Source organism: Pseudomonas sp. GW821-FHT01D09 (assembly GCF_059422465.1).
In genome coordinates this window covers 70,682-127,433 of sequence record NZ_JBWKWY010000006.1, presented here as the reverse complement: position 1 = coordinate 127,433, position 56,752 = coordinate 70,682, and the positions used below count along the sequence as shown (strand labels likewise).

The window sequence follows — 56,752 nt, the reverse complement described above, 5'->3', positions numbered from 1 at the left end:
GTGGGATCTCCAAGTGAGGATCGCCACCGGGCGATCTGATGGAGAGAATCCTACAGGTCATTCCAATAGCCGATTAGCCAATTAAAATGCGATAGTTCGTCCCACTGACAGGACAATAGGCCAACCATGCAAGACCTCAATGACCTCTACTATTTCGCCAAGGTGGTGGAAGCCGGTGGCTTCGCGGCCGCTGGCCGGCTGCTGGGGATCCCCAAATCCCGGCTGTCGCGGCGCATTGCCGAACTGGAGGAGCGCCTCGGCGCTCGCCTGCTGCAGCGCACCACCCGGCAACTGACCCTGACCGCCGTCGGCGAACGTTACCTGGGGCATTGCCAGGCGATGCTGCTGGAAGCGGAAATGGCCGACGAAGCCGTAGTCAACATGTCCAGCGAGCCACGGGGCCGCCTGCGGGTCAGTTGCCCGGTGGGCCTGGCCCATGAAATCCTGCCGACCGTGGTGGCGCAATTCCTCGCGGCCCACCCGTTGGTGCAACTGGAGATGATGCTGATCAATCGCCGCGTAGACCTGGTGGCCGAGGGCGTAGACGTGGCCTTGCGCGTGCGCGAACTGGGGGATGAAGACCCGCTGCTGGTAACCCGCCGCCTGCGCCAGGCCCAGACGGCCATGGTCGCCAGCCCCGAGTTTATGCGCGGTCGCCGGATCGAAACCCCGGCCGACCTCAAGCAACTGCCCATACTCGGCGCACTGGAGGCCGACCGTCTGGTCCACCTGCGCATGCTCGACCCGGTCGGCAATGTCACTGACCTGGCAATGGAGGCACGCCTGGGTATCGACGACTTCCTCGTACGCAAGGCCAGCGCCCTCGCCGGCCTGGGCTTTACCGTGCTGCCGATGATGTATTGCGAGCAGGAGCTGGAAACCGGCCAACTGGTGCAACTGCTGCCTGAATGGTCATTGCCCGGTGGCTGGCTGCAAGCGGTCTACCCACACCGACGCGGCGTATCCCCAGCCGTGCGTGCCTGGATCGACTTTTTGGCCCATGCCTTCAAGAGTTGCGGAGATCGACGGCTATGAATACCCGGATCATGAGCGAAGACGACGTCGCCCGGTTCTGCCTGGGTTTGCCCGGTGCCCGGGAGGATTACAAGTGGGGCGGCGTGCGGGTGTTCTCCATTGCCGGCAACAAGATGTTCGCCTTGCAGAACCTGCGGGGCGATTCCCTGGCGTTCAAGGTCGACAAGGAACTGTTCCTCGGCCACGTGGACCGCCCCGGCATCCACCCGGCGCCGTACCTGGCGCGGGCGCAGTGGATCATCATGCAGGTGCCCTACCCGCTGGGCGGCGAAGAACTGCGCGGCTTGCTGCAGCGTTCCCACCAGTTGGTGGTGAGCAAGCTGCCCAAGCGCACGCAGATCGGGTTGAGGCTGGACGAGTAAGCCAGTCCAGGTCGTCTTGCACACAACTTGATCATCGAGACATGCACATACCCCTGTGGGAGCGGGCTTGCTCGCTCCCACAAGGGCGCAGCTTCGCTCTCAAGCCCCACATGGCTAGAAGACTGACAGCAGCGTCCCACCAAGGAACAACTGATCGATCCAGAACACCTGGTGCAGCAACACGATCAGCCAGAACACCACCTGGTACGACACCTTGCGCGTCTTGTGGCGAAACACCTGCTGGGCGAGCAAGGCGCCCGGCCAGCCACCGGCCAGTTCCAGGGCATGCAGGATCTTCTCCGGGGTGCGCCAGCTGTCGCTCTGGGCCTTGCGTTTGTCGCTCCAGTACAGGCAAAACGTCACCACGCTGACCAGGCCATAGGCCGCCAACGGCACCAACGACACCCCGCGATACGCCAGCAGGGCCGCGCCGAACAACGGCACGGCACACAACAGTGCAAACACCACAGCCTTCAAGCGCAGATGTTGGATTGTCATCACGCCTTGGCCGCCGCCCAGTCAATCCAGCCGAACTGCCAGGTGGCCAGGATCAGCAAACCGAACGCAATGCGGTACCAGGCAAACACCGCATAGCTGTGGCTGGCGATGAACTTGAGCAAGCCACGCACCGCAATCATCGCGAAGATGAACGAGACCACAAAACCGACGGCAAACACCGGCAGATCCGCCGGCTGGAACAGGTCACGGTACTTGTAGCCCGAGTACACCGCCGCGCCGACCATGGTTGGCATTGCCAGGAAGAACGAGAACTCGGTGGCTGTCTTGCGCGACAGGCCGAACAACAGGCCGCCGATAATGGTCGAGCCGGAACGCGAAGTGCCCGGGATCATCGCCAGGCACTGGGCAAAACCCACTTTCAAGGCGTCTTTCCAGGTGATGTCATCCACCGTTTCGGCATGGACTTCATGCTCGCGGCGCTCGGCCCACAACATGATCACGCCACCGATCACCAGTGCGGTGGCCACGGTGATCGGGTTGAACAGGTATTCGTGGATCAGGTCGGCAAAAATCACCCCCAGCACCACCGCCGGCAGGAAAGCGATCAGCAGGTTGACCGTGAAGCGCTGGGCATTGCGCTGGGTCGGCAGGCCGGTCACTACGTCGAGGATCTTGCGCCGGAACTCCCAGACCACCGCCAGGATGGCGCCCAGTTGAATGATGATGTTGAACGCCATGGCGCGTTCGCCACCGAAGTCGAGCAAGTCGGCGACGATGATCTGGTGCCCGGTACTGGAGATCGGCAAGAACTCCGTCAGCCCTTCGACAATGCCAAGTATCAATGCCTGAAAGGCAGTCCAAAGATCCATTATTCCCCCAAAAGGTCATGCGACGGCATGCCTCGTTGATATTTTCTAGGTGTTCACTAACGATGAGCACGCTGCAAGGCTGCGCGCAGGATCAAGGCCGAACTGCAAAAATTCTGTGAAAAATCAGGCAGGACTCAGGTTTTTTGATTCCGGGCCGAAAGCCTATCAGACAAGCCCGAATTTCGCTGCGCGTTATCGCTGGCCGATCAATGCAACACCGAAAATTATAAGAACGCGGAGTGACAAGACTATGAATAGTTTGCGCAATATGTCGATCAGCCGACGCCTGTGGATGATCCTGATAGTCGCCGTGTTGATGTTGCTGACCCTGGGGTTGCTGATGCTCAAGCAGATCCACGACGATCTCTACCAGGCCAAGAGCCAGCAGACCCAGCATGTGGTGCAGACCGCCAGCGGGATTCTGAACTTTTATCACACCCTCGAGACCACCGGCGTGCTGACCCGCGAAGCGGCGCAGAAGCAAGCCCTGAGTGTGGTGCGCGGCCTGCGCTATGACCAGGACGACTACTTCTGGATCAATGACCTGACGCCGGTAATGATCATGCACCCGGCCAACCCCAAGCTCGACGGGCAGAACCTTTCGACCATCCGCGACCCGGACGGCTTTGCGATCTTCAACGAGTTTGTCAGCCTGGCCAAGGCCAAGGGCAGCGGTGTCGTCAACTACCGCTGGCCGAAGCCCGGGGCGGATGCGCCGGTGGCCAAGACCTCCTATATCCAGTTGTTCGAGCCCTGGGGCTGGATCATTGGCTCCGGCATCTACGTGGACGACGTACAGGCCCAGTTCCGTGGCCAGGTGTGGGAAGCCTCGCTGGTCGGCCTGGGCATTGCGCTGATCATGGCCCTGCTGGTGGTGCTGATTGCCCGCAGCATCGTGCGCCCGCTACAGGAAGCGGTGCACGCCATGGCCAATATCGCCAGCGGCGAAAGCGACTTGACCCGCAGCCTCGACACCCACGGCCGGGACGAAGTCACGCAACTGTCCCAGCACTTCAACACCTTCACCGCCAAGCTGCGCCAGGTGGTCAGCCAGTTGCAGGTGTGCGCCAATGCCCTGGGCCAGTCGTCCGCCGAACTGGGCAGCAACGCCAGCCAGGCCCATGACCGCAGCCAGCAGCAGTCCCAGCAAATGGAGCTAGTGGCCACCGCCATCAATGAAGTGACCTACGGCGTGCAGGACGTGGCGAAGAATGCCGAACACGCCGCCAGCGAAATGCGCGATGCCCAGACCCAGGCCGAACAGGGCCAGGTCAATATCGACGGCAGCCTGCAACAGATCGATGCACTGTCCGGCACCATCAGCCAGGCCGTGGAAGTGATCCGTACCCTGTCCACCGAAAGCACGCAGATTGGCGGGGTGCTGGAGGTGATCCGCAGCATTGCCGACCAGACCAACCTGCTGGCCCTCAACGCGGCCATCGAAGCGGCCCGCGCTGGCGAGCAGGGCCGCGGTTTTGCCGTGGTTGCCGACGAAGTACGCCTGCTGGCCCAGCGCACGCAAAAATCCACCGCCGAAATCCAGAGCATGATCGAACGCCTGCAAGGGCATTCCGAAGCGGCGGTCAAGGTCATCAGCGACAGCCACCAGGCCTCGCAACTGACCATTGAACAAGCCGGCCAGGCGGGTGCCAGCCTGACAGCCATCGGCCAGGCCCTGCGCAACCTCAACGGCCTCAACGCCTCGATTGCCAGCGCCACCCTGCAACAGGCCCACGTGGTGGAAGACATCAACCAGAACGTGACCCAGGCCGCCGGCCTGTCCCACAGCACTGCGCTGGCGGCCCAGCAATCGAGCGTGGCCAGCGTGCACCTGAAGGACTTGAGCGAAGAGCTCAACGGCCTGCTGCGCCAGTTCAAGGTCTAACCCCCCACGGTGTAGGCGCTGGCCTCCAGCGCCTACACGGGTTCTGCATTTTGCCCGGGAGGTTGGGTACAATCGCCCTCCTCTTCGACTCTTCCAAGGAATCCCATGTCCGGGCTTGAACTGTTTGCCGCCGCGCTGGGGGTGATTGCCGTCTGGCTGACGGTCAAGCAGAACCCGTGGTGCTGGCCGATCGGCCTGGTCATGGTGTTGCTGTACACCTGGGTGTTCTTCGAGGTGAAGCTGTATTCGGACATGCTGCTGCAAGTGGTCTACGCCGGCCTGCAAGTCTACGGTTGGTGGCAATGGACCCGTGCCGGCGAGGTGCGCCAAGGGCGACAGGTCACCCGCCTCGGCACCCAGGCCGTCCTCCTGAGCCTGAGTCTCGGCGCCGTGGGCAGCCTGCTGCTGGGCGCGGCCATGGCGCACTGGACCGATGCCGCCCAACCGTGGCTGGATGCAGCGCTGACCGGTTTCAGCCTGGTGGCGCAGATGTGGATGGCGCAAAAACGCGTGCAATGCTGGGCGCTGTGGATTGTGGTCGATGTGATTTTTGTCGGCCTGTTTGTCTACAAAGGGCTGTACCTGACGGCCGCGCTCTATGCCCTGTTCACCGTGATCGCCGTGCAGGGCTGGCGGCAATGGCGCGCCGACCCGGCGTTGCGCGCATGAAGGTGCTGGTGATGGCAGGCCCCGAGTCCAGCGGTAAAAGCTGGCTGGCCGAGCAGTTGCAGGCGCATTTCGGCGCGGTGCTGGTGGGCGAGTATGTGCGCTACTTCATCGACCACTACCAGCGCGATACCACCCTGGCCGACATCCCGGACATCGCCCGCGGCCAACTGGCCTGGGAAGATGCCGGCCGTGCGCGGCAACCGCAACTGTTGATCCTCGACACCCACTTGCTGACCAACAAGCTGTGGAGCCTGACCCTGTTTGGCGATGCCCCGGCATGGCTCGATGAGGCGCTGCTGGCCCGCCACTACGACCTGCACCTGCTGCTGTCGCCCGAAGGCATTGGCTGGACCGCCGACGGTCAGCGCTGCCAGCCGGACCTGGCCGATCGCCTGGCCTTCTTCCAGGCCAGCCGCGACTGGCTGGAGCAGCATCACCAGCCCTTCAAGGTGATTGACGGGGATTGGCAGGCGCGGCATGACCAGGCGTTTGCCGCCGTGGCGCAGCTGCTCGCAGAATAACCCCCCCTACTCGTGGATCACCTGCCGTTGATACTGCGGATCAGCCTTGATCTGCTGTTCGGTAAACGGCAACGGGCTGAGCTTTTTCGCGGAAAACGCCAGGGTCTGGTCCTTGAAGTACGGCGATGCCGGATCGCTGGACAGTGAGAACGCCAACACCCCTTCGGCCTTGGGCCCCTGATCGTCGAAGGTGACGATCTGCATGTAACTGCTGCCGCTGACCACCTCACGCTTGCCATCGGCCCTCGGCACGCTTTGCATGGCGTTGTAGATCCCCAGTTCCTGCGGGCCGCCATGCATCGGGGTGCTGCCCGAGACCTGGATATCGCCCCAACGCGCACCCTCCGGCAACCCCAGCTCGCTCACCTGGGCGATTGACGCCAGCATCGCCTCACGCAATGCCCCGGCCACCTCCGGCTGCTCGATAAGCAAGCCGCGCGGGGTGGTTTGCGCATGATCCGGGTCAAACGCAACACGGCACACCTGCGGCACATGCTGCATGCGCGCCATGACCTGGATGAAATGCACCAGGCCCAGGCCGCTGTCGAGGTTGGCTTTCTGGTCCCAGTCCTTGAGGCGGGTACACAGGGTTGTCAACGCTGCATCCGTCTGTTGCGCGCAAAACCTGAGCAAGTCCGGCATCACCTGCCCGGCCAGGTACACCTGGTTATCCAGCACCATGTGCTGCAAATCGCCGACGGTGATCGGCTGCTTGTCCAGGTCCTGCAAACGCTGCAAGGCAAAACGCGCACGGGCGCCCAGGGCGATGCGGTCCTGGCTGACCACCGGCGAAAAGCCGGCCAGCGGCGCCTTGGGGTTGGCCATCCAGGCCGAGTCGTTGGAATGCTGCACATAGTCCTTGCGCTGCAGCTGCGGCAGTTGCTCAGCGGCGAAGATCCCCGGCTGTGCGGCACGCGGGTCGATATCCCAGGCACAGGCGCTGCGGGCACCGTCGAGCATGATCATCTGCAGGCCGGCACGCGGGTCACTGCATTGCGCGAGCTTTTGCGCACTGACGTTCGGCACCACCGACAGGTTCATATACAGGCTCTGCCCCTGGTCATCCGCCGCCAGGGTATTGACCCACGGAATGCCCTGCAGGACCTGCACCGAGGTTTGCAGGTCCTTGAGGCTGCGGGCCTGGTTCATCGCATACCACTGGTGCAGCACGCGGTCGTTGCCCAGGTTGGCGTCGCGCAGGCTGAAGGCGTACTGCCCGTTCCAGTCGAGCTTGCCCGGCCATTGCACCACCGGGCCGAACTGCGAACTGTAGACCGTTTGGGTGTGGGGCTCGGCACCCTTGACCTGCACGGTTACCTGGCTTTTCTGCATGGGGATCGACTTGCCGTCGAGCAAATAGCGAGTTGAATCCTTCGGGTCCAGGGTCAAGCGATACAGGGTGAAGTGCTTGGATGTATCGACCGTATGGGTCCAGGCCACATGCTGGTTGAAACCGATATTGACCACCGGCAGGCCCGGCAAGGCGGCGCCCATCACATCCAACTGACCAGGGATGGTCAAGTGCATCTGGTAAAAGCGCATGCCACCGATCCACGGGAAATGCGGGTTGGCCAATAACATGCCGCGCCCGTTGAACGAACGCTCGCTGCCCACCGCCACCGCGTTGCTGCCACGATCCAGGGCAAAGCGCTGCTGCTTCAAGGTGGCGACCTCAAACGCTCGCGCATTGCCCTGCACCGCCACGCCTGGCTGGGGCGGTGTCGCTCCCGCCAAGGCCTCGGCAAATTGCCCGACACCGCCTTCTACCAGCAAGCGTCGGGTCAGCTTGACCAGGTCATCGGTGCTGATCGGCCGCACCCAGGCGCCCTGGCACTGCATCGGCAGGCCCTTGGCCCCGCGCTCTTGCAGGTAACGGTTGTACCCCGCCACATAGCCTTCGAGGCGCTGCTGCATCGCTGGGGGCTGCGCCTTCCAGAAGGCCGCCACCGCGTCGGGGGTATTGAGCCAGGTAAAGAACACATCGCTGGTCAGGTTGTTGCGCTCCTCCAGGGTCGCCTGCTCGGCGCCGAAATAGCGGGCGCGCTGACCGTTGACCGTCACCACCTCGTTGGCCAACAAACACAGGTTGTCTTGCGCGTAGGCATAGCCGATGCCATAGCCCAGGCCGCGCTCATCGTTGGCGCGGATATGCGGGATACCAAACCCGGTGCGGCGGATCTCGGCGCTCATTGCACCGGCCTGTACTTCGCTCGCCTGGCGGGCCGTCGCCCCCAGGCTCACCCCCAGCAACACACCCGCTACGCAAACCCTGGACAACCCGTTGGAAATAATCACGCAGACCCCATCGTCAAACCAAATTAAACGCCCAAGGCGAGGCCGGCTCGCGAACACCAACCCATGGGTAAAGACGTAGAAAATCGGAGAAATTTAGTCCGCCCGCAGACTATTCCCAGGTGTCAGGCATGTGACAAACCCGATACTGACAAAATTTATACCCTTGGGACTTCATGATTTGCGCCGCTCATACGTCTTATTAACTAAGAGCGCCATCGTTTTCCTGATCAAGGCTCTGATAAGGAGTTTTTGCATGTACAACCCGCAACTGCCCACGGATGGACATTCTATGGCACACGACGCCGCTTACGGCGCGGCCCCCGAGCAGCAAGGCAACCAACGCATCCGCCATCTGCTCAAGTGTTTTGGGTTGCGCACCAGCCTGATCCGGCTGAAAGTCATCGACGCCCTGCTCACCGCCGCCGACAACGGCCGCTCGCTGGGGGTACGGGGTGTGCACAGCCATTTGCTGGAACTGGGCATCCCGCTATCGTTTCTCAGTGTGCGCGAGGTACTCAAGCGCCTGTGCAGCGAGGGGGTGATCATCCTCAACAGCGATAAAAGCTACAGCCTCCATGAAGAGGCTGCCAAGGTCCTGACCGACGTCACTGGTTAGGCTTGACCTTGCGGCGCATGATGCCGTTGATCACCACCACAATCACCGCCACGGCAATGGCGATGTACTGGAACGTCTTCTCACTGATGGTGCCGATGTTCTGCAAGTAGGACAGGCCAAACATCGTGCCGAGGACGACCAGGGAAATCAGAATCGAGTAAATCAAGCGTTGCTTCTGGGTCATGATGGGTTCCTGAAACCTGAAGATTGTATCTGGGGCGTATCAGGGGCGCATGTTACAGGCGATCAAACACTTTGGCACCCACACACAACCCATTGTAGGCGCGAGCTCGCTCGCGCCTACAGGGCCAGGTTATTGGTCCTTGAACTGCGGCGCACGCTTGGCCACGAACGCCGCCATGCCTTCCTTCTGATCCTGGGTCGCGAAGGCCGCGTGGAACACCCGGCGTTCAAAGCGCACACCTTCCGACAGGCTGACCTCAAAGGCGCGGTTCACGCTTTCCTTGACCATCATGCTGATCGGCACCGATTTGCTGGCAATCAGCGCCGCCACCTTGAGCGCTTCGTCCAGCAGTTCGTCGGCCGGCACGATCCGCGCCACGATGCCACAACGCTCGGCCTCCACCGCATCGATAAAACGCCCGGTCAGGCACATTTCCATGGCCTTGGCCTTGCCCACCGCACGGGTCAGGCGCTGGGTGCCGCCCATGCCCGGCAGTACGCCCAGGTTGACTTCCGGCTGGCCGAACTTGGCCGTGTCACCGGCCAGGATAAAATCGCACATCAACGCCAGTTCACAGCCGCCGCCCAGGGCAAAGCCGTTGACCGCCGCGATGATCGGCTTGCGCCGGTTGGCCACACGGTCGCTGTCGCTGAACAGGTCGTCGAGGTAGATCTGCGGGTAGGTCAGCTCGGCCATTTCCTTGATATCGGCGCCGGCGGCAAAGGCTTTCTTCGAGCCGGTCAACACGATGCAGCCGATCTCGGGGTTGGCTTCCAGGCTGTCCAGGGCCTGGTTCACTTCGCTGACCAATTGCGCGTTCAAGGCATTCAGCGCCTGCGGGCGATTGAGGGTAATCAGCCCGACACGGCCTTGAACGTCGAGCAAAATGGTTTCGTAACTCATCGATCCGTTCCTCTTCAAAGATTGCGCGAAATGACCATGCGCTGAATATCACTGGTGCCTTCATAGATCTGGCAGACCCGCACATCACGGTAGATCCGCTCCAGCGGGAAGTCGCTCAGGTAACCGTATCCGCCCAGGGTTTGCAAGGCGGCAGAACAGACTTTCTCGGCCATTTCCGAGGCGAACAGCTTGGCCATGGACGCTTCCACCAGCGCCGGCTGGCCGCTGTCGCGCAGGGCCGCTGCGTAATGCACCATCTGCCGGGCCACGGCGATCTGGGTGGCCATGTCTGCCAGGCGAAAGGCCACGGCCTGGTGCTCGATCAGCGGTTTGCCGAAGCTTTCCCGCTCGCGGGCGTAATCACGGGCCGCTTCAAACGCGGCGCGGGCCATGCCCACCGATTGCGCGGCAATGCCCACGCGCCCGCCCTCAAGGTTAGCCAGGGCGATTTTGTAGCCTTCACCCTCCTCGCCCAGGCGGTTGGCGACGGGCACCTTCACATCCTCGAAGAGAATCTGGCAGGTGTCGGACGCATGCTGGCCCAGCTTGTCCTCGACCCGCGCCACCTTGTAGCCCGGCGAGTCAGTGGGCACGATAAACGCACTGATCCCACGCTTGCCGGCCGCCGGATCAGTCACCGCAAACACAATCACCACCCCGGCGTTCTGCCCGGAGGTGATGAACTGCTTGCAGCCATTGAGCACGTAGTGCTCGCCCTCAAGGCGCGCGCGGGTCTTCAGGCTGCTGGCATCCGACCCGGCCTGGGGCTCGGTCAGGGCGAACGCGCCGAGCATCGCACCACTGGCCAGGGGCTTGAGGAACTGCTCCTTTTGCAAGTCATTGCCGAACTTGAGGATGGGCACGCAGCCCACCGAGTTGTGCACGCTCATGATGGTCGAGCACGCGCCGTCACCGGCCGCGACCTCTTCCAGGGCCATGGCATAGGCCAGGTAGCCGGTGTCGCAGCCACCCCACTGTTCCGGCACGAGCATGCCGAAAAAGCCCAGCTCGGCCATCTCGGCGATAGCCTCCCTGGGGAAGCGATGCTCGCGGTCCCACCCGGCGGCGAACGGCTTGAGCCGTTCCTGGGCAAACTGGCGGGCCGCGTCGCTGATTTGCAGTTGTTCGTCATTGGGCAACATAAAAACTCCTTAATCCAGGCACTCGACGGCCATGGCCGTGGCTTCGCCGCCGCCGATGCAGATGGCCGCGACACCGCGCTTGAGGCCCCGCTGGCGCAGGGCCGAGAGCAGGGTCACGAGGATCCGCGCACCGGATGCGCCAATCGGGTGCCCCAGGGCACAGGCGCCGCCATGGACGTTGACCTTGTCGTGGGGAATGTCCAGCTTGCTCATGGTCACCAGGCTGACCACGGCAAAGGCTTCGTTGATCTCGAACAGGTCGACATCGCCCAGGCTCCAGCCGGTCTTGCTCAACAGCTTACGGATCGCCCCCACCGGCGCCACCGGGAACAGCCCCGGCTCATCGGCAAAGGCCGCGTGGCCATGGATCACCGCCAGGGGCTTGAGCCCGCGCTGTTGCGCTTGGCTCTGGCGCATCATGAGCAAGGCCGCCGCACCGTCGGAGATCGAGCTGGAGTTGGCCGCCGTCACCGTGCCGCCTTCGCGAAACGCTGGCTTGAGGGTCGCGATCTTATCCAGCTTGGCCTTGGGCGGCTGCTCATCGTCAGTGATGGTCTTTTGTTCCTTGCCCACGGTGACCTGCACCGGGACGATCTCGGCGCTGAAGCGCCCGGCACTGATCGCCTGCTGGGCGCGGGTCAACGAGGCAATGGCAAAGGCATCCTGGGCCTCACGACTAAAGCCGTTGGCCTCGGCGCAATCCTCGGCAAAGGTGCCCATCAGGCGGCCCTTGTCGTAGGCGTCTTCCAGGCCATCGAGGAACATATGGTCAAGCACCCGGCCATGGCCCATGCGGTAGCCGCTGCGCGCCCGGTCGAGCAGGTAAGGCGCGTTGGACATGCTCTCCATGCCGCCGGCGATCACCACCTGCACGCTGCCGGCCAGCAGCGAGTCATGGGCCAGAATCGCCGCTTGCATGCCCGAACCACACATTTTGTTGAGGGTGGTGCAGCGCGTCGACTTGTCCAGGCCGGCGCCCAGGGCGGCCTGGCGTGCCGGGGCCTGGCCGAGGCCGGCGGGCAGTACGCAGCCGAACAACACTTCATCCACGGCGTCGTGGGCGATACCGGCGCGCTCGACAGCCGCGCGAATCGCGGCGGCGCCCAGTTGCGGCGCGGTCAGGCCCTTGAGTTCGCCCTGGAACCCGCCCATGGGCGTGCGTACGGCACTGACGATAACAATCGGATCGTGGAGCTGGGTCATGACAAATCCTCCTTACTTGGCTGCCATGCGCAAGGCACCGTCAAGACGGATCACCTCGCCATTGAGCATGCTGTTTTCAATGATATGCCGGGCCAGCGCGGCGTACTCGGCCGGCTTGCCCAGGCGTGGCGGGAACGGCACGCCGGCCGCCAGGGAGTCGCGGACCTGCGGGGTCATGCCAGCCATCATTGGCGTTTCAAAGATGCCCGGGGCGATGGTCATCACGCGGATGCCGAAGCGCGCCAGCTCACGGGCGGCCGGCAGGGTCAGGCTGGCAATCGCGCCCTTGGACGCCGCGTAGGCGGCCTGGCCGACCTGGCCGTCGAAGGCCGCCACCGAAGCGGTGTTGATGATCACGCCACGCTCGCCATCGGCATCCGCCGTGCTTTCGGCAATCGCCGCTGCGGCCAGGCGCAGCAGGTTGAAGCTGCCGACCAGGTTGACGTTGATCACCTGGGCGAAGCTGGCCAGGGCATGGGGCCCATCCTTGCCGAGGATTTTCTCGCCACGCACCACGCCCGCGCAGTTGACCAGGCCATGCAGGCCGCCAAACGCCGCCACAGTGGCCTGTACCGCGGCTTCGGCGGCCGCTTCCTGGCTGATATCCGCCACCACGCTGCGCGCCTGTGCCCCCAGTTTTGCCGCCTGGGCCGCCACGGCGTCGGCATTCAGGTCCACCAGCATCACCTTGGCGCCTGCGGCCACCAACATTTCGGCAGTCGCCGCGCCGAGGCCCGAAGCGCCGCCGCTGACCATAAACACCTTGTTTTCAATCTGCATCGTTGTTTCCTTAAAAGAGGGATCAAGCCGTGGTCGCTGCCTGGACCTTGGCGATTTCCTGGTTACGCAAAATAAAGCGTTGCAGCTTGCCGCTCGGGGTCTTGGGCAAGTCGCTGACAAATTCGATTTCCCGTGGGTAGGCATGGGCCGCCAGGCGCTTGCGCACATGCTGGCGCAGCTCTTCGGCCAATGCGGCGTCGGCGCGGTACTGGCTGTTGATCACCACAAAGGCCTTGACCAGTTCGGTACGCTCCGCGTCCGGCTTGCCGACCACGGCGGCTTCGATCACTGCCGGGTGCTCGACCAGGGCACTTTCCACATCGAACGGCCCTACCCGGTAGCCAGAGGTGGTGATCACATCGTCGCTGCGCCCGACAAAGCTGATACTGCCATCGGGGTTCAACTCCACGGTGTCGCCGCTCAAGTAATACTTGCCGACAAAGGCCTTGGTCTTGACCCCTTCGTAGCCGGCGAACCAGCACATGGGTGACTGCTCGCGGTCGATGGCAAGGATGCCGGGCTGGCCGGCGGGCAGTTCCTGATGATTGTCGTCCAGCACCACAATGCGGTGCCCCGGCGAGGCAAAGCCGGCGGAGCCGACATGCACCGGGTGTTCCAAGCCATGGTGGTTGCACAGGACCATGCCCAGCTCGGTCTGACCATAGTGGTCGTGGATGGTCACGCCCAGGTTATCGGCGAACCAGCGGATCACTTCCGGGTTCAGCGGCTCGCCGGCGCTGCTGACAATACGCAGCCGGCCCTTGATCGAGCGCGCGAACTGCTCGCCACCGGCGATCAGCAGGCGGTAGGCCGTGGGCGAACCGGTCAGGTTGGTGATCCCGTATTTATTGATGACCCGGCAGGTGCTTTCCAGGGTGAACGGGCCATCGTAGAAGGTGATCGGATGGCCCATGGACAGCGGTCCGGTCACGCCGAAGTAGATACCGTAGGCCCACCCCGGATCGGCAACGTTCCAGAACGCGTCTTCGGGGCGCAGGTCCACGGCGTCGCGGGTGTAGCTCTGGAACGCGACCAGGGCCTTGAGCGGCACGGCCAGGGCTTTCGAGGGGCCGGTGGTGCCAGAGGTGAACATCAGCAGGAAGGGATCATCGGCGCCCAGCAGGACCGGCTCGCACACATTGGAATAGTTGGGCAACTCGGCCCAGAAGCTGAAATCGCCACGCACAATGCCTTCGCCCTTGGCGCCGGCCACGGTGACGATGGTCGGGCAGTCGGCGACTTCGGCCAGCTTGCTGCGGTTGACCGCGTCGGTCACCACCAGCGCCGCGCCGGAACTGTTCAGGCGGTGTTCAATGGCCTTGGGCCCGAACGCGGTGAACAGCGGTTGATAGACCGCGCCAATGCGCCAGGTGGCGAGCACCGTCACCAGCAATTCGGCGGTGCGTGGTAACAGGCCGGCCACCTTGTCACCACGCTTGACGCCCTGGGCCAGGAAAAAATTGGCCAAACGTGCCGCCTGGTCCTGCAATTGGCTGAAGGTGACGGTGGCGCTGCCGCCATCCTTGCCCTCCCAGAACAACGCGATGCGCCCCGGCAGCGCGTGCCGGTCGCAGCATTCGACGCAGGCGTTGAGGCCTTGCAGGTGCCCGGCCAGTGCGGCCTCGACGGTTTGCTGGTAGTTGAACTGGGTGGTCGCAGCCAAATAATCGCGCATCGTGGCAAATCCCTCGGTCTTTTGTTGTTTTGGGGGGCGTGCTTTTGCAGGGTGAAGCTGCGCAAATAGTGGCGCCAGAGCCGCGCACGGACAATGGTCAAAGCTTTCAATGTGGCTGACTGGTTTGGCCAATAACGCTCTGGAACAAACGGTTGTGTCATAGAGGCCGACAATCGCCCGGTCAACGCAAGCGATTGGACGCCCCACCCGCCAGCTTCTAATCTTTGGGCCTGCGCCACCGAAGAAGCCCCTCGATGATTGTTCGCCCCAAACCCAACCTGTTCGCCATCCTGTTCTCCCTCAAGGGCTCGATTGCCAAGCGCATTGCCCTGCGCAGCCTGCTGGTCACACTGCTGGCCTCGGTGATCGTGCTGGTGGAAACCCTGCACCCGGCCTATTTCTCCAAGGTCAACGCCACGCCGTTCACCCTGCTGGGGCTGTCGCTGTCGATTTTCATGAGTTTTCGCAACAACGCCTGCTACGACCGCTGGTGGGAAGGTCGCAAGCAATTGGGGCAGATGGTCATTGAAGTCCGCTCGCTGATCCGTGAAAGCCAGGTTTTTACCCTGCCCGGCGAGCGCGAAGGGCTGTTGCGCGGCCTGTGCGGCTTTGCCCACGGCCTGGTGGCGCGCCTGCGCCTGGAAGACGAGGCCCGGGCCATCCAGCCGTGGATCAGCGTGGAACCCAGCCACCCGAACCTGCCTGACCGGATCCTGCAAACCCTCGGTGCCCACTGCTCGGACGCCGCGCAACAGGGCCGGATCAGCGACTGGCGCTACACCCAGCTGGAAACCCGCCTGGTGGGCCTGAGCCAGGTGCAGGCCGCGTGCGAGCGGATCAAGAGCACGCCGCTGCCCTTCCCCTATACCTTGCTGCTGCACCGCACCATCTATCTGTTCTGCATCCTGCTGCCGTTTGCCATGGCCGAGCCCCTGGGCTGGCTGACGCCGATTTTCACCGCCATTGTCAGCTACACCTTCTTTGGCCTGGATGAAATCGGCGACGACCTGGAAGACCCCTTTGGCTTCGATGAAAACGACCTGCCGTGCAATGCCATCGTGCGCAGCCTGGAACGGGAGATCCTCGCGGCACTCGGCGAAACCGCCCTGCCCGCGCCGTTGGCGCCGGTGGACTACGTACTGACGTGACACAGGTTTGACACTCGCCGGTGTCTGACCGAAGCTGATCACTTTGCACTAGCTGCCCAGCTTTCGGACGCCTGCATGTCAAAGTCACGCCGTTACGCGATCATCGGCCTGAGCGCCCTGTTATTGGTTGTACTGATTTTTTGGTATTTCTCCCGCACCCCCAGCGTGTCCGTGCCGCCGGCGATTGCCCACGGTTACTCCAAGGCCCTGAAACAGGCGCATAACGGCGAACCTGGCGCCGCGCGCGTGCTGTATCAGCAACTGGGCCGGCCGGACCTGTCCGATGTGCGCCGCGCCGCCCTGCATGGCGAGCTGCCCAACTATCCCAGCCCCCAGGCCTTGAAGCTGGCGGACAAGGACTTGAGCCACCCATCGCCGCGGGTGCGCCAGGCGGCCATTGCCAGCATTGTTGGCCTGGTGCCCAGCGGCCAGCGCACCCTGTTGCTGGGCCCCCTGCTCGACGATGACGAGCAAAGTGTACGGTTTGCCGCGGCCAACGCCCTGCTGGGCCTGTCGCCCGACACCCTGGGCCTGTACTTCGGCCCCTTGCAGTTGGTGCTGGATGAATATGCGAAGTACCTCAAGGCCCAGCCCGAAAGCCCCGAAGGCTGGATCCAGCTGGCCCGCCTGTACATCCACAGCGCCCTGCTGCCCGAGGCGCAACATGCCCTGGAACAGGCCTTGCGCCTGGACCCGCAGAACCTCCCGGCCGTGGTAGCGCGCATCGAGCTGCTGGACAAACAGGGCAAGGTCGATGACTCGCGCCAGGTGCTGGCCACCCAGTTGCAGGCCCACCCCGAGTCGGCCTACCTGCAACATGCCCTGGGCATGTGGCTGCTGCACCATGGTGAGCGCGAATATGCCCTGCTGGGCCTGTCCAAGGCCGTGGAGCTGGAACCCGACAACCAGGATTACCGCTACGACCTGGCCACCACCCTGCATGACCAGGAAGAACTGGAAGCCGCCCAGCGCCAGTTGGAAGAAATCGTCCAGCGCCATCCCGCCAACCGCAAGGCGCGGGTCCTGCTGATCAACTATTGGAAGGAAAGCGGCCAGTTGCAGAACGTCCAGGTGTTGTTGGCCCAGCTGGAACAGCAAAACCCGGACGATCCCGCCCTGCAGCAGGGCCTGTGAGCCGCGCCAGCCCTTGCACACTGTGCGCTGGATTACACAATTGCCATAAAACGTTGAACCGCCCCACAGCCCAACGGTCAAGTGAATAGGGCGCGCCTTTACCCGGCGCGCCCCTCAACTTATACGTGACCCGAGGGCACTTCTTGTCTACATCCAAAGAGCTGTTCACAGCAAAGGCGGCCACCGGTATCGAAGGTCTTGACGACATTCTTTGCGGGGGCCTCTCGCGTCGCCATCTGTTCCTGCTCGAAGGCGAGCCCGGCACCGGCAAGACCACCGTGGCCCTGCACTTTCTCCAGGCCGGGTCCAAGGCCGGGGAACGATCGCTGTATATCACCCTGTCGGAAACCGAGCGCGAACTGCGCCAGGGCGCCAAGTCCCACGGTTGGGACCTGGATGAGCATATCCACATCTTTGAACTGACCCCGCCGGAAAGCCTGCTCAATGCCGAGCACCAGCAAAGCCTGCTGTACTCCTCCGACCTGGAACTGGGCGAAGCGACCCGGCAGATCTTCGAGGTGGTGGAACGGGTCAAGCCGACCCGCGTGGTGATCGACAGCCTCTCGGAAATCCGCCTGCTGGCGCAAAGCTCGTTGCGCTATCGAAGGCAGATCCTGGCGATCAAACACTACTTCGTGCGCTACGACGCCACTGTGCTGCTGCTGGACGACCTGACCACCGAATCCCTGGATAAAACCGTGCATAGCGTGGCCCACGGAGTGATCCGCCTGGAAGAACTGACCCCCAACTACGGCGCGGAACGGCGCCGGGTCCGGGTGGTGAAGTACCGTGGCCAGAAGTATCGCGGTGGCTTCCACGACTTCACCATCATGGAGGACGGCGTGCATGTGTTCCCGCGCCTGGTGGCGGCCGAGCATCGCGGCGGCTACAAACGCCAGACCCTGACCAGCGGCATTCGCGAGATGGATGCGCTGCTCGGTGGCGGTATCGAGACCGGTTCCAGCACCCTGATCCTCGGCCCGGCAGGCACCGGCAAGTCGTTGATCTCGATGATCTTCGCCGCCGCGGCAGTGGCCCGTGGCGAAAAAGCCGCGCTGTTTATCTTCGATGAAGAGCTGGGCCTGCTGTTCGACCGCATGAAAAACATGGGCATCGACCTGGCCGCCCTGCAAGCCACCGGCAACCTGTTGATCGAGCAGGTAGACGCCGCCGAGCTGTCGCCCGGCGAGTTTTCCCACCGGGTACGGCGCTGCGTCGATGAACGCCAGATCAAGACCGTGGTCATCGACAGCATCAACGGTTACCAGGCGGCCATGCCTGAAGAAAACGCCCTGGTGCTGCATATGCACGAGCTGTTGCTATACCTCAACCGCCGGGGCGCAGCGACCTTCATGACCGTGGCCCAGCACGGCCTGGTGGGCGACATGCAAGCGCCGGTGGATATCACCTACCTGGCCGACACCGTGATCCTGCTGCGCTACTTCGAGGCCCTGGGCAAGGTGCGGCGGGCCATTTCCATCATCAAGAAACGTACCGGCAGCCATGAATCGACCATTCGCGAATACCGCATCGCCAGCCGCGGCATGACCATCGGCGAACCCCTCGAAGCCTTCCAGGGCGTGCTGCGCGGGGTGCCCACCTACATGGGCGCCGACAACCCGCTGCTCAAGGATGAGAGCCTGTGATGAGTAGCCTGCCGGCCGTCTCCGAGCGCGCGATCATTCTCGCGCCCCTGGGGCGGGACAGCTCATTGGCCTTGATGATGCTCAACGAGGCAGGTTTCAGCGGGATTGCCACCCCCAACCTGTCAATGCTCTGCAACGAACTGGAACAGGGCGCGGGCCTTTTGATCATCGCCGCCGAAGCGTTGCACGGGGTCGGGTTGGAGCCGCTGCTGGACTATCTGCACCAGCAGCCGGCCTGGTCGGACCTGCCCATCGTGCTGCTGACCCACCATGGCGGCCATGAACAGAACGCGTCTTCACACCTGAGCGCCCGGCTGGGCAACATCACCTTGCTGGAGCGGCCGTTCCACCCGGTGACCCTGATCAGCCTGGTGACCACCGCCCTGCGCGGGCGCCGCCGCCAGTACGAAGCCCGCGACCGCCTGATTGACCTGAGCCAAAGCGAACTGCGCCTGCAACGCACCCTGGAAACCCTTGAGCAGCAAGTCGAAGAACGCACCGCGCAATTGCGCAGCAACGAAGAAGCCTTGCGCCAGTCGCAAAAAATGGAAGCCGTCGGCCAATTGACCGGCGGCATCGCCCATGACTTCAACAACATGCTCACAGGCATTATCGGCAGCCTGGAACTGCTGCGCCGACGCCTGGCGCGAGGCCGCCTGGATGACCTCGACAGCCTGATCGACCTTGGCGTGACCTCGGCCAACCGCGCTGCCGGCCTGACCCACCGCCTGCTGGCGTTTTCCCGCCGCCAATCGCTGGACTCCAAACCGGTGGAGATCAACCAGTTGGTAGCGTCCATGGGCGAACTGCTGCAACGCAGCCTCAACGAAAGCAGCGTGCTGGAGATGCAACTGAGCGCGCCGCTGTGGACCGCCGAAGCCGACCCCAATCAGCTGGAAAGCGCCCTGCTCAACCTGGCCCTGAATGCCCGGGATGCCATGCCCGACGGCGGGCGGCTGGTGATCGAAACCCGCAACCGCCACCTGGACAACGTGTTTACCGCGGCCTACGGCACCCTGACCCCGGGCGACTACGTGGAGCTGAGCGTCAGCGACACCGGCTGCGGCATGCCGGACACCGTGATCAGCCGGGCCTTCGACCCGTTTTTCACCACCAAGCCCATCGGCCAGGGCACCGGCCTGGGCTTGTCGATGATCTACGGCTTCGCCCGCCAGTCCCATGGCCATGTGACCATCCACAGCGAGGTCGGCAAAGGCACCACGGTGAGCCTGTTCCTGCCAAGGTTTGTCGGTGAAGTCACCGCCGATGCGCCCCTGGACCCGGCGCTGCTGCCCTTTGCCAATGCCGGAGAGACCGTGCTGATCGTCGAGGACGACCCGGCGGTGCGGGTGCTGGTGAGCCAGGTGCTGAGTGAATTGGGCTATGCCTTTGTCGAAGCGTCGGATGCCGGCAGCGCCTTGCCGATCATCGAGTCCTGCCAGCGCATTGATCTACTGATCAGTGATGTGGGGTTGCCGGGGATGAACGGGCGGCAATTGGCGGAAATCGGCCGGCAGATACGCCCGGACTTGAAAGTGCTGTTTATTACCGGGTATGCCGAACATGCGGCCGTGCGCGGCGGGTTCCTGGATCCGGGAATGCAGTTGATCACCAAGCCGTTTACCTTCGACCTGTTGACGGCGAAGGTGCGGGAGATGATTGGGGCCTGACGCCTATAAAACGTGCGGGGCACTTCCCGAAAAATGCTCCCGCGTCGCGGCACCGTCAGCGCATCCTGGCGCGAACTTGAAACCTCAGGCCAATAGCCGCTGGATATGCTCCTGCAGCGTATCCAGATCAAACGGCTTGGCCAGGATCGGTGCATTGCGCGTGATCGGGCTGTTGCAGTCGAGGATCTCCTGGGGATAACCGCTGATAAAGATCACCTTCAACTCTGGCCGCAATTTGATCGCCGGCTCGGCGATCTGCACCCCGGAAATCCCGCCAGGCAGGCGATAGTCAGTCACCATCAGGTCCAGGTGCGGCTTGGAGGCAAGGATTTCAAAGGCCTGCTCGCCGTCGATGGCCTTGAGAACCCGATACCCAAGGCCCGACAGGTATTCGCCCAGCACGAACATGATCGACTCGTCATCCTCGACGATCAGTACAACATCTTGTGCATCTTCACTCATGGGAAGCCTTTGTCCGGTCAATTGCTGCTGATACGACCATGGGGTCACGCAGAGGTTGCGTCAGTGTGACGATTGGTTTTACGCCCCGGCCCCCAAGGGCAGGCACACGCGGAACAATGCGCCCTCGCCTATCCGGCTCTGGACTTCAATTGTGCCGCCATGGGCCGCAACAATCTGCTCGGAAATAAACAGCCCCAGGCCCAGCCCTGCCACGGCATGGTTGGCGGACACGCGCTCGAACTGCTGGAAAATCCGCTTCTGGTTGTCTTCGCTGATACCGATCCCGCGATCCTGCACTTCCACCCTGGCCTCGCCATGTTCGGCGTATACCCGCACCGCCACCGGGCTCTTGGCGCCATAGCGCAGGGCGTTGGTCAGCAGGTTGGACACCACCTGTTCAATGCGGAACTCGTCCCACTTGCCCTCCACCGGCTGTGGCGCATCCAGTTGCACCGACGACTCGGCCGCCGCCACTTGCGGGGCAAAGTTCTCCAGCAGGTTGCGCACCAACTGCGCCAGGTCGAACTGCCCTGGGCGGATCGACAGCTTGCCGGTGCGGATCCGCGACACATCCAGCATGTCTTCGATCAGGCGGATCAGGCTCTGGATCTGCCGCTCGTCGCGGTCGACCATGGCGTGCATCTTGTCCAGGGTGAACGCTGCCGCGTTGTCCCGGGCCAGGTGCATCTTGCGCAGTTGGGTCTCCAGGATCAGGCCGTTGAGGGGGGTGCGCACTTCGTGGGCAACGATCGACATAAAGTCATCGCGCATGCGCACCGCCTGCTCCAGTTCCGCCTGGGTCGCCTGCAGGCGGTTGAGCAACAGTTCCTGCTCGCGGCGGCTGTGTTCCAGGGCTTCGACCTGTAGCTTCATGGCCTTGCTCTGGCGATACAGGTCGACGAACACATTGACCTTGCTCTTGACCGCATGGATATCCAACGGCTTGTGCAGGAAGTCCACGGCGCCGCTCTCGTAGCCCTTGAAGGCGTAGTTGAGCTCACGGCCGGCCGCGCTGACAAACACAATGGGAATATTCTTGGTTTTTTCGGTGCCGCGCATCAGCTCGGCCAGTTCAAAGCCATTCATGCCCGGCATCTGCACGTCGAGAATCGCCATGGCGAATTCGTGCTCCAGCAGCAGCGACAAGGCTTCGTCGGCGCTCAATGCCTTATATACATGGCGGTCCTCGCGCTTGATCAGCGCTTCAAGGGCCAGCAGGTTTTCCGGCAGATCGTCGACGATCAGCAGTTTGGCCTGGATAGTACTCAACATGGGGAAGGTTCCAGGGAAGCCAGCAAATCGCCAATGTGGCTCAAAGTGAGAATATGGTCAGGTGTATGCAGCGCCAGGGCCGCCTTGGGCATCACGGCCACCTGGGCCTGTGCCGGGTCCTGGACCACGGTGGTGCCGCCGCGCAGCTTGACCTGGGCCAGGCCGCGCGCGCCGTCCTGGTTGGCGCCGGTCAGCAGGATCGCCAGCAGGTTCGGGCCATAGGTGTCGGCGGCCGACTCGAACAGATAATCAATGGCCGGACGGGAGTGATGCACACGCTCCTCCTGGCTCAGGGACAGGCTGCGGTCATGCTCCACCGACAGGTGGTAACCAGGGCCGGCAAAATACAGGGTGCCGGGCTGGATCATTTCCTTGTCCCGCGCTTCCACCACGGTCATGGCCACACGTCGGCCAAACACTTCGGCCAACTGGCTGCGGCGCTCATCCGGCAGGTGCAACACGACGATGATCGGCAAACGGAAGCCCGGCGCCAGGCCCCCGAAAATACTCAGCAACGCCTCGACCCCACCGGCGGATGCGCCAACGACAATGGCTTGGACACCCGACACACACGCCGGGCTGGCAGCGGCTTGATTCATGATTTGCGGTAGATCCGTTCTTGCTTGACCAAGGGTTCAAACTGCTTGCTGTAAGCGGAAAAATCCAGGGTTTCCTTACTGCCCAGCACCAGGAAGCCGCGATGGCACAGCGACTCGTGGAACAGCCCAAATGCGCGATCCTGCAATTTTTTATTGAAGTAAATCAGTACATTACGGCATGAAATTAATTGAGTTTCTGAGAATACACTATCGGTCGCCAGGCTGTGATCGGCGAACGTGACGTTCTCGCGCAGGGTCTTGTCGAAGATCGCGTAATCGTAGGCCGCGGTGTAGTAGTCGGCAAACGAACGCTGCCCCCCGGCCTGCTGGTAATTGCGGGTGTACGCACGCACGTTCTCCAGGGAAAAGATCCCCTGCTTGGCCTTCTCCAGGGAGTTGGGGTTGATATCGGTGGCGTAGATGATCGTGCGCTCCAGCAAGCCCTCCTCCCGTAGCAGGATGGCCATGGAGTACACCTCTTCCCCGGTGCTGCAACCGGCGATCCAGATCTTGATCGACGGGTAGGTCTTGAGCAGCGGCACCACTTCCTGGCGAATCGCCAAAAAGTGCGACGGGTCGCGAAACATCTCGCTGACCGGAATGGTCAAGTACTGCAACAACTGCATAAACGCCGTGGGATCGTGCAGCACCCGCTCCTGCAAGGCCGAAATGGTCTTGCAGTCGAACTGGCGCAAGGCATGGGCCACACGGCGCTTGATCGAAGCCCCGGAATAGTCGCGAAAGTCATAGCTGTACTTGAGGTAAATCGCCTCGATCAACAAGCGCAGTTCAATATCAGTACTTCGATCCACTTAGTGTATTTCCACTTAAATGCGTTCCATCTTGGGCAACCACACCCGGATCAGCGAGAACAGCCGGTCCAGGTCAATGGGCTTGGCCAGGTAATCGTTGGAGCCCGCCGCCAGGCAGCGCTCCTGATCGTCCTTCATGGCCTTGGCCGTAACCGCAATGATCGGCAACTTGCGCCAGCGCGGGTCCTGGCGGATCAACGCGGTCGCCTCGTAGCCGTCCATTTCCGGCATCATCACGTCCATCAGCACCAGGTCGATGTCCTCGACTTCATTGAGCTTCTCGATCGCCTCACGGCCGTTACGGCCGATCACCACAATCGCCCCCTTGTGTTCCAGGGCACTGGTGAGGGCAAAGATGTTGCGCACATCGTCGTCCACCAGCAGCACCTTGCGCCCCTCGAAGACCTTGTCGCGGCTGCGGGCCGTCTTGAGCATCTTCTGGCGTTCCTGGGACAGCTGGGATTCGACTTTGTGCAGAAAGAGTGTCACTTCATCCAGCAACCGTTCAGGTGAACGGGCGCCCTTGATGATGATCGAGCGCGAATACTTGCGCAGTTCCGCCTCTTCATCCCGGGTCAGGTTGCGCCCGGTGTAGACGATCACCGGCGGGAACGAGCAGATATCCTCGGTGGCCATGCGCTTGAGCAGCTCATTGCCGAGCATGTCCGGCAGCTTGAGGTCGATGATCATGCAGTCGTACACCGTGCTGCGCAGCAGGTCCAAGGCTTCCTGGGCGAAACCGACGGCGGTGATCTCGATATCATCGTCGCCGATCAGGCGGGCAATGCTGTCGCGCTGCAAGTCGTCGTCTTCCACCAGCAGGATGCGCTTGACCTTCTGCGTCAGCTTGGCCTCCAGGCGGGCAAACACGTCCTTGAGCTCTTCGCGGGTGGTGGGCTTGACCGCATAGCCGATGGCGCCCATGTGCATGGCGGCTTCCACGCGATCCTCGACAGAAATCACATGCACCGGGATATGCCGGGTCTCGGCGTGCTCCTTGAGGCGCTGCAATACGGTGAGCCCGGAGTGGTCCGGCAGGCGCATGTCCAGCAGGATCGCGTCGGGCAGGTACTGTTCGGCCAGGGTGTAGCCCTCGTCCGCGCCATGGGCCACCAGGCAGTGGTAACCCAGTTCATGGGCCAGGTCGAAGAGGATGCGCGCAAAGTTCGGCTCGTCTTCCACCACCAGGATGCAACGGGTGGCGAACGGTGCCTGCTCGCGGTCGTCGGCAAAGCGCGGGATCAATGCGGCATCCGCCACCGGCAACGGCGAGACCTTCACCGGCGCCACGGGGGCCGGGGCCGCCACCACGGCCCGTGGATGCTCGACCGCCGGCGCGTCTTCATCACGCTCCACGTACTGCTCCGGCAGCACCAGGGTAAAGAGACTGCCCTGGCCCGGCTCGCTGGTGACGCTGATGTAGCCGCCCAACAACGTGGCCAAGTCGCGGGAAATCGACAGGCCCAGGCCCGTACCGCCATAGCGGCGGTTGGTGGTGCCGTCGGCCTGGCGGAAGGCCTCGAAGATGCTTTCTTGCTGGTCGGGCGCGATACCGATCCCGGAATCGCGCACGGTAAAGGCAATGCCCTCCCCCGGCTGGCGGGAAATGGTCAGGCTGACCTGGCCCTTCTCGGTGAACTTGACGGCGTTGGACAGCAGGTTCTTGAGGATCTGCTCCAGGCGCTGGCGGTCGGTGAACAGCATCAGCGGCGCGCCGGCCTGCACCTCCACCTGGAAGCCCAGCTTGCGGTCGCTGGCCAACGGCTCGAACATGGCGCGCAAGCCCTCGGCCAGGCGCGCCACGCTGGTGTTCTCGGGGCGCATATCGAGCTTGCCGGCCTCGACCTTGGCGATATCCAGGATGTCATTGATCAGGTTAAGCAGATCGTTGCCCGCCGAATAGATCGACTCGGCAAACTTGACCTGTTCGGCGCTGAGGTTTTCCTCGGCGTTCTCCGCCAGCAACTTGGCCAGGATCAGCGAACTGTTGAGCGGCGTGCGCAGCTCGTGGGACATGTTGGCGAGGAACTCGGACTTGTACTTGCTGGAGCGCTGCAACTCGTCGGCGCGGTCCTCCAGTTCGACCTGCACGCGGTTGAGTTCGACGTTCTTGCGGTCCATGGCGTCGCGCTGGTCGGCGAGGATCTGGGCCTGCTCGGCCAATTGCTCGTTGGTCTGCTCCAGCTCCGCCTGCTGGGTCTCCAGGTGCACCTGGGACTCCTTGAGGATGCGCGACTGTTCTTCCAGCTCCTCGTTGGCGGTCTTGAGCTCTTCCTGTTGCACTTGTAGCTCTTCATTAAGCTGCTGGGTCTCGGCCAGGACTTCCTGCAAGCGCTGGCGATAACGCGCCGCTTCGATGGACGTGCCGATATTGCCGGCGATCAGTTCCAGCAGTTCCACATCGCGCTCATCCAGGGCGCGCAAGAAGCCCAGCTCGATCACCCCGTTGACCTGGTCGTCGTCACGGGTGGGCACGATCAGTACGCTGCGGGGCGCGCCAGTGCCCAGGCCGGAACTGACCTTGAAGTAGTCCACGGGTACATCATCCAGGCGAATCAAGCGCTGCTGCTGGGCGGCCTGGCCGACAATCCCCTCGTCGCGGTAGATCGCCTGCTCCTGCGCCTCCTGCTCCCGGGAGAAGCCGTACGCGGCCACACGCTTGAGGCCACCGTGCTCTTCGCGCACATACAGCGCAGCCACCACCGACCCCATGTACTGGGCACAGAACTGCAGGATATTGCGCCCCAACAGGTTCAGGGTCAGTTGCCCAAGCACCTGTTCGGCCAGTTCGGTCTGGCCATTGCGCAGCCAGGCCTGCTGTTCCAGGCGCTTGGCAATCTTCATTTGCGAAGCCAGGCTGGCGCTGTAACTGTCGGAAAGGACCAATAGGTTCTTTCTGCCGGCATAGGCCAGGAAGCCACTGAGGCCCAGCACAAACAGCAGGTAAAGCGTCACGCTCAAGACCGTGGTGCGGGTCACGTCTTCATTGCGCTCGAGGCGAAACTGTTGCTCCATCGCAATCGCATGGTCGAATTCCTTGCGGATCTCGTCGGTCAGGCGCTTGCCACGCCCGGCCTTCACCGCGCCACGGTAGTCGCCGTTGCTACGCTGCAGATCAATCATCGACTGGGCGTACGTGTTCCACTCCAGCTGCAACGACTCCAGGCGCTTGAGCCGATCCACTTGCTGGGGGTTGTCCGCCACCAACTCACGCAGGCTGCGCAAATCGGAAATGATCCGCGGCTTGGCCACTTCGTAAGGGTCGAGGAAATGCTCGTCCCCCGTGATCAGGAAACCACGCATGCCGGTTTCCAGGTCAACCGTCAGCTTCGAGGTTTCATTGAGGTTATTGATCACCCGGTCCGTGTGCTCCACCCACTGGATCACCGACAGCAGGTAGGTGATCAGGCACACGAAAAACACCGCGCTGAGCACACCCACCCCCAGTGGCAAGCCCACGTTGCGGCTCAGGAGTTTGCGGAAACTGTTTTCATCGACTGACGCAACGGGAGTCATGGGCGAGCCTTGGCCAAGTGCGGAAAAACCGGAAGTTTGCCCCAGAATCGTCGCCGAAGGCTATGTTTCTGACGTATTTCAACGACACACTCAGGACATTGCCCCTGATTCTCGGCACAATGCCCGCCCCCGTTTGGGGAACTTGCCGAGATCGACGCGACTCACTAGAGGATGGTCTTTCAATTGTTCAAGACCTGTACCTCCACTATCTGGGAACCCTCACTATGTCCGCTGCCTCCACCATCCTTGTAGTCGAAGACGACGCTATCGTGCGCATGTTGATCGTCGATGTGCTCGAAGAACTGGAGTTCAAGGTGCTTGAGGCTGAACATGCCGAAGCGGCGCTGATCTTCTTGCAAGACAGCGCCTGTGGGATCGACCTGATGATGACCGACTGGGGCTTGCCGGGCATGAATGGCAAGGACCTGGCGGAAAAAACCCGCACATTGCGCCCGGCCTTGCCCATCCTGCTTGCCAGTGGCTATGCCGAAAACATCGAACTGCCTGCGGGTGTGCAGATGATTGCCAAGCCGTTCTCCATCGATCAACTGCGCGATAAGGTCAAGACCATGCTGGGGAGCTGATCGCTCCTGCGGCACCCATCCAAAAACCGTGATTCCCCCCACATAAAGTCATTAATTCATCCGAATGACTAGCGAGTCTGAATTTAACTGCTAGGTTCAAACGACAAGTCCTACACGCTTTTCAAATAAGGACCACCGGCAGCCTTCAACAAGCGCTCTCGGGTCAGTGACCAAGGAACTGGGGAGTTGCCATGTCCACGCTACCACGAGCTCCGGCATTGCTGCTGGCCGCTTTACTGTTGCCCGCATTTGCTGCCGAGGCCGATAACGCCGAGACCGCCAACAAGAGTAACAACCCGCTCAACCTGGCACCGGGCGTCAACCTGCAGGATTACTACACCCCCAGGTTGTACGACACCCATGCCCATACCAATGACCTGCTGCTGCGCGGCGCGCTGCCCATTGCCCCCTCGGACTTTATCGGCGTGCCGCAGTTGCTGCGCGCCACCCTGCCCCTGAGTACCCGGCCCGATCCCCATCGCGGCTACAGCACCGGCATCGGCGACCTGAACTTGTTCGATATCTTCCTGCTCAAGACCGAGGGCGTGCAGTTGGGCATCGGCCCACAACTCACCGCACCCACTGCCGAGCACGACGAACTGGGCACCGGCAAATGGCAGGCCGGCCTGGCGGCCGTGGCCATCGACGCCTCGCCCCGTGGCCTGCTGGGCGCGCTGGTGCAGTACCAGAGCTCGTTCGCCGGCGACCGCGACCGCGCCCATGTGGAAAGCGCGACCCTGCAGCCCTTTATCATCCATAACCTACCCAAGGGCTGGTACCTGCGCTCCACCGGCACCTGGACCTTCGACCTGAAGAACGACACCCACTACATCCCCATCGGCCTGGGTGCGGGCAAGGCGTGGAAGGCCGGCAGCAATATCCTCAACGCCTATGTCGAGCCGCAGTGGACAGTCGCGCGCAAAGGCGATGGCTTGCCGCAGTTCACCCTGTTCGCCGGGATCAACGTTACCTTCGGAAAATAAGGACATTGCCATGCGTCTGCTGTTTCGTAGCGCCACGTTAAGCCTGCTCGCCCTGGCCATCAGTCATGGCGTGCACGCCCAGACCCTCGACACCCGCATCGGCCCGATTACCATGGAGGGCGAATTGCCCGCCCACAGCGAAATCGCCAAGCTGTATGGCGAACTGGATTTCCAACAGGCCACCCAGAGTTTTCTCTGGGCCTTGCCACTGGTGTCCTACGCCCAATGGCAGGATGAATTCAGCACCAAGCTCGGTGCGCGCAGTGGCGACCTGATGGTGCTCAATACCTACGAAGACAAGCTCGGGGTGATCACCGCCAATGCCACCACCCCCTATATCCTGGGGTTTGTCGACCTCAACCAGACCGGCCCGCTGGTGATCGAGTTGCCTGCGGGGCCGACCGCCGGCGGCATCGGCGACTTCTGGCAGCGGGCAATCATCGATATGGGCCAGACCGGCCCGGACCAGGGCAAAGGCGGCAAGTACCTGGTCCTGCCACCAGGCCACGAACCACCGGCCGATGCAAACAAGTATTACCTGGCCAAGTCAGAAACCATGAACGTACTGGTGGGCTTTCGCGTGCTCGACCCCGACCCAGCCAAGGGCAAGGCCCTGGTCGAGCAGTTCAAGATGTACCCCTACGCCCAGCGCGCCACCCCCGGTAAGACCCGCTTGCTGTCGCCCGCAGGCAAGCCGTGGTCCGGCACCCAGCCACGTGGTATGGCGTACTGGGAGCGACTGCACGGGATCATCCAGAAAGAGCCAGTCAACGAACGCGACCGTTTCTACATGGCCATGCTCGCCAGCCTTGGCATCGAGAAAGACAAACCGTTCAACCCTAACGAGCACCAGCGCCAGGCCCTGGAGCAAGGCGCGCAAATGGGCGAGCTGATCGCCAAGGCCAACGCCTTCGCCAAACGCTTCCCCCAGGCCCAGTACTGGCCGGACCGCCAGTGGGATACGGTGCTGAACATCGCCGAGCCCTCCCAGCGCGTGGCCTTCTACGACCAATTATGGGAGCGCAGCGCCTGGTTCTATGAAGCGGTGACCAACACCAAGGGCATGGTCTCCAAGACCCCAGGCCTGGGCCAGACCTACCTCGGCGCCTACACCGACCAGCAGGGCCAATGGCTGGACGGCGCCAAGCACTACACGCTGCATGTGGGCGCCAACCCACCGGCCAAACAGTTCTGGTCGATGACCGTGTACGACATCGACAGCCGCTGCCTGATCGACAACCCACAACGCAAGGCCGACCTGTCCTCACGCCAGGACCTGAAGAAAAACCCCGACGGTTCGGTGGACTTGTACTTCGGCCCCACCGCGCCAAAAGGCTTCGAGAACAACTGGGTGCAAACGCTGCCGGGCAAACACTGGTTCAGCTACTTCCGCCTGTATGCCCCTACCGAGGCCTACTTCGACAAACGCTGGAAGCTCAACGACATCACCCCTGTTCCCTGACGCTAAAGGAAGGACGCCCCCACATGATTGCAAAACCGACACGCCTGCTGTTGGCGAGCCTCTCGATACTGCTGAGTACCGGCGCCTGGGCGGACTTTACCGCCTCCCCCAGCGAAGCCCGGGCCATTGCCAAGGAAGCCTACCTGTATGGCTTCCCGGTGGTGGAAATGTACAAGACCCTCTACACCCAGGCGGTGGACAAGGGCGGCGCCAACTTCAAGGCGCCGTTCAACCACATCGGCAACACCGCCAAGGTGTTCACGCCCAAGGACACGGCCTTTGTCACGCCCAATTCGGACACGCCCTACTCCTTTGTCTGGCTGGACCTGCGCCGCGAACCAATGGTGTTGACCCTGCCGAAAATCGAGGACACCCGCTATTACTCCGTGCAGTTGATCGACCTCTACACCCAGAATTTCGCCTACCTGGGCACCCGCAGCACCGGCAACAACGGCGGGCACTACATGGTCGCCGGGCCCGACTGGCAGGGTCAGCAACCGCTGGATGTGGACCGCGTGGTCTACAGCGAAAGCAACATCGCCTACGCCCTGTATCGCACCCAGTTGTTCGATGACAAGGACCTGGCCAAGGTCAAGCAGATCCAGGCCGGCTACAAGGTCCAGCCCCTGAGCGGCTACGTCAAACAGGCCGCGCCGGCCAAGGTGCCGCAGATCGAGTGGCCCAAGCCGGTCGCCGAGATGAGCGACAGCCCGCAGTTGTTCCGCTACCTGAACTTCATGCTGGCCTTCGCCGCCCCCCAGGCCAGTGAAAAAGAGCTGCTGGCACGCTTTGCCAGGATCGGTATCGCCCCTGGCGCGCCGTTCAAGGTCGCCCAGTTGAGCGCCGAACAACGCAAGGCCCTGGAGGACGGGATCGCCGACGGCAAGGCCGAGTTTGCCAGGTTCAAGAAAGACAAGATCGACACCCATCAAGTGGCCAGCGGCGACCTGTTCGGCAGCCGCGATCACCTGCAAAACAACTACCTGTACCGCTACGCCGGTGCCGACATGGGGATTTTCGGCAACTCCACCGATGAGGCCGCCTACATGGGCTACTTCGTCGACAGCGAGGGCAAGCCGGCCAACGGCGCCAAGCACAGCTACACCCTGCACTTTGCCAAGGGCCAACTGCCACCCGCCGACGCGTTCTGGTCGCTGACCCTGTACAACGGCAAGAACAAGCTGTTGGTGGAGAACCACAAGAAACGCTACCTGATCAACTCGCGGATGCTGCCCCAGCTCAAGCTCGATGCCGATGGCGGCCTGACGCTCAAGGTCCAGCATCACGAACCGCCCAAAGCCGAGCAAAGCAACTGGCTGCCGGCACCACCCGGCCCGTTCTATGCCGTACTGCGCATTTACCTGCCCAAGCCTGAGGTGGGTAACGGCCAGTGGAAACTACCGGCGCTGACCCCGGTGAAATAACCGCCCAGACACCCCTGACATCAGGTCCAGACAAGGAGTAGCGCCATGGTTTCACGCAGTCGACTGAGTGCATTCGCCGCCGCCACGCTGGCGCTGGTGCCAGGGATCAGTGTTGCGGACAATGCCAGGGATTGGCAGAACACCCCTACCGACCTGAATATGCTGTTCGGTTACTACAACCGGGTGGACACCAACACCCCCATCGATACCACCCTGCCTCTCGATGGTTTGTCGCTCAACGCCGATGTGTACCTGTTGCGCTACGCGCGCACGTTCGGCATCGACGGGCGCAACAGCGCTCTCCAGCTTATCCAGCCTTATGCCGATGTGTCGGCGTCCTTCGACAACGCACGCTTCTTCGATGGCACCAAACACAACGGCGGCATGGGCGATGCCCAGGTGGTGTTCGCCCATAACATCTTCGGCGGCCCGGCCCTCACAGCCGAGGAGTTCGCCAGCTGGCAACCCGAGACCTTCCTGACCGGCGCCGTATGGCTCACCGTGCCCACCGGCGACTATGACAAGGACCGCGTAATCAACATCGGCGCCAACCGCTGGGTGGTCAAGCCGGAACTGGGCTTCGGCACACCGTTCGGCCCCACGTGGCTGGAGATCAATACCTGGGTCTCGCTGTTTGGCGACAACGACGAGTACCACGGCAACAGCAAGCTGGAACAAAAACCGCTGTATGCCATCGAGGGTCACTACAGCTACACCATCAACCGCGCCCTCTGGGCGTCGCTGGATGCCACCTACAGCCGGGGCGGCGAAAGCAAGATCGATGGCATCTGGCAGGACAACAAACAGGAAAACGGCCTGCTGGGGGCGAGCCTGGGCTTTATGCTCACGCCGCAATTCGGTGGGCTGCTGGCCTATTCCGACACCATCGCCGAACGCCGCGGTTCGCCCGACGTGAACACCTGGACCTTGCGTATGCAATACGTCTGGTAGTGGCTTTTTCAGGTGTCGGTCATCGCCAATGGCGTGGTCGCCGCCCCAGGTGCTCCTTTGCCTCAAGGACGATTGTGATGACAGCACTCAACGATCTAAACGCCCTGCAAGCCAGCATCGCCGAAAGCGTGCTGGGCCAGGCCCCGGTTATCCGGCAGATCCTCCTGGGCCTGCTGGCCAACGGGCACTTGCTGCTGGAAAGCCTGCCGGGGCTGGCCAAGACCCGCACGGTCAAGGCCCTGGCCAGGCACCTGGACGCGAAGATGAGCCGGATTCAGTTCACCCCCGACCTGCTGCCGTCGGACATTACCGGCGCCGAGGTGCTGCACCAGGTAAACGGGCAGAACCAGATCCGCTTCCAGCCCGGCCCCTTGTTCGGCAACCTGATCCTCGCCGATGAAATCAACCGCGCCCCGGCCAAGGTCCAGGCTGCCCTGCTCGAAGCCATGGAAGAGCGGCAAATCACGGTGGCCGGCGCCAGCCACCCGCTGCCCGAGCTGTTTATCGTGGTCGCCACCCAGAACCCCATCGAACAGGAAGGCACCTACCCGCTGCCCGAAGCACAGATGGACCGTTTCGTGATGAAAATCCTCCTCGACTACCCTAGCGCCGCCGATGAAAGCCAGGTGCTGCGCTTGCTGCGGGCCGAAGAACAGGCAGGCGACGCCCCTGTCACTCAGGGCTTCAACCTGGCCCAAGAAGTGATCTTCGCCGCCCGCCGGGAAGTCAGCGCCGTGCAGGTCGCGCCGGCCATCGACCGCTACCTGATCGACCTGATCAACGCCACCCGCCATCCCGGCGACTACGACCCGGACCTGGCGCGCTGGATCAGCCTGGGGGCCAGCCCCCGTGGCGGCATCGGCCTGGACCGTTGCGCACGTGCCGACGCCTGGTTGCAGGGCCAGGCCTTCGTGACCCCGGCCAATGTGCAAGCGGTGCTGCACCCGGTGCTGCGCCACCGCCTGCAACTGAGCTACGACGCGGTGGCCGATGGGGTCGGTGCCGATCAGGTGCTCGACCGCCTGCTGGCCAAAGTAGCGATCCCGGCATGAACGCCGACGGCCTGGTCTACGTGGCCCTCGGGCAGTTGATGGCCCTGCAGTTCCAGGCACGGGGCTTGAGCTTTGTGGCGCGCCAACCCCGGGGCAGCCTCCTGGCGGGCAACCATGCCTCACGCCTGCGCGGACGCGGCCTGAACTTCGACGAGCTGCGGCGCTATCAGCCCGGCGACGACCTGCGCCACCTTGACTGGCGCGCCTCGCTGCGCACCGGCAAGCCGGTGGTGCGCGCCTTTACCGAAGAGCGCGATCGCCCGGCCTTGATCGTGGTCGATCAGCGCATGTCGATGTTCTTTGGCTCGGTACGCAGCTTCAAATCGGCGCTCGCCGCCGAACTGGCCGCGCTGGCCGCGTGGATGGTGTTCAATGCCGGCGACCGGGTCGGCGGCGTGGTGTTCAACGATGAGTGCATCGACGCTGTGGCCCCGTTGCGCAGTCGCCAGCGGGTCGAGACCCTGTGCAGCCGCATCGTGCAACACAACCAGGCGCTCAACGCGCGCAACCCCGACCATGAAGGCGACGGGCAACTGGACAAGGTCTTGCAGCAGTGCCTGGCCCTGGCCGGGCATGACCATTTGATCTGCCTTGTCAGCGACTTTGCCGGCGCCGGGCCGCGCACCCTGCAACTGCTGCGCCAGCTGTCGGCCCATAACGATGTGCTCGCCCTGCAGGTCTACGATCCGCTGGCCCTTAACGTGCCCACACGCGGGCAACTGCGCGTGACCCAGGGCCAGTTGCAGGTGGAGTTGGCCGTGCACAAACAACAGGTGCGCCAGCCCCTGGGGGACTTTCTCGGCGGGCGCCTCAAGGATGTCGCCAGCCTGTTGCGGCGCAGCCAGGTGCCCGTGCTGATGTTCAGCAGCGCCCTGCCCGCCGCCGAGCAATTGCGCGCCGAACTGGGCAGGCGCCGTTGAACACCCAGGTGCCGAGCATCGAACAGCTGCAAGAGCTGGGCTTGCCCGCGCCCGTCAGCTACTGGCCGCAGACCTGGGGCTGGTGGCTGCTGCTCGGCCTGCTGGTCCTCGGCCTGCTGGTGTGGGCGGCCAGGGCCTGGCTGGCGTGGCGGCGCAATGCCTATCGCCGCGAGGCCCTGGCGCGCCTGGAGGCGCTGGAGGATCTACGGGAGCTGCCGGTATTGCTCAAGCGCGTGGCGCTGTCGATGCCCCTTACCCCCGAGGAACGGCAGCGCGTGCCGACCTTGAGTGGCGCCGACTGGCAAGCCTTCCTGCAACGCCATGGCGCTGCGCCGGTGCCGGCCGACCTTAGCCGGCAACTGGCCGAGCTGGCTTATGCCCCGGCCGACGCGCTGTCCGCCGAACAGCGCACCCGCCTGCTGGCCCACTGCCGAACCTGGGTGGAGGGGCATCATGTGGCAGCTTGATTACCCCTGGTGGTTGCTCCTGCTGCCCTTGCCCTGGCTGGCCTGGCATTACCTGCCCGCCTACCGCGAGGCCCGCAGCGCGGTGCGGGTGCCGTTTTTTACCGGTATGAGCCGGGCAGTGGGCCAGGCCCCGGCAGCCAGCGACAGCCGCAGCAATCGCCGGCAACTGCTGCTCAACCTGCTGGTCTGGGCCCTTCTGGTGCTGGCCGTGGCCCGCCCGGTGTGGGTGGAAAAACCCATCGAACGCCAACAGCCGGTGCGCGACCTGATGCTGGCCATCGATATTTCCCAATCCATGCAGACCCAGGACTTCACCGATGCCAACGGCCAGAAGACCGACCGCCTGGCCGCGGTCAAACAGGTGGTGCAGGGGTTTATCCAACGGCGCAAGGATGACCGCCTGGGCCTGATCCTGTTCGGCAGCGGCGCCTATCCCCAGGCCCCGCTGACCCTGGACCATGCCAGCCTGGCGCTGCTGCTCGATGACAGCAGCATCGGCATGGCCGGCCCCAACACCGCGATTGGCGATGCCATCGGCCTGAGCCTGAAGCTGCTGGACGCGGCCCACGAGCAGGAAAAAGTGCTGATCCTGCTCACCGACGGCAACGACACCAGCAGTGCGATCACCCCGGACCACGCCGCCAGCATGGCCGCGGCCAAAGGCGTGGTGATCCATACCATCGGCATTGGCGACCCCGGTGCGTCGGGCGAAGCCAAGGTCAACCTGGGCGCCTTGCAGCAGATTGCCCAGGCCACCGGCGGGCGCTATTGGCGCGCAGAAAACCGCGACACCCTGGAACAGGTCTACACCACCCTCGACCAGCTCACGCCCCATCAGGTACAGACCTTGAGCCACCAGCCCAAGCGCGATCTGTTCTGGCTGCCGTTGACTGCCGCCCTGGGCCTGTTCGCCGTGTATCACCTGATCGCCGCCGCCTGGTCGTACCGTCCCCAACGGGAGGTGCCCGATGGCGTTCAACCTCAATGACTTGCACTTCCTGCGCCCGGCCTGGCTGTTGCTGGCGCTGGTCGGCGTGCTGCTGCCCCTGCTCTGGCGGCGCAACCGCGACCTGCAACGCCGCCTGCGCGGCACTATCGCCCCGCACCTGTTGCCGCACCTGCTGCTCACGCCCAGCGATCCCCAGCGCCTGCGCCCGGTGCATCTGGCCAGTGCGTTGCTGGTGCTCGGCGCCCTCGCCGCTGCCGGGCCGACCTGGGAGCAGGATCGGCCGGACTTCCTGGAAAACCGTGCGCCGTTGATCATTGCCCTCGACCTGTCCCCGTCCATGGACAACATCGACGTGCCGCCCAGCCGCCTGGAAGCGGCCAAGCACAAGGTGCATGACCTGGTTGCGCGGCGCCAAGGCGCAAGAACCGCACTGATCGTGTACGCCGGCAGCGCGCACCTGGTGTTGCCGCCCACCGATGACCCGGCGTTGCTGGACAGCTTTATCCAGGCCCTCGGCAGTGACCTGATCACCCGGCCAGGCAAGGATGTGGCCGGGGTGATCGAGCAAGCCAGGCGCCTGCTGGACGCGGAAAAGTCGCCGGGCACCCTGCTGCTGCTCAGCGACGGCGCCGACCTCACCCAACTGCCCCGGCTCAAGCCCCTATTGGCCGACAGCCCACTGCAAGTGCTGGTACTGGCGGTAGGCAGCAACCCCGGCAGTTTTGACGCGCCCGCCCTCAAGCAACTGGCTGGCGCCACCGACGCGCCGCTGGGCAGCCTGACCCTCAATGACGACGATTTGGACTGGGTGCAGCTGCATGCCCAACAGCACTTCCGGGCGAGCGATGAACAACAGCGCGCCCTGCAATGGCAAGACGCTGGCTACTGGCTGTGCTGGCCGCTATTGCTGGTGGCGCTGTTGGGCGTGCGCCGCGGCTGGAGCCTGAACTGGGCCGCCGTGGTGATGCTGGGCCTGTTCCTGCAACCGGCGCAGGTTAAGGCCAATGGGTTGGTCGATGCGTTTCTCAGCGCCGATCAACAAGGGCGCTGGGCCTTCGAGCACCACCACTACCCTGCTGCCGCCCGCCTGTTTATCGACCCGTACTGGAAGGGCATCGCCGCCTATAACGCCGCCGACTATGACCTGGCCCTGGCCACTTTCGCTCAACTCGACAGCGCGCAGGCAGCGTTCTACCAGGGCAATATCCAGGTGCGCCGCTTCAAGTTCGACCAGGCCATCAGCGCCTACCAGCAAGCCTTGCAGCGCCAGCCACAGTTCCCCGAGGCCCGCGCCAACCTGGCCTTGGCCATGGCCCTGAAACAAGACACCGAAAGCGCCGCCGCCAACGCGCCCGAGGTCAAGCCCGATGCGATCCAGTTCGACAAGACGCCCGGCAAGGGCCAAACCAAGGCGGTGCAGACCGAACAGGCCAGCAATGACGCCCTGTGGTTGCAGAACCTGAGCACCTCGCCGGCCAACTTCCTGCGGCGCAAATTCAGCCTGCAAGACCAGGGGGGTGCCCATGAATAAGCATGCCCTGCTCGGCCTGCTGTTCTGCACACCGCTCATGGCCGGCGAGCCGCAACTCCAGGTGCACGTGCAACTGCTGCCCGGCCCGGCAGTGAGGGTGGGCGAGCAGGCACAGTTGCAGGTGGACGTGCTGACCGACACCTGGTTCACCGCCGCCGTCAGCCTGCCCGCCCTGCAACTGCCGGGGGCGCGGGTCGAGGCGCCGGGGGGCGAGGCCGAGCACCTGACCCAGGTGATCGACGGCCAGACCTTCTATGGCATGCGCTATCGCTACCGCATCACCCCCAGCGTGGCGCAGGATTTCAGCGTGCCGTCCCTGGCCATCCGCGCGCAGCCCGGCCAGGCCAGCGCGCCCCTGACCGCCCACAGCACGCCACTGGCGTTCAAGGCCACGCGGCCACCCGGTTTTGCCCCCGGTGAACCGTTGCTGGTGGCCGAAGGGCTGCGCCTGAGCCAGAGCCTCAGCACGTCGGCCACACCGTTGAAAGTGGGCGACAGCCTGACCCGCACCCTCACCTTGCAGGCCGACAACACTCCGGCGCTGTCATTGCCGGCACCGCTGCAAGTGGCGATTGCAGGCTTGCGCGCTTACCCGCAGACACCCGCCATCGGCAACCTGGACGACGGGCGCGGCACGGTCACTGGCGGCCAGCGCGTGGATCGCTGGGTGTACCGGGTCGAACAGGGCGGCCATTACCAACTGCCGGCCATCCGCGTGAAGTGGTGGGACAGCCGCAACCAGCGCCTGCAAGTGGCGCAACTGCCCGCCATTAGCGTCGAGGCCCTGGCCAGCAGCGACTACCGCCCGACCTTTTCCATCGCCCAGGACCTCAAGGACCTCGGCCAGCACACACGCTGGCAACTGTCGCGCCACGCCCTGGCCTGGAGCGCGACGCTGGTGCTGCTGGCATTGGCCGGCTACCTGGGCCGCCAGTGGTGGCCACGGTTGCTGCCACTGTGGCGACATGCCTGGGCCACAGTGCGCCGGGTCTGTCGTCAACTACGCTTGCAACCACTCAACCCTCGCCGTGAAAAGGATTTCCCATGACCTCTGTGCGCCGCACCCTGCCCCTGCTGCTGGGCCTGAGCTTTGCGGCATTGGCCGCCGACCCGTTGCCGTCGTGGCATGCAGGCCCGAACAAACAGCACATCATGGAATTCGTCCAGGCCGTGACCACCGAAGGCTCGACGGACTACGTCAAGCCCACCGAGCGCATTGCCGTGTTCGACAACGACGGCACCCTGTGGACCGAGCAACCGGCCTACTTCCAAGTGCTGTTCGCCTTCGATGAAATCAAACGCCTGGCGCCCCAGCACCCGCAATGGAAAACCACCCAGCCGTTCCAGGCCGTGCTGGAAAACGACCACCAGGCCCTGGCCCAGAGCGGCATGGACGGCCTGCTGAAAATCATCGGCGCGACCCATACCGGGATCAGCACCGAGACCTTTATCGCCAATGCCAAGGCCTGGCTGACCCAGGCCCGCCATCCCAAAACCGGCAAGCCCTACACCGAGATGATCTACCAGCCGATGCTAGAAATGCTCGACTACCTGCGCAGCCAGCAATTCAAGACCTACATCGTGTCCGGTGGCGATACCGCATTTATGCGGGCCTTTGCCGAAGTGGTCTATGGCGTGCCGCCGGAACAGGTGATCGGCAGCACCTTCGTCACCCGGTTCCAGATCAGCGACGGCACGCCGCAGCTCCTGCGCACGGCCAAGCTGGCCCATAACGACGACGGCCCGGGCAAGCCGGAAAGCATTGATGCGGTGATTGGCCGGCGGCCGATCCTGGCGTTCGGCAACTCCGACGGCGACTTGCAGATGCTGCAATGGACGGCGGCAGGTGCAGGCAAACGTTTTATGGGCCTGGTGCACCACACCGATGCCACCCGCGAGTGGGCCTATGACCGTCACTCCCAGGTCGGGCGCCTGGACAAGGCCCTCGATGAAGCCAGGACAAAGGGTTGGAACGTGGTTGATATGGCGGCCGATTGGCGGCGTATCTACCCGTTCGAGCCGGTTGTGCAAAAGCAGGTGCAATAAGCAAAGACGTCGCGATGGACTGTAGTAAACGTTGGTCGCAGCAGTGCGACTCAAGCCGATATAGGAGCAGGTCTTATGACTCGCATAGGTAAGTGGCTACCGAAACTGGCCCTGGTGGCGGTTTCAGTGATGGGGGGTGGGGCAACAGCCCTGGCCGCCGAAAAACCGAATATCCTGGTGATATTCGGCGATGACATCGGGCAAACCAATATCAGCGCCTATTCCATGGGCGTGGTGGGCTACAAGACGCCGAACATCGACCGTATCGCCAAGGAAGGCATGATATTCACCGACTATTATGCGGAGAACAGCTGCACCGCCGGGCGCTCATCCTTTATCACCGGCCAGACGCCGTTGCGCACGGGCTTGTCCAAGGTCGGCATCCCCGGTGCAGCGGTGGGCTTGCAGAAGCGCGACATCACGATTGCCCAGGCGCTCAAGTCCCTGGGTTACGCCACCGGGCAATTTGGCAAGAACCACCTGGGCGACCGCGATGAGTACCTGCCCACCAACCATGGCTTTGACGAGTTCTTCGGCAACCTGTACCACCTCAATGCCGAAGAAGAACCGGAACGCCCGTACTGGCCCAAGGACGACGCCGCCTTCGTCAAGGCCAACACCCCGCGCGGGGTGATCCACAGTTTTGCCGACGGCAAGATCGAAGACACCGGTGCCTTGACCACCAAGCGCATGGAAACCATCGACGACGAAACCACTGCTGCCGCCCAGGCGTTCATCAAGAAACAGGCCGAGGCCGACAAGCCGTTCTTCGTCTGGATGAACACCACGCGCATGCACGTGTTCACCCACGTACGCGACTCGATGAAGGGCCAGAGCGGCATGCCCGGCAACGAGTACGCCGATGGCATGCTGGAGCACGACGGTGACGTCGGCAAACTCTTGCAGACCCTCGACGACTTGAAAATCGCCGACAACACCATCGTGGTCTACACCTCCGATAACGGGCCGAACCAGTTCTCGTGGCCGGACGCGGCGACCACGCCGTTTCGCAACGAGAAGAACTCCAACTGGGAAGGCGCCTACCGGGTGCCGGCGATCATTCGCTGGCCGGGCAAGATCAAGGGCGGCGAGGTCTCCAACGAGATGGTCTCGGGCATGGACTGGTTCCCGACCCTGCTCGCGGCAGCCGGTGACGCGCAAGTCAAAGACAAACTGCTCAAAGGCTGGGCCCCGGTGGCGGGCGGCGCCAACTTCAAGGTGCACCTGGACGGTTTCAACCAACTGCCGTACCTGACCGGCCAGCAACCCAAGGGCGCACGCAACGAGTTCTACTACTTCAACGACGACGGGGTGCTGGTGTCGATGCGCTTCGACAACTGGAAAGTGGTGTTCTGCGAACAGCGCCAGCCGGGTGGTTTCCGGGTCTGGAGCGAGCCGTTCGTGTGCCTGCGGGTGCCGAAGATCCTCAACTTGCGCATGGACCCGTACGAGCGGGCGGACGTGGTGTCTGACCAGTATTACGACTGGAGCACCAAGAACGTGTACCTGGCGGGCGTCGCGGTGACCAAGTCGGCGGCCTTCCTCGAAACCTTCATCGACTACCCGCCCAGCCAGAAACCGGCGAGCTTCAGCATCGACCAGATTCGCGCGGCGGTGGATGCGAAGATTGCCGAGAAAATGAAGGCGGCACCGGCGCAATAAAAAGTGGGAGCGGGCTTGCCCGCGATGGCAGTGGATCAGCCACCTAATACATTGACTGACACTCCGCTATCGCGGGCAAGCCCGCTCCCACACAAGCCTGCCCCACACCAAACCCAGTTTCCATCTGGCCTCTTCGCCAGTTCTGCAATGGTTGTTCCCTTTGAACAAGGCAATCTGCAATGTCTTCACGCACAGCCAGCCAACCCCTGGCCCAACTCCAGGCCTCTACCCTTCTGATCCCCGCCCTGCTGCTGTTTATCTCCGGCAGCGCCGCCCTGGTGTACCAGGTGCTCTGGATCAAGCAGCTGTCACTGGTGGTCGGGGTCGAGGTCTATGCCATCACCACCGGGATCAGTGCTTTCTTTGCCGGGCTGGCCCTGGGTAGCTGGCTGTTTGGTCGCTGGGCCGATCGGCTCGCCCGGCCACTGCTGCTGTACGCGGTCTTGGAAATACTGGTCGCCGTGCTCGGGGTCAGCGCCACGCTGGCCCTGGGCATGGCCGCCAGCCCGTTTGCCTGGCTGGAACAACGCATCGGCCTGTTGGCCTGGGTCCTGCCCTTCGCCCTGGTGGGCCTGCCTGCGCTGTTGATGGGTGGCACGCTGCCGGTGCTGGTGCGCGCCCTCAATGTCGATGCCAAGGACCTGGGCCAGGCCGGTGGCCGGCTGTATGCGGCCAACACCGCCGGGGCCATCGTCGGCACCTTGCTTACGGCCTTTGTGCTGATCGCCACCTTTGGCGTGCGCGGCAGTGCCCTGGTGGCTGCCCTGCTCAACCTGCTCGCCGCCGTCGGCGCCTTGTTGTACGTGCGTCATCGTGCAACGTCGCTCAGCGTTCCGTCCAAGACCCGGCCGGCCCGCCTGGCGCTGGTGCTGTACGCCATCGCCGGTGGCGTGGCCCTGGGTTACGAAGTGGTCTGGTCGCAGTCCATCGTGCAGTTCATGAGTACCCGTACCTATGCCTTTGCCGTGGTGCTGGCGACTTACCTGGCCGGGCTGTTTATCGGCAGCCAACTGATGGCGCGCCGGGTCGCACGCCTTCGCGATCCCTGGGGCGTCTTCGGCCTGCTGATCGCCGGGGCCGGGCTGGTGGCCCTGCTGGAAATCGCCCTGCTGGGCCGGTGGCTGGTGCTGTTGCAAACCCAGGCCGAAGCGCTGGTACTGAGCCTGGGTGGCAGCCAATTGCCGGGCATGAGCGCACGCTTTGCCATGGCCGCCCTGTGCATTGTGTTTGTGCCCACCCTGTTGCTCGGCGCGGCGTTTCCCCTGGCGCTGCGCCTGAGTGTGGGCGGCGCGCATATAGGCCGGGAGGTGGGCGCGGTGATGGCGTTCAACACCCTGGGCGGGATTGTCGGGGTGATGCTCTGCGGCTTTGTGCTGATCCCCTGGCTCGGCCTGGTGCGCACCCTGGGCCTGCTGGCGGTGATTGCCGGCGTGGTGGGTTACATCGCGGTGCGCCGTGGCCATGGGGTGAAAAAAGGCCGGCGCCAGGCAGTGGCGGCTCTCGGCCTGCTGTCATTGGCCGTGGCCCTGCTGACCCCGGTCGAGCGCCTGGCCAACCTGCTGCCCGGCGCACGCAATGCCAGCCTGGCGTTCTACCAGGAAGGCCGTGGCGCGACGGTCGCGGTGGTCACCCAGGGCCAGGGCGCGCGGGCCTTTCAGCGCCTGTATATCCAGGGCGTGTCCAATACCGGCGATGCCATGCCGTCCCTGCGCTATATGCGTATCCAGGCCCTGCTACCGTTGCTGATCCATAACGCCGAGCCCCGTTCGGCGCTGGTGATCGGCTTTGGCACCGGCATCACCGCCGGCGCACTGTTGCGTTATCCGGGGCTGGAACACCGGGTGGTCGCCGAGTTGCTGCCCGCCGTGGTGCAGGCGGCGCCGCTGTTCAAGGGCAACTACAACGCCGCCAGCGATCCCGGGGTGCAGGTGCGCTTGCGCGACGGGCGCCAGGAACTGCTGCGCAGCCCCCAGGCCTATGACCTGATCACCCTGGAACCGCCACCGCCCTCCGCCGCCGGCGTGGTCAACCTGTATTCGCGCGACTTCTACCAACTGGCCGCACGACGCCTGGAAAAACACGGTCTGCTGGCCCAGTGGCTACCGCTACCGACGCAGAACATCGAAGACTCGCAGTCACTGGTGCGCAGCTTCCTCGATGTGTTCCCGTACGCCACGCTGTGGACCAGCGAGTTCCACGAGATGCTGTTAGTCGGTTCCCTGGAGCCGATCGAGTTGGACGCCGCGCGCATTCGCCAGCGCTTTGAGCAAGCCCCGGTACGCAGCGCCCTGGCCGAGGTCGGCATTGATTCGGCGCCGACCCTGTTGGCAACCTGGGTCACTGATCGCAATGGGCTGCAGCGTTTTGCCGGGCAGGCCCTGGCCGTCACCGATGACCAGCCGCGCATCGAATATGCGCCGTGGGTGCGCAGCCAGGAGATCAAGCGGGTGTTGCCGGCCTTGCTCGACTTGCGGGTGCCGGCGCCGTTGCTGAATGCCGATGCGGCCTTCTTGCGGACCCTGGATGCCGAGCAGCAACGCCTGATGCAGTTCTACCGCGCCAGCCTGCACGCCTATGACGGTGATCGTGCAGCCTGGAGCCGGGATATCCGGCAGGTGTTGCAGGGGGATGGGGCCAATCCGTATTACCGGTGGTTTGTCGGGGATTGACTAAACCGGCATACCATCAGCCTATTGGTGTGGCGAGCGGGTTTACCCACTCGCCACAACCACAACAAGCCTGCGCGCGTTATTTGGCCTTGAACTTGGCGTAGGACTGATGCAAATCCGCCGCCCAGCCATCGATCACACCCTTCACATCCGACGCTTTCATCACCTGGCTGTCATTGTCCAGGGGCTTGCCGGTGCCTTTGCGCACAACCTGGGCAATCACCCGCCCATTGTCGCCATCGAGAAACTGCGCCTCGGTGCCCAGGGTGGTTTCCTGGTCGCGAATCCCGGTGCCGGTACTCACCGCAGCGGCCACCAGAGCCACCGGGATGTACTCATAGGGCTTGAGGCTTTCGGTCTTGCGGCTGACTGCGGTGATCGCCGCCCGGACCACAATCACGCCCGGGCCCGGGGCGTTGGCCAATGGCAGGGACTTGACCAGCTCACGCTTGAGCGCCTGGTTGTAGTACTCGTTGATGCTACGCAAGGTGTCTTCGGGGATTTGCGCCGTGGCCTGGGGCTTGGGGAAGAATTGGGTCGGTTCGATATACACCGAGGTGTAGCGGTTCAGATTCAGCTTGGGATCGACCCAGCGCATCACCTCTGCGCCCGATGGCGACTTGGCTTCCTTCAAGTGGCTGTAGTCCGAAAGAAACCCGGAATACTCGTCCGGCTGGGGGACTTTACTTGCACAGCCAGTCACCCCGAGTGAGGCAATACACAGCGTGCTGATCATTAGCCCTAGCTTCATTGGTGCGACTCCTTGGTATTTATCATCAAGACGTGAATTAACAGGTATAGCCAACTCGGGAAAAATAGCCTATTGGCACACTACTCGTGTGCTTTTTTTGTACCTCGATTGACATACACCGTGCCGGCGTCAAAGCTGCACCTAGCTTAAGCACGCCTTAGTGCGTCAATGCCCCAGGACATCGGAAGCCGCATGCCCAAGCCTAACAACAAAAACGTAGCCCACCGTGATTCACCCAATCGTTACCTATACCCCTTGCTGATTGCCGTTTTGCTGCTGGCCATGCTCGGGATCTGGCTGTTTCTCCAGGCCAGTACGCCCACCCCGCAGTTATTGGCCCCCACGCCGGTGGCCACGGTGGCCAAGCCAGTGGCGATGCCGCCGGCGCAGCTCGTGGACGAGCAACAATGCCAGGCCTGCCATCAGCCCCAGGCCCAGGACTGGCAAGGTTCTCACCATCAGTTGGCCATGCAGCAGGCGACGCCTGAAACCGTGCCGGCCGACTTCAACCATGCGTCGTTCAAAGGCGAAGGCGAAACCACCCGCTTTTTTCGCCGGGGCAATGAGTTCTGGGTCAATACCCCGGGTGCCGATGGCAAGCCTGGAGACTTCAAGGTCGCCTACACCTTCGGTATCACGCCCTTGCAGCAGTATCTGATCGAGGTCGGCGACGGGCGCTTGCAGGCCCTGGGCGTGGCCTGGGATACCGAAAAAAACCGCTGGTTTCACCTCTACCCCGGCCAAGGCGTGAACTTCAAGAACCCACTGCATTGGAGCCAACCCAACCAGAACGCCAACTTCATGTGCGTGGAGTGCCACACCACCGGCTACCAGCGCAATTTCGATGCCGTCAACAACCGCTTCGACAGCCAGTGGAACAGCCTCGGCGTCGGCTGCCAGGCCTGCCATGGCCCGGCGTCGAACCATGTGCAATGGGCGGCGAAAAAGGGTGACCTGCTGCATGCCGGCTTTGCCGTGGACTTGAAGGACAAGGACGCCAGCGTCGAACTCGAAACCTGCGCCCGCTGCCATGCGCGCCGGGCACCGTTGGGCGATGGCTATCGCGTGGGCAAGCGCTTGATGGACGACTACCTTCCCAGCGTCCTGACCCGCGAGCTGTATACCCTGGACGGCAAGATCAAGGATGAGGTGTTTGAACACGGCGCCTTCGCCCAGAGCAAGATGGCCGACAAGGGCGTGCGCTGCACCGACTGCCACAACCCCCATAGCAACCAGTTGAAGGCCCCCGGCAATGGCGTCTGCCTGCAATGCCACAATACGGCGGGCAAGACTGCTGTGGCCACGGTCGATGGCCGTGGGTTGCAGGCCAAGAACTACGAGGCGCCAGAACACACACGCCATGTCGCCGGGCAACCCGGGTCGTTTTGCGTCGATTGCCATATGCCCGGCAAGTTTTACATGGGCAATGACTTTCGCCATGACCACAGCTTCAGCCTTCCCAACCCCGAGCGCGCCGCCAGGCTCGGCACCCCGGACGCCTGCCTGACCTGCCACCAAGGCAAGGCCGGCGACAAGATCACTGCGCAATTCAAACTGTGGGACCACAGCCAGGCGCTCCAGGCCCCCCGCTACGACGAAAGCCTGGCACTGATTCGCGGTGGCCAGCCGGGGGCGGCGCAGGCGCTGTATGAGCAGTTGGCACGCAATAACCTGCCGGCTATCCAACGCGCCACGCTGCTGGTCGAGCTGCCCAACTACCCCAGCGAACAGGCGTTGAAGCTGGCAACCAAGGACCTGGGCCACCCTGCCCCGCAGGTGCGCGAGAGTGCGCTACGGGCGGTCAGCGCCTTCCTGCCACCCGCCGAACGCGTGGCGCTGTATGGCCCCTTGCTCAAGGACCCGGTGCGTGCGGTGCGCATCCTTGCCGCGCGGGATCTGCTCAGCGTCGCGGCCCAAGGCCTGGGCCCGGCCTGGGAGCAAGCCATCGGTGAATACGAAAACGTGCAACTCAGCCTGCAGGAACGCGCCGAAGCCAACCTCAACCTGGCCATGCTGTACCAGGCCAGCGGTCGCGCCGCTCAGGTCGAAGCCCAACTGCGCACGGCACTGCTGCGCGACCCGGACTTCTACCCGGCGCTGGTGACCCTCGCCCAGTGGCTGGAAGCCAACGGCCGGCGCGAAGAAGCCGGCCGCCTGTTGGCCGATCGCCTCAAGCAACACCCTGAGGCGGCGCTGCTGCAACATACCCAGGGGTTGATGCTGATTCGCCAGGGCAACACCCCGTCAGCACTGACGCACCTGCGCGAGGCCGCCCGCCTGGAACCGGACAACGGGCAATACAGCTTTGTGCTGGCGGTGGCGTTGCATGACGGTGGCCAGGTCGACAAGGCCTGCCAGCAACTGGAAGCCTTGCTGCAACGCCAGCCCTATAACCGCAATGCACGGTTGTCGCTGATCCAGTACTACCTGGAGAACGGCCAGGAACCGAAGGCGCAGCAGGTGATGCAGAGCTGGAAAAAACTCAACCCCACCGACCCGGCCTTGAAATAGCAACGCGCCGGCGGCAGGCAGAGGACTACCGCCGGCGAAACAACGGCCGCGGCTCAATCACCGAGCGGCCATAGCTCACACTCATGCCCGCCAGGCCCTTGAGCGCATCGGCGGCCGAGCGGTCCTCGCGCACGGCGAACCCATCGAAACCACACTGGCGCATATGGCTCAGTTGGTCGCGCAGCACATCCCCCACCGCCCGCAACTCCCCCTGCCAGCCCATGCGGGTGCGCAACAGATAGGCCTGGCTGTAGGCACGGCCATCGCGAAAGCTGGGGAAATCCAGGGCAATCAGCGGCAATGCATCCAGCCACGGTCGCAGGTGTTCCACGTCATCATCCGGGCCGAGCCACACCGCGTCCTGCGGTGGGTCTGGTGCAATGCGCCGGCTCAGCCACAGCGCCAGCGGCAGAATCAGCGCGCCCTCGGGCAGCGGCCCTTCGGCATCGCGCACCAGGGTCCAAGGGTCATCGTGCTTGATCGCCGCCACGCCCTGCTCCAGGCTCAATAGGTTGTTCATACCGGCTGCACCACGCTGCCATACACCCGCTCCTTGAACGGCTCCAGGCCGATGCGTTGTACGGTGTCGATAAAGGGTTCGTCGCTTTCCCGGTAGCGCACGTAGGTGGCGATCAGACGTGAGATCACATCCGGGATCTGTGCGGCACTGAACGAGGGGCCAATCACCTTGCCCAGCGCGCTGGCCTTGCCCTGCGCACCGCCCAGGGTGATCTGGTACCACTCGCTGCCGTTTTTATCGACGCCCAGGATGCCGATATTGCCGATGTGATGATGCCCGCAGGCATTGATGCAGCCAGAGATATTCAGGCTGATATCGCCCAGGTCATGCAGGTAGTCGAGGTTGTCGAAACGCTGCTGGATCGCCTGGGCGATGGGGATCGACTTGGCATTGGCCAGGGCACAGAAGTCGCCGCCGGGGCAGGCGATGATATCGGTCAGCAAGCCGATATTGGCGCTGCCCAGCCCCTGCTCACAGGCCAGGGTCCACAAGGCATGCAGCCGCGCCTTGGGCACGTCCGGCAGCACGATATTCTGTTCGTGGGCGATGCGGATTTCACCGAAGCCGAACTGTTCGGCCCACTGCGCCACGGCGTCCATCTGCTCGGCCGTCACATCGCCCGGCGGCGCGGCAATCCCCGGCTTGGTGGACAGCACCACACTGGTATAGCCCGGCACTTTGTGCGGCTGCACATTGCGGGTTACCCAGCGGGCGAAGGCCGGGCTGTCGGCCATGTGCGTGCCAAAGTCCAGGTCGGTATCGGGCAATGCCTGATAGTCCGGTGGCACAAAGGCTGCGGCCACGCGCTGGTACTCGTCCTCGGTCAGTTGCGCCGGGCCATCGCGCAGGTGCTGCCACTCCTCCTCCACTTCCCGGGAAAACGCCTCGATGCCCAGGGCCTTGACCAGGATCTTGATCCGCGCCTTGTACTTGTTGTCGCGCCGGCCATGGCGGTTGTACACGCGCAATACCGCCTCGACATACGACAGCAGGTGCTGCCAGGGCAAGCCGTCACGAATCTGCAAGCCCAGGATCGGCGTGCGCCCCAGGCCACCGCCCACCAGCACGCGCAACAGCATCTGGCCGTCGGCAGCCTGGTACAGGTAGAGGCCGATGTCATGCATCATGATCGCCGCCCGGTCCTGGCGTGCCGAGCAGATGGCGATCTTGAACTTGCGCGGCAAAAACAGGAACTCGGGGTTGATGGTTGACCATTGCCGCAGGATTTCTGCCAGCGGGCGCGGGTCCAGCAGCTCGTCGGCGGCCACCCCGGCAAAGGCTTCGGTGGTGATGTTGCGCACACAGTTGCCCGAGGTCTGAATTGCATGCATGTCGACTTCGGCCAGGCGCTGGAGGATGTCGGGCACCTGCTGCAACTCGATCCAGTTGAACTGCATGTTCTGCCGGGTGGTGAAGTGACCGTAGCCGCGATCGTAATCCCGGGCAATGCTCGCCAGGGTGCGCAGTTGCTGCGCACCGAGGGTGCCGTAGGGGATCGCCACCCGCAGCATATAGGCATGTTTTTGCAGGTACAGGCCGTTTTGCAGGCGCAGCGGCAGGAATTCTTCTTCGCTCAAGTCGCCAGCGACAAACCGTTCGACCTGGTCACGGAACTGCGCCACACGCTCGAAGACCAGGGCCCGGTCGTACTCATCGTACCGATACATCTCGCTACCTCATCATGGCTGACCGCGCTCGACGGCAGCGGTTTCTATGGGGGCGACTATGCACCTACAGCTCAAGACGTCACAGATTCAGCTAAAAACTAAAAAACCATATCAGCCATGGAATACCCCCTGTTTTAAGGGATAAATTCTGATCCGTATTAATGTAGTTTTTCTGAGCCTGTTTTGTTTTTCATGGATTTCCTACAGTGCCCGGGACTTGAAACCATGGAAGACTGACCATGAGCACAGCATCAACCGGGCAGGCCTATAACTACAAGGTCGTCCGTCAATTCGTCATCGCCACCGTGGTATGGGGCGTCATCGGCATGGCCATGGGCGTGTGGATCGCCTCGCAACTGGTGTGGCCGGACATGAACCTGGACCTGCCCTGGACCACCTTCGGCCGGTTGCGACCGCTGCACACCAGCCTGGTGATCTTCGGTTTTGCCGGCAGCGCGCAATTTGCCGCCAGCTACTACGCGGTACAGCGCACCTGCCAGGTGCGTCTGTACAGCGACTGGCTCGCCGCCTTCACGTTCTGGGGTTGGCAATCGGTGATCGTAATCATGCTGATCACCCTGCCCCTGGGCTACACCACCACCAAGGAATACGCCGAGATCGAGTTCTCCGGCGCGGTGTGGATGACTGTGGTGTGGGTGGCCTACGCCATCGTGTTCTTCACCACCGTGGTGCAGCGCAAGACCCAGCATATCTATGTAGGCAACTGGTTCTTCGGCGCGTTTATCGTGGTGATCGCCATGTTGCACGTGGTCAACCACCTGTCGATCCCGGTGGACTGGTTCAAGTCCTATCCGGTGTATTCCGGGGCGACCGACGCCATGGTGCAGTGGTGGTACGGGCATAACGCGGTAGGGTTCTTCCTGACCACCGGGTTCCTGGGGATGATGTATTACTTCGTGCCCAAGCAGGTCGGGCGGCCGGTGTATTCCTATCGCCTGTCCATCGTGCACTTCTGGGCGCTGATCACCCTGTATATCTGGGCGGGGCCCCACCACCTGCACTACACCGCGCTGCCGGACTGGGCGCAATCGCTGGGCATGGCCATGTCGCTGATCCTGCTGGCACCCAGCTGGGGCGGGATGATCAACGGCATGATGACCCTGTCGGGCGCCTGGCATAAATTGCGCACCGACCCGATCCTGCGGTTCCTGGTGCTGTCGTTGGCGTTCTACGGCATGTCGACCTTTGAAGGGCCGATGATGGCGATCAAGACGGTCAACGCCTTGTCCCACTACACCGACTGGACCATCGGCCACGTCCACGCCGGCGCCCTGGGCTGGGTGGCGATGATCACCTTTGGCTCGCTGTACCACATGATCCCGAAAATCTTCGGCCGCGAGCAGATGTACAGCGTACCGCTGATCAACCTGCACTTCTGGCTGGCCACCATCGGCACGGTGCTGTACATCGCCTCGATGTGGGTCAACGGCATCACCCAGGGCCTGATGTGGCGGGCGATCAACGATGACGGCACCCTCACCTACTCGTTTGTCGAAGCCTTGCAGGCCAGCCACCCGGGGTTTGTGGTGCGGTTTGCCGGTGGGGTGTTCTTCCTCGGCGGCATGCTGCTGATGGCCTACAACACCTGGCGCACCGTGCGGGTGGCCGACTTGAAGGTGGCGCAACGTGATGCGCAGATCGCCTGATGTGGGAGGTCATTTTTAACCTAGCGGCGGTGATCTGCCTGTATGGCGCCGTGGAATACTGCCTGCGGGACCAGTCTGGAGCAGAGCTGGATGAGGCGAGCCTGATTCCGTTCGCCGACGACCCGGAGGTGGCGCGGCGGGTGGAGTTGGCGACGGGCAAGCCGGTCAAGGCGGTGGCGCCTGAAGAGGCCAGGCCGGGCTGGGGTAATGTAGAGGTCTGAAGGTAAGTGTTGGGCTTGTGTGGGAGTGGGCTTGCCCACTCCCACATTGGCTTGGGGATCAGCCGCGCTCGCGCGGAATCAGGCTCTGCAACTGCAAGGCCAGGAAGTTGGCATCAAAGGCGAAGGTGTCCGGGTCTTTCAGGCCATTGGTTTTCTTCCACAGCCAGTCATCGGAGCCCGGCAGCAGTACCAGGGATATGCTGCCGTAACGGGCAGCGGTCAGGCCCATGACCGACAACGCAATCAACCCACCCACCCCCATCACCTCCGGCACGAACTCCACCGGTTTGCCGGCAATCTCGATGGTCAGCTTCTCGCTCTTGAAGGTCGAAGTCTCCACCGGCACGCTCGGGCCGGACGCCACATAGGCTTCACGCCGCACCTCCAGCAACCCATCACTCTTGACCGGCGCCAGCCATTGCTCGATGTGGCCATACAGCTCGGTGATTTTCCGGGTCCAGTGGGCAGACTGCACCTCGAACTGCTGGCGCTTGTGCGCTTCGCTGTCGGCGTAATGACGAAGCATCTCGCCCAGTTGCTGTACATCGTCCATGCGGTGTTCCTCGGGGGGCAAACAACGATCATGGCAGATGCAGCAGCGGCGCGTATGACTAACGCTCGCGTGTTGGGTAAGGTGTGGCTTTTGCCCCACAGCTTGAGGAGCTTTGCATGCGCACCATCGGCCTTATCGGCGGCATGAGCTGGGAGTCCAGCGCCGAGTATTACCGGATCATCAACCAGCAGGTACGCGACCGGCTGGGGCCGCTGCGCTCGGCACCGATCCTGCTGTACAGCGTCGACTTCGGCCCGGTGGAACAAGCCCAGCACGCCGGGCGCTGGGATGACGCGGCGCTGATCCTGCAAGACGCCGCACGCCGCCTGCAAGCCGGTGGTGCGGACTGCATCGTGCTGTGTACCAACACCATGCATCTGCTGGCACCGCAGATCGAAGCCTGCGTGTCGGTGCCGTTCCTGCATATTGCCGATGCGGCGGGCGCGGCGGCGGTGCAGGCCCAGACCCTGACGGTCGGCCTGCTGGGCACGGCGTTTACCATGGAACAGGACTTTCTCAAGGCGCGCCTGGCGGCCCAGGGCTTGCACGTACTGGTGCCCGACGCAGCAGAACGCTGCGCCGTGCACCGGATCATTTATGAAGAGTTGTGCGTCGGAGTGATCAGCGAAGCCTCACGCCAGATATACCAGCAGGCCATCGCCAACCTCGCGGCCCGTGGCGCCCAGGCGATTATCCTGGGGTGTACCGAGATCGGCCTGCTGATCAAGCCCGAGCACAGCGACCTGCCGTTGCTGGACACCACCGCGCTGCATGCGCAGGCTGCGGTGGCGTTTGCCCTGGGCGATCAGGCGGTCTGACGCAGGCGGGCCATGCTCAAGGCATCGACAAAGACGCCGTCACGCACGGCGTAATCACGCAGCCGGCCCTCGGTCTCGAAACCGAACTTACGGTACAGCGCCTGGGCCGGCTCGTTATCGGCGTACACCGTCAGTTCCACCCGGCGCAGGTTCATCCAGTTGTCCGCCACCTCCAGCGCCGCGCCCAACAACTGAGTGCCCACGCCCTTGCCCTGCCAGGCCACCGCCACCCCCATGCCAATGCCGCCGATATGGCTTTGCCGACTGCGCGCATATTGCTCCAGGGTACAACTGCCAATCACCTCGCCCGCCTGCACCGCCACCAGCCTGAGCAGTCGCTCATTGGTATCGGCCAGGCGCTTGCGCCACACCTCCAGTGACTGGAACGGCATCTGCAGCACCTGACGGCACACGGCCGGTTCGTTGTAGAGCGCACGCATGCCTTCGAGATGGGGTTCGGCAAAGCGCTGGATCACGATCTTGGGGTCAGGTGTAGGCATTGTGTTTCATCCTTTGAAAGACAAGTGGCCGGCCAGTGTAGGCAGCGATAGCGAGTGCTGTCATCCGCCACTGCGTTGCGCGCCCAGACGCCACACCCGTGCAATATCCGCCGCCCGCTCGCGCAACAGCCTCGGCGCTTCGCTGCAGGCCTGCTCCAGGCTCATCGGTCCGCCAGGCAAGGCGAACGCGGCGTCGACGCCATGGGCGTACATCTGCTCGTAACCCTCGCCCAGGGTGCCGGCGATCACGATCACCGGCACGCCGTGCTGTTTGGCCACCCGCGCCACGCCAAACGGGGTTTTGCCGCGCAGGGTCTGGGCGTCGAAGCGGCCTTCGCCGGTGATCACCAGGTCGGCGTCGCGCACGGCGTTTGCCAGGCCCACCAGGTCGGCGACCACCTCCACACCCGGGCGGAACCGGGCGCCGAGGAAGGCCTTGGCGGCGAAGCCCAGGCCACCGGCGGCGCCGCTGCCGGGCTCGTCGCGCACGTCCCGGGGCAAGACCTGGGCGCAGTGCTCGGCAAAATGGCCGAGGGCCTGGTCCAGTTGCTCGACCTGCTGTGGGTTGGCGCCTTTTTGCGGGCCGAAAATCGCTGAGGCGCCGTGGGGCCCGCACAGAGGGTTGTTGACGTCGGCGGCGATGTCGAAACGCACCTGGGCCAGGCGTGGGTCCAGTTGCTCAAGATTGATCCGTGCCAGGTGCGCCAGGGCCAGACCGCCACGTGCTAGGGCTGTGCCTTGGGCGTCGAACAGTTGCACGCCCAGGGCCTGCATGGCACCAGCGCCGCCGTCGTTGGTGGCGCTGCCGCCAATCGCCAGGATAATCCGCCGGGCCCCGGCATCCAGGGCGGCGCGGATCAGCTCACCGGTGCCGAAGGTGCTGCTGGCACAGGCATCGCGCTGCCCCGGCGCGACCAATTGCAGGCCACTGGCTTCGGCCATTTCGATGATTGCCGTGGCACTCTCGGCCAACCAGCCCCAACGCGCCTCAACGGTGCCGCCCAACGGGCCTTGCACGGTGCAACTGCGCAACTCGCCCTGGCAGGCCGCAAGGACCGACGCCACCGTACCTTCACCGCCGTCCGCCATCGGGCACTGGATCAATTCGGCCTGCGGCCAAACCTCAGCCAGGCCTTCGGCAATGGCCTGGGCCACGCCTTCGGCACTCAGGCTGTCCTTGAACGAGTCGGGGGCGATGATGACTTTCATGGGCTTTCTCCGGTTTTTATGACGCCCATGCTGCCAGTTGGCACCGGCAATGACGCCTGTCCGATGCACAAGCGTGGCTGGGGTTTGTTGTTCATTTCTACAAAAGTGCCGGCGCCTACAGGGATTGGGGCAACAGCTGCACCCCCAGGTACAGCGCGAGCATGCCGTCCAGGGTCAGGGGATCGACACCGCTCAGTTCGGCAATGCGCTCCATGCGGTAGCGCAGGCTATTGCGATGGATGCCCAGGGCGTCGGCGCAGGCCTGGCTTTGCCCATCGTGCTCGCACCAACTGCGCAGCGTGGCCTGCAGTTGGCCGTTGCTGTCTTTGGCCAGGACCTTGCGCAACGGGTTGAGCAACTCATCGAGGGCATCGTCGGTGCGATGGCGCCAGAGCATCACCGGCAAGCGGTAGCGATTGAGGGTCAGCAGGCGCGACTGGGGCAGTATGTCGCGGCCATAGGCGAGCAAGTCCGCCACGCGCCGATAACAGCGGCGCAAGCCGGCCAACCCATCGGCCTGGCCACCCACGGCGACCCGCAGGATGTTCCAGCCCGCAGCATCGAGTTTTTCCAGCAGGCGCGGGTTATCCATCGGCACCGAGGCCGGGCGGCACCACAACAACGAAAACTGTGCAGAACTGACGCACCAGCTGTCCGGGTAACGGGAGGCCAGCCAGGCCGCCAGGGCTTCGGCGGTCTGCCCCGGGCCCAACTCAAACAGATAGGGGGTGCGCGACAATTGCGGCTTGAGCCCCAGTTGCTGGGCCTCATCCACCAGGCGCGGCGATTCGCCGCTGTCGGCCAGCAGCAGCGCCAGCAGATCATCACAACGTTGGCGCCGCCATTGCTGCTCGGCCTGTTGATGGCGCTGGCTGACCAGCATCTCGGCGGTCATACGCACCAGTTCGGCATAGGTGCGCAGCAGTTGCGGTTCCCCACTGATGCCCAGCACCCCGATCAGGCGCTGGTCATGCAGCAGCGGCAGGTTGATCCCCGGCGCCACGCCCTTGAGGTGCTTGGCGGTCTGGCTGTCGATTTCCACCACGCGACCGTTGGCCAGCACCAATTGCGCGCCCTCATGGCGGGTGTTGATACGCTCCGGCTCGCCGCTGCCAAGGATCAGGCCCTGGCTGTCCATGACGTTGACGTTATAGGGCAAAATGGCCATCGTGCGATTGACGATGTCCTGCGCCAGGTCATGATCGAGCTCGAACATGGGGCTAAATTCCTTGAAAGCGCTGCATTAAGCGATTGGTCAAAGGCACAGCGCAATGGATGGATCGCTGTGCGGGGGCACAAAGACACGGCACCGTCCCGTGACCGAGACTCTTGGGGCGATCAACGTTACCCGCGCATCGCGAAAAATCATAATAAAGAGAGAACACCATGTCACAGAGCGCCGCCGCTACCCTGGCCAACGATGACGACAAAAACGCCGTCTACAAGCGCATCACCCTGCGCCTGATCCCCTTTATTTTCATCTGCTACCTGTTCAACTACCTGGACCGCGTCAACGTCGGCTTTGCCAAGTTGCAGATGCTCGACGCCTTGAAGTTCAGCGAGACCGTGTACGGCCTCGGTGCCGGGATCTTCTTTATCGGCTACGTGCTGTGCGGCGTGCCGAGTAACCTGGCGCTGACCAAGTTCGGTCCCAGGCGCTGGATTGCGCTGATGATGATCACCTGGGGCACCCTGTCCACCTGCCTGTTGTTTGTGACCACACCGACCCACTTCTACACCTTGCGCCTGTTTACCGGGGCCGCTGAGGCGGGCTTCTTCCCCGGCGTGGTGCTGTACCTCTCGCAGTGGTTCCCGACCTTCCGCCGCGGGCGGATCATGGCGCTGTTCATGTCGGCGATCCCGGTGTCGGGCCTGCTCGGCAGCCCCTTCTCCGGCTGGATCCTCAACCACTTCGCGGCGGGCCAGGGCGGTCTCGCGGGCTGGCAGTGGATGTTCCTGCTGCAAGGTGTGCCCACGGTGATCCTTGGCGCCCTCGCCTACTTCCTGCTCAGCGACAGCTTTGCCAACGCCAAATGGCTGACCGCCCATGAACGCGCAGTGCTTGAAGCCGACCAGGCCACCGACCTGGCCAACAAGCCCAAGACCACTACCGATTCGCTGCTGCAAGTGTTCAAGAACCCGGCAATCTGGGCCTTTGGCCTGATCTACTTCTGCATCCAGAGCGGCGTGTACGCCATCAACTTCTGGCTGCCGTCGATCATCAAGAACATGGGCTTTAGCGATAACCTGGTAATCGGCTGGCTCAGTGCAATTCCGTATTTGCTGGCGGCAGTGTTCATGCTGGTGGTGGGCCGCTCGGCCGACCTGCGCAAGGAGCGCCGCTGGCACTTGGTGGTGCCGATGCTGATGGGCGCTGTCGGCCTGATCATCGCGGTGAACTTCGCCACCACCCCGGCCATCGCGATCCTCGGCCTGACCATCGCCACCATGGGCGCCCTCACCGGCTTGCCGATGTTCTGGCCGGTGCCCACCGCTATGCTCAGCGCCGGTGCTGCAGCGGGTGGCCTGGCATTGATCAACTCCATGGGCCAGATGGCGGGCTTCTTGAGCCCGTACGTGGTGGGTTTTGTGAAGGATGCCACCGGGTCAACCGACCTGGCGCTGTACCTGCTGGCGGCGGTGATTGTCGCGGGTAGTGTGCTGGCGTTGCGCATGACCCGTACCCTGAAGGCCTGACACGGCACAAAAAATGTGGGAGCGGGGGGGGGGGGGGGGGGGGGGGGGGGGGGGGGGGGGGGGGGGGGGGGGGGGGGGGGG

General features: G+C 63.3%; 50 protein-coding genes. 29 read left to right on the top strand and 21 right to left on the bottom strand.

The window, feature by feature from the left end; all coding sequences use genetic code 11:
- The first annotated feature begins 126 nt into the window (after positions 1 to 126).
- Positions 127 to 1,035: a LysR substrate-binding domain-containing protein gene (locus AC07W7_RS09100; RefSeq protein ID WP_099168960.1), complete on the top strand. Its 909-nt coding sequence runs from the start codon at positions 127 to 129 to the stop codon at positions 1,033 to 1,035.
- A gap of 11 nt (positions 1,036 to 1,046) precedes the next feature.
- Positions 1,047 to 1,397 (top strand): MmcQ/YjbR family DNA-binding protein, encoded by a 351-nt coding sequence (locus tag AC07W7_RS09095; RefSeq protein ID WP_076961132.1) that lies wholly within the window; start codon positions 1,047 to 1,049, stop codon positions 1,395 to 1,397.
- 114 nt (positions 1,398 to 1,511) lie between these two features.
- Here the strand turns inward: AC07W7_RS09095 and AC07W7_RS09090 are convergent, their stop codons facing one another.
- The gene (locus AC07W7_RS09090; RefSeq protein WP_076960858.1) at positions 1,512 to 1,895 is read right to left on the bottom strand and encodes a DUF1294 domain-containing protein; all 384 of its coding nucleotides are present in this window, start codon (positions 1,893 to 1,895) and stop codon (positions 1,512 to 1,514) included.
- Positions 1,895 to 2,725: an undecaprenyl-diphosphate phosphatase gene (locus AC07W7_RS09085; RefSeq protein WP_076960857.1), complete on the bottom strand. Its 831-nt coding sequence runs from the start codon at positions 2,723 to 2,725 to the stop codon at positions 1,895 to 1,897. Before AC07W7_RS09085 ends, AC07W7_RS09090 begins: the two co-directional genes overlap by 1 nt.
- A gap of 250 nt (positions 2,726 to 2,975) precedes the next feature.
- Here AC07W7_RS09085 and AC07W7_RS09080 point away from each other — a divergent pair, with 250 nt between their 5' ends.
- The 3 genes from AC07W7_RS09080 (at position 2,976) to AC07W7_RS09070 (ending at position 5,800) form a co-directional block, all read left to right on the top strand.
- Positions 2,976 to 4,610 (top strand): methyl-accepting chemotaxis protein, encoded by a 1,635-nt coding sequence (locus AC07W7_RS09080; RefSeq protein ID WP_495039155.1) that lies wholly within the window; start codon positions 2,976 to 2,978, stop codon positions 4,608 to 4,610.
- Between the two features lie 105 nt (positions 4,611 to 4,715).
- Positions 4,716 to 5,279 carry a nicotinamide riboside transporter PnuC gene (pnuC, locus tag AC07W7_RS09075; RefSeq protein WP_495039154.1) on the top strand — a complete coding sequence of 188 codons (564 nt, stop codon included), beginning with the start codon at positions 4,716 to 4,718 and terminating at the stop codon, positions 5,277 to 5,279.
- Positions 5,276 to 5,800, top strand: coding sequence for an AAA family ATPase (locus AC07W7_RS09070; RefSeq protein ID WP_076960854.1), 525 nt, complete (start codon positions 5,276 to 5,278; stop codon positions 5,798 to 5,800). Before pnuC ends, AC07W7_RS09070 begins: the two co-directional genes overlap by 4 nt.
- A 6-nt stretch (positions 5,801 to 5,806) precedes the next feature.
- On the opposite strand, the gene pvdQ is transcribed toward AC07W7_RS09070, so the two are convergent.
- Positions 5,807 to 8,095, bottom strand: a complete 2,289-nt coding sequence (pvdQ, locus tag AC07W7_RS09065; protein WP_495039153.1) for a bifunctional acylase PvdQ — start codon at positions 8,093 to 8,095, stop codon at positions 5,807 to 5,809.
- A gap of 253 nt (positions 8,096 to 8,348) precedes the next feature.
- Here pvdQ and AC07W7_RS09060 point away from each other — a divergent pair, with 253 nt between their 5' ends.
- A complete protein-coding gene (locus tag AC07W7_RS09060; RefSeq protein ID WP_076960852.1) occupies positions 8,349 to 8,711 on the top strand; it encodes a fe2+ zn2+ uptake regulation protein in 363 nt (120 codons plus the stop codon).
- Here AC07W7_RS09060 and AC07W7_RS09055 read toward each other — a convergent pair.
- The 6 genes from AC07W7_RS09055 to AC07W7_RS09030 all read right to left on the bottom strand — a co-directional run bounded on the left by AC07W7_RS09055 (position 8,701) and on the right by AC07W7_RS09030 (position 14,598).
- Positions 8,701 to 8,895 carry a hypothetical protein gene (locus AC07W7_RS09055; RefSeq protein ID WP_169901594.1) on the bottom strand — a complete coding sequence of 65 codons (195 nt, stop codon included), beginning with the start codon at positions 8,893 to 8,895 and terminating at the stop codon, positions 8,701 to 8,703. The two genes, AC07W7_RS09060 and AC07W7_RS09055, sit on opposite strands and share 11 nt — an antisense overlap.
- Before the next feature lie 129 nt (positions 8,896 to 9,024).
- Positions 9,025 to 9,798 carry an enoyl-CoA hydratase gene (locus tag AC07W7_RS09050; protein ID WP_076960850.1) on the bottom strand — a complete coding sequence of 258 codons (774 nt, stop codon included), beginning with the start codon at positions 9,796 to 9,798 and terminating at the stop codon, positions 9,025 to 9,027.
- A gap of 14 nt (positions 9,799 to 9,812) precedes the next feature.
- The gene (locus AC07W7_RS09045) at positions 9,813 to 10,940 is read right to left on the bottom strand and encodes an acyl-CoA dehydrogenase (protein ID WP_076960849.1); all 1,128 of its coding nucleotides are present in this window, start codon (positions 10,938 to 10,940) and stop codon (positions 9,813 to 9,815) included.
- A gap of 9 nt (positions 10,941 to 10,949) precedes the next feature.
- Entirely contained in the window at positions 10,950 to 12,143 is a 1,194-nt protein-coding gene (locus tag AC07W7_RS09040) for an acetyl-CoA C-acyltransferase (protein WP_099168965.1), read from the bottom strand.
- A gap of 12 nt (positions 12,144 to 12,155) precedes the next feature.
- The gene (locus AC07W7_RS09035; protein WP_495039152.1) at positions 12,156 to 12,923 is read right to left on the bottom strand and encodes an SDR family NAD(P)-dependent oxidoreductase; all 768 of its coding nucleotides are present in this window, start codon (positions 12,921 to 12,923) and stop codon (positions 12,156 to 12,158) included.
- 22 nt (positions 12,924 to 12,945) lie between these two features.
- The gene (locus tag AC07W7_RS09030; RefSeq protein ID WP_099168966.1) at positions 12,946 to 14,598 is read right to left on the bottom strand and encodes an AMP-binding protein; all 1,653 of its coding nucleotides are present in this window, start codon (positions 14,596 to 14,598) and stop codon (positions 12,946 to 12,948) included.
- Positions 14,599 to 14,852: 254 nt separating this feature from the next.
- Between AC07W7_RS09030 and AC07W7_RS09025 the strand changes: the two genes are divergently transcribed.
- The 4 genes from AC07W7_RS09025 (at position 14,853) to AC07W7_RS09010 (ending at position 20,196) form a co-directional block, all read left to right on the top strand.
- A complete protein-coding gene (locus AC07W7_RS09025) occupies positions 14,853 to 15,746 on the top strand; it encodes a bestrophin family protein (protein WP_495039151.1) in 894 nt (297 codons plus the stop codon).
- A gap of 75 nt (positions 15,747 to 15,821) precedes the next feature.
- Positions 15,822 to 16,880 (top strand): tetratricopeptide repeat protein, encoded by a 1,059-nt coding sequence (locus AC07W7_RS09020; RefSeq protein ID WP_495039150.1) that lies wholly within the window; start codon positions 15,822 to 15,824, stop codon positions 16,878 to 16,880.
- Positions 16,881 to 17,023: 143 nt separating this feature from the next.
- Positions 17,024 to 18,526, top strand: a complete 1,503-nt coding sequence (locus AC07W7_RS09015) for an ATPase domain-containing protein (RefSeq protein WP_495039149.1) — start codon at positions 17,024 to 17,026, stop codon at positions 18,524 to 18,526.
- Positions 18,526 to 20,196, top strand: a complete 1,671-nt coding sequence (locus tag AC07W7_RS09010) for an ATP-binding protein (RefSeq protein WP_495039148.1) — start codon at positions 18,526 to 18,528, stop codon at positions 20,194 to 20,196. The genes AC07W7_RS09015 and AC07W7_RS09010 overlap by 1 nt, the downstream gene beginning before the upstream one ends.
- An 84-nt stretch (positions 20,197 to 20,280) precedes the next feature.
- Here AC07W7_RS09010 and AC07W7_RS09005 read toward each other — a convergent pair whose 3' ends face one another.
- The 5 genes from AC07W7_RS09005 to AC07W7_RS08985 all read right to left on the bottom strand — a co-directional run bounded on the left by AC07W7_RS09005 (position 20,281) and on the right by AC07W7_RS08985 (position 26,857).
- The gene (locus AC07W7_RS09005; RefSeq protein WP_076960841.1) at positions 20,281 to 20,658 is read right to left on the bottom strand and encodes a response regulator; all 378 of its coding nucleotides are present in this window, start codon (positions 20,656 to 20,658) and stop codon (positions 20,281 to 20,283) included.
- Between the two features lie 78 nt (positions 20,659 to 20,736).
- The gene (locus tag AC07W7_RS09000; RefSeq protein WP_099168969.1) at positions 20,737 to 21,930 is read right to left on the bottom strand and encodes a hybrid sensor histidine kinase/response regulator; all 1,194 of its coding nucleotides are present in this window, start codon (positions 21,928 to 21,930) and stop codon (positions 20,737 to 20,739) included.
- On the bottom strand, positions 21,924 to 22,529 hold the full coding sequence (locus AC07W7_RS08995) for a chemotaxis protein CheB (RefSeq protein ID WP_076960839.1): 606 nt from the start codon (positions 22,527 to 22,529) through the stop codon (positions 21,924 to 21,926). Before AC07W7_RS08995 ends, AC07W7_RS09000 begins: the two co-directional genes overlap by 7 nt.
- Entirely contained in the window at positions 22,526 to 23,341 is an 816-nt protein-coding gene (locus AC07W7_RS08990; protein ID WP_495039147.1) for a CheR family methyltransferase, read from the bottom strand. The genes AC07W7_RS08995 and AC07W7_RS08990 overlap by 4 nt, the downstream gene beginning before the upstream one ends.
- 15 nt (positions 23,342 to 23,356) lie before the next feature.
- Positions 23,357 to 26,857, bottom strand: coding sequence for a response regulator (locus AC07W7_RS08985; protein WP_495039146.1), 3,501 nt, complete (start codon positions 26,855 to 26,857; stop codon positions 23,357 to 23,359).
- 224 nt (positions 26,858 to 27,081) lie between these two features.
- On the opposite strand from AC07W7_RS08985, the gene AC07W7_RS08980 reads away from it, so the two are divergent.
- From AC07W7_RS08980 to AC07W7_RS08915, 14 genes are all read left to right on the top strand, one after another.
- Positions 27,082 to 27,441: a response regulator gene (locus tag AC07W7_RS08980; protein ID WP_099168973.1), complete on the top strand. Its 360-nt coding sequence runs from the start codon at positions 27,082 to 27,084 to the stop codon at positions 27,439 to 27,441.
- 191 nt (positions 27,442 to 27,632) lie between these two features.
- Positions 27,633 to 28,424 carry a hypothetical protein gene (locus AC07W7_RS08975; protein WP_236309541.1) on the top strand — a complete coding sequence of 264 codons (792 nt, stop codon included), beginning with the start codon at positions 27,633 to 27,635 and terminating at the stop codon, positions 28,422 to 28,424.
- 10 nt (positions 28,425 to 28,434) lie between these two features.
- Positions 28,435 to 29,886, top strand: a complete 1,452-nt coding sequence (locus AC07W7_RS08970; protein WP_495039145.1) for a DUF1254 domain-containing protein — start codon at positions 28,435 to 28,437, stop codon at positions 29,884 to 29,886.
- 23 nt (positions 29,887 to 29,909) lie between these two features.
- Complete coding sequence (locus AC07W7_RS08965; RefSeq protein WP_495039144.1) at positions 29,910 to 31,310, top strand: DUF1254 domain-containing protein; 1,401 nt, start codon at positions 29,910 to 29,912, stop codon at positions 31,308 to 31,310.
- A gap of 45 nt (positions 31,311 to 31,355) precedes the next feature.
- On the top strand, positions 31,356 to 32,261 hold the full coding sequence (locus AC07W7_RS08960) for a transporter (protein WP_169901585.1): 906 nt from the start codon (positions 31,356 to 31,358) through the stop codon (positions 32,259 to 32,261).
- A gap of 77 nt (positions 32,262 to 32,338) precedes the next feature.
- On the top strand, positions 32,339 to 33,313 hold the full coding sequence (locus AC07W7_RS08955) for an AAA family ATPase (protein WP_495039143.1): 975 nt from the start codon (positions 32,339 to 32,341) through the stop codon (positions 33,311 to 33,313).
- Entirely contained in the window at positions 33,310 to 34,233 is a 924-nt protein-coding gene (locus AC07W7_RS08950; protein WP_495039142.1) for a DUF58 domain-containing protein, read from the top strand. Before AC07W7_RS08955 ends, AC07W7_RS08950 begins: the two co-directional genes overlap by 4 nt.
- A complete protein-coding gene (locus tag AC07W7_RS08945) occupies positions 34,230 to 34,700 on the top strand; it encodes a DUF4381 domain-containing protein (RefSeq protein ID WP_076960830.1) in 471 nt (156 codons plus the stop codon). Before AC07W7_RS08950 ends, AC07W7_RS08945 begins: the two co-directional genes overlap by 4 nt.
- Complete coding sequence (locus AC07W7_RS08940) at positions 34,687 to 35,688, top strand: vWA domain-containing protein (RefSeq protein WP_495039141.1); 1,002 nt, start codon at positions 34,687 to 34,689, stop codon at positions 35,686 to 35,688. The genes AC07W7_RS08945 and AC07W7_RS08940 overlap by 14 nt, the downstream gene beginning before the upstream one ends.
- Positions 35,669 to 37,180, top strand: a complete 1,512-nt coding sequence (locus tag AC07W7_RS08935) for a vWA domain-containing protein (protein WP_495039140.1) — start codon at positions 35,669 to 35,671, stop codon at positions 37,178 to 37,180. The genes AC07W7_RS08940 and AC07W7_RS08935 overlap by 20 nt, the downstream gene beginning before the upstream one ends.
- A complete protein-coding gene (locus tag AC07W7_RS08930) occupies positions 37,173 to 38,228 on the top strand; it encodes a hypothetical protein (RefSeq protein ID WP_495039139.1) in 1,056 nt (351 codons plus the stop codon). The genes AC07W7_RS08935 and AC07W7_RS08930 overlap by 8 nt, the downstream gene beginning before the upstream one ends.
- Positions 38,225 to 39,226: an HAD family hydrolase gene (locus AC07W7_RS08925; protein ID WP_495039138.1), complete on the top strand. Its 1,002-nt coding sequence runs from the start codon at positions 38,225 to 38,227 to the stop codon at positions 39,224 to 39,226. Before AC07W7_RS08930 ends, AC07W7_RS08925 begins: the two co-directional genes overlap by 4 nt.
- Before the next feature lie 75 nt (positions 39,227 to 39,301).
- The gene (locus AC07W7_RS08920; RefSeq protein ID WP_076960825.1) at positions 39,302 to 40,888 is read left to right on the top strand and encodes an arylsulfatase; all 1,587 of its coding nucleotides are present in this window, start codon (positions 39,302 to 39,304) and stop codon (positions 40,886 to 40,888) included.
- Positions 40,889 to 41,067: 179 nt separating this feature from the next.
- Positions 41,068 to 43,557, top strand: a complete 2,490-nt coding sequence (locus tag AC07W7_RS08915) for a spermidine synthase (RefSeq protein WP_495039137.1) — start codon at positions 41,068 to 41,070, stop codon at positions 43,555 to 43,557.
- Positions 43,558 to 43,636: 79 nt separating this feature from the next.
- On the opposite strand, the gene AC07W7_RS08910 is transcribed toward AC07W7_RS08915, so the two are convergent.
- A complete protein-coding gene (locus AC07W7_RS08910) occupies positions 43,637 to 44,308 on the bottom strand; it encodes a DUF3313 domain-containing protein (protein ID WP_076960823.1) in 672 nt (223 codons plus the stop codon).
- A 192-nt stretch (positions 44,309 to 44,500) separates the two neighbouring features.
- On the opposite strand from AC07W7_RS08910, the gene AC07W7_RS08905 reads away from it, so the two are divergent.
- Positions 44,501 to 46,819, top strand: coding sequence for a tetratricopeptide repeat protein (locus tag AC07W7_RS08905; RefSeq protein ID WP_495039136.1), 2,319 nt, complete (start codon positions 44,501 to 44,503; stop codon positions 46,817 to 46,819).
- Between the two features lie 25 nt (positions 46,820 to 46,844).
- Here the strand turns inward: AC07W7_RS08905 and AC07W7_RS08900 are convergent, their stop codons facing one another.
- Positions 46,845 to 47,339, bottom strand: coding sequence for a DUF934 domain-containing protein (locus AC07W7_RS08900; protein ID WP_076960821.1), 495 nt, complete (start codon positions 47,337 to 47,339; stop codon positions 46,845 to 46,847).
- On the bottom strand, positions 47,336 to 49,006 hold the full coding sequence (locus AC07W7_RS08895; protein ID WP_169866594.1) for a nitrite/sulfite reductase: 1,671 nt from the start codon (positions 49,004 to 49,006) through the stop codon (positions 47,336 to 47,338). Before AC07W7_RS08895 ends, AC07W7_RS08900 begins: the two co-directional genes overlap by 4 nt.
- A 239-nt stretch (positions 49,007 to 49,245) precedes the next feature.
- On the opposite strand from AC07W7_RS08895, the gene ccoN reads away from it, so the two are divergent.
- Positions 49,246 to 50,673, top strand: a complete 1,428-nt coding sequence (ccoN, locus tag AC07W7_RS08890) for a cytochrome-c oxidase, cbb3-type subunit I (protein ID WP_197881707.1) — start codon at positions 49,246 to 49,248, stop codon at positions 50,671 to 50,673.
- Complete coding sequence (locus AC07W7_RS08885) at positions 50,673 to 50,894, top strand: cbb3-type cytochrome c oxidase subunit 3 (protein ID WP_495039135.1); 222 nt, start codon at positions 50,673 to 50,675, stop codon at positions 50,892 to 50,894. The genes ccoN and AC07W7_RS08885 overlap by 1 nt, the downstream gene beginning before the upstream one ends.
- Positions 50,895 to 50,952: 58 nt before the next feature.
- Here the strand turns inward: AC07W7_RS08885 and AC07W7_RS08880 are convergent, their stop codons facing one another.
- Positions 50,953 to 51,447: a hypothetical protein gene (locus tag AC07W7_RS08880; protein ID WP_495039134.1), complete on the bottom strand. Its 495-nt coding sequence runs from the start codon at positions 51,445 to 51,447 to the stop codon at positions 50,953 to 50,955.
- Positions 51,448 to 51,563: 116 nt separating this feature from the next.
- Between AC07W7_RS08880 and AC07W7_RS08875 the strand changes: the two genes are divergently transcribed.
- Positions 51,564 to 52,265, top strand: a complete 702-nt coding sequence (locus tag AC07W7_RS08875; protein ID WP_495039133.1) for an aspartate/glutamate racemase family protein — start codon at positions 51,564 to 51,566, stop codon at positions 52,263 to 52,265.
- Here AC07W7_RS08875 and AC07W7_RS08870 read toward each other — a convergent pair.
- The 3 genes from AC07W7_RS08870 to AC07W7_RS08860 all read right to left on the bottom strand — a co-directional run bounded on the left by AC07W7_RS08870 (position 52,253) and on the right by AC07W7_RS08860 (position 55,190).
- Positions 52,253 to 52,765, bottom strand: a complete 513-nt coding sequence (locus AC07W7_RS08870) for a GNAT family N-acetyltransferase (protein ID WP_076960811.1) — start codon at positions 52,763 to 52,765, stop codon at positions 52,253 to 52,255. The genes AC07W7_RS08875 and AC07W7_RS08870 overlap by 13 nt on opposite strands.
- A 60-nt stretch (positions 52,766 to 52,825) precedes the next feature.
- Complete coding sequence (locus AC07W7_RS08865) at positions 52,826 to 53,974, bottom strand: glycerate kinase (protein ID WP_495039132.1); 1,149 nt, start codon at positions 53,972 to 53,974, stop codon at positions 52,826 to 52,828.
- 115 nt (positions 53,975 to 54,089) lie between these two features.
- Complete coding sequence (locus AC07W7_RS08860) at positions 54,090 to 55,190, bottom strand: sugar diacid recognition domain-containing protein (protein ID WP_169866647.1); 1,101 nt, start codon at positions 55,188 to 55,190, stop codon at positions 54,090 to 54,092.
- 170 nt (positions 55,191 to 55,360) lie between these two features.
- On the opposite strand from AC07W7_RS08860, the gene AC07W7_RS08855 reads away from it, so the two are divergent.
- Positions 55,361 to 56,671: an MFS transporter gene (locus AC07W7_RS08855; protein ID WP_076960806.1), complete on the top strand. Its 1,311-nt coding sequence runs from the start codon at positions 55,361 to 55,363 to the stop codon at positions 56,669 to 56,671.
- The last annotated feature ends 81 nt before the right edge of the window (positions 56,672 to 56,752 follow it).

Excerpts from the sequence above, each read along its gene's own strand:
- AC07W7_RS09100 (WP_099168960.1), top strand. The coding sequence starts at position 127 with ATGCAAGACCTCAATGACCTCTACTATTTCGCCAAGGTGGTGGAAGCC.
- AC07W7_RS09095 (WP_076961132.1), top strand. The coding sequence starts at position 1,047 with ATGAGCGAAGACGACGTCGCCCGGTTCTGCCTGGGTTTGCCCGGTGCC.
- AC07W7_RS09090 (WP_076960858.1), bottom strand. The coding sequence starts at position 1,895 with ATGACAATCCAACATCTGCGCTTGAAGGCTGTGGTGTTTGCACTGTTG.
- AC07W7_RS09085 (WP_076960857.1), bottom strand. The coding sequence starts at position 2,725 with ATGGATCTTTGGACTGCCTTTCAGGCATTGATACTTGGCATTGTCGAA.
- AC07W7_RS09080 (WP_495039155.1), top strand. The coding sequence starts at position 2,976 with ATGAATAGTTTGCGCAATATGTCGATCAGCCGACGCCTGTGGATGATC.
- pnuC (WP_495039154.1), top strand. The coding sequence starts at position 4,716 with ATGTCCGGGCTTGAACTGTTTGCCGCCGCGCTGGGGGTGATTGCCGTC.
- AC07W7_RS09070 (WP_076960854.1), top strand. The coding sequence starts at position 5,276 with ATGAAGGTGCTGGTGATGGCAGGCCCCGAGTCCAGCGGTAAAAGCTGG.
- AC07W7_RS09060 (WP_076960852.1), top strand. The coding sequence starts at position 8,349 with ATGTACAACCCGCAACTGCCCACGGATGGACATTCTATGGCACACGAC.
- AC07W7_RS09055 (WP_169901594.1), bottom strand. The coding sequence starts at position 8,895 with ATGACCCAGAAGCAACGCTTGATTTACTCGATTCTGATTTCCCTGGTC.
- AC07W7_RS09050 (WP_076960850.1), bottom strand. The coding sequence starts at position 9,798 with ATGAGTTACGAAACCATTTTGCTCGACGTTCAAGGCCGTGTCGGGCTG.
- AC07W7_RS09045 (WP_076960849.1), bottom strand. The coding sequence starts at position 10,940 with ATGTTGCCCAATGACGAACAACTGCAAATCAGCGACGCGGCCCGCCAG.
- AC07W7_RS09040 (WP_099168965.1), bottom strand. The coding sequence starts at position 12,143 with ATGACCCAGCTCCACGATCCGATTGTTATCGTCAGTGCCGTACGCACG.
- AC07W7_RS09035 (WP_495039152.1), bottom strand. The coding sequence starts at position 12,923 with ATGCAGATTGAAAACAAGGTGTTTATGGTCAGCGGCGGCGCTTCGGGC.
- AC07W7_RS09030 (WP_099168966.1), bottom strand. The coding sequence starts at position 14,598 with ATGCGCGATTATTTGGCTGCGACCACCCAGTTCAACTACCAGCAAACC.
- AC07W7_RS09025 (WP_495039151.1), top strand. The coding sequence starts at position 14,853 with ATGATTGTTCGCCCCAAACCCAACCTGTTCGCCATCCTGTTCTCCCTC.
- AC07W7_RS09020 (WP_495039150.1), top strand. The coding sequence starts at position 15,822 with ATGTCAAAGTCACGCCGTTACGCGATCATCGGCCTGAGCGCCCTGTTA.
- AC07W7_RS09010 (WP_495039148.1), top strand. The coding sequence starts at position 18,526 with ATGAGTAGCCTGCCGGCCGTCTCCGAGCGCGCGATCATTCTCGCGCCC.
- AC07W7_RS09005 (WP_076960841.1), bottom strand. The coding sequence starts at position 20,658 with ATGAGTGAAGATGCACAAGATGTTGTACTGATCGTCGAGGATGACGAG.
- AC07W7_RS09000 (WP_099168969.1), bottom strand. The coding sequence starts at position 21,930 with ATGTTGAGTACTATCCAGGCCAAACTGCTGATCGTCGACGATCTGCCG.
- AC07W7_RS08995 (WP_076960839.1), bottom strand. The coding sequence starts at position 22,529 with ATGAATCAAGCCGCTGCCAGCCCGGCGTGTGTGTCGGGTGTCCAAGCC.
- AC07W7_RS08985 (WP_495039146.1), bottom strand. The coding sequence starts at position 26,857 with ATGACTCCCGTTGCGTCAGTCGATGAAAACAGTTTCCGCAAACTCCTG.
- AC07W7_RS08980 (WP_099168973.1), top strand. The coding sequence starts at position 27,082 with ATGTCCGCTGCCTCCACCATCCTTGTAGTCGAAGACGACGCTATCGTG.
- AC07W7_RS08975 (WP_236309541.1), top strand. The coding sequence starts at position 27,633 with ATGTCCACGCTACCACGAGCTCCGGCATTGCTGCTGGCCGCTTTACTG.
- AC07W7_RS08970 (WP_495039145.1), top strand. The coding sequence starts at position 28,435 with ATGCGTCTGCTGTTTCGTAGCGCCACGTTAAGCCTGCTCGCCCTGGCC.
- AC07W7_RS08965 (WP_495039144.1), top strand. The coding sequence starts at position 29,910 with ATGATTGCAAAACCGACACGCCTGCTGTTGGCGAGCCTCTCGATACTG.
- AC07W7_RS08960 (WP_169901585.1), top strand. The coding sequence starts at position 31,356 with ATGGTTTCACGCAGTCGACTGAGTGCATTCGCCGCCGCCACGCTGGCG.
- AC07W7_RS08955 (WP_495039143.1), top strand. The coding sequence starts at position 32,339 with ATGACAGCACTCAACGATCTAAACGCCCTGCAAGCCAGCATCGCCGAA.
- AC07W7_RS08950 (WP_495039142.1), top strand. The coding sequence starts at position 33,310 with ATGAACGCCGACGGCCTGGTCTACGTGGCCCTCGGGCAGTTGATGGCC.
- AC07W7_RS08940 (WP_495039141.1), top strand. The coding sequence starts at position 34,687 with ATGTGGCAGCTTGATTACCCCTGGTGGTTGCTCCTGCTGCCCTTGCCC.
- AC07W7_RS08935 (WP_495039140.1), top strand. The coding sequence starts at position 35,669 with ATGGCGTTCAACCTCAATGACTTGCACTTCCTGCGCCCGGCCTGGCTG.
- AC07W7_RS08930 (WP_495039139.1), top strand. The coding sequence starts at position 37,173 with ATGAATAAGCATGCCCTGCTCGGCCTGCTGTTCTGCACACCGCTCATG.
- AC07W7_RS08925 (WP_495039138.1), top strand. The coding sequence starts at position 38,225 with ATGACCTCTGTGCGCCGCACCCTGCCCCTGCTGCTGGGCCTGAGCTTT.
- AC07W7_RS08920 (WP_076960825.1), top strand. The coding sequence starts at position 39,302 with ATGACTCGCATAGGTAAGTGGCTACCGAAACTGGCCCTGGTGGCGGTT.
- AC07W7_RS08915 (WP_495039137.1), top strand. The coding sequence starts at position 41,068 with ATGTCTTCACGCACAGCCAGCCAACCCCTGGCCCAACTCCAGGCCTCT.
- AC07W7_RS08910 (WP_076960823.1), bottom strand. The coding sequence starts at position 44,308 with ATGAAGCTAGGGCTAATGATCAGCACGCTGTGTATTGCCTCACTCGGG.
- AC07W7_RS08905 (WP_495039136.1), top strand. The coding sequence starts at position 44,501 with ATGCCCAAGCCTAACAACAAAAACGTAGCCCACCGTGATTCACCCAAT.
- AC07W7_RS08900 (WP_076960821.1), bottom strand. The coding sequence starts at position 47,339 with ATGAACAACCTATTGAGCCTGGAGCAGGGCGTGGCGGCGATCAAGCAC.
- AC07W7_RS08895 (WP_169866594.1), bottom strand. The coding sequence starts at position 49,006 with ATGTATCGGTACGATGAGTACGACCGGGCCCTGGTCTTCGAGCGTGTG.
- ccoN (WP_197881707.1), top strand. The coding sequence starts at position 49,246 with ATGAGCACAGCATCAACCGGGCAGGCCTATAACTACAAGGTCGTCCGT.
- AC07W7_RS08885 (WP_495039135.1), top strand. The coding sequence starts at position 50,673 with ATGTGGGAGGTCATTTTTAACCTAGCGGCGGTGATCTGCCTGTATGGC.
- AC07W7_RS08880 (WP_495039134.1), bottom strand. The coding sequence starts at position 51,447 with ATGGACGATGTACAGCAACTGGGCGAGATGCTTCGTCATTACGCCGAC.
- AC07W7_RS08875 (WP_495039133.1), top strand. The coding sequence starts at position 51,564 with ATGCGCACCATCGGCCTTATCGGCGGCATGAGCTGGGAGTCCAGCGCC.
- AC07W7_RS08870 (WP_076960811.1), bottom strand. The coding sequence starts at position 52,765 with ATGCCTACACCTGACCCCAAGATCGTGATCCAGCGCTTTGCCGAACCC.
- AC07W7_RS08865 (WP_495039132.1), bottom strand. The coding sequence starts at position 53,974 with ATGAAAGTCATCATCGCCCCCGACTCGTTCAAGGACAGCCTGAGTGCC.
- AC07W7_RS08860 (WP_169866647.1), bottom strand. The coding sequence starts at position 55,190 with ATGTTCGAGCTCGATCATGACCTGGCGCAGGACATCGTCAATCGCACG.
- AC07W7_RS08855 (WP_076960806.1), top strand. The coding sequence starts at position 55,361 with ATGTCACAGAGCGCCGCCGCTACCCTGGCCAACGATGACGACAAAAAC.